This is a genomic window from Empedobacter sp. UBA7494 (assembly GCF_002478465.1).
Lineage (GTDB): Bacteria > Bacteroidota > Bacteroidia > Flavobacteriales > Weeksellaceae > Empedobacter > Empedobacter falsenii_B.
This window is the reverse complement of sequence record NZ_DLOC01000062.1, coordinates 1-41542: the sequence shown is the minus strand read 5'-3', so window position 1 is coordinate 41542 and position 41542 is coordinate 1. Positions and strand designations below refer to the sequence as shown.

At 31.8% G+C, this 41542-nt stretch carries 36 protein-coding genes, 1 other RNA gene and 1 riboswitch; of the genes, 16 read left to right on the top strand and 21 right to left on the bottom strand.

Annotation, left to right across the window (positions count from 1 at the left end):
* Positions 1–703 (top strand): tetratricopeptide repeat protein (locus tag B4E95_RS07725; protein WP_291091010.1); only part of this gene is annotated, 703 nt, incomplete at its 5' end.
* Positions 704–1494: 791 nt separating this feature from the next.
* Here the strand turns inward: B4E95_RS07725 and B4E95_RS07720 are convergent.
* From B4E95_RS07720 to ssrA, 6 genes are all read right to left on the bottom strand, one after another.
* Positions 1495–2265, bottom strand: a complete 771-nt coding sequence (locus B4E95_RS07720; RefSeq protein ID WP_291074665.1) for a hypothetical protein — start codon at positions 2263–2265, stop codon at positions 1495–1497.
* A gap of 330 nt (positions 2266–2595) precedes the next feature.
* Complete coding sequence (locus B4E95_RS07715) at positions 2596–4056, bottom strand: DUF3987 domain-containing protein (protein ID WP_291091008.1); 1461 nt, start codon at positions 4054–4056, stop codon at positions 2596–2598.
* A gap of 108 nt (positions 4057–4164) precedes the next feature.
* Entirely contained in the window at positions 4165–4956 is a 792-nt protein-coding gene (locus B4E95_RS07710) for a hypothetical protein (RefSeq protein ID WP_291046719.1), read from the bottom strand.
* 153 nt (positions 4957–5109) lie between these two features.
* A complete protein-coding gene (locus B4E95_RS07705; protein ID WP_291046721.1) occupies positions 5110–5877 on the bottom strand; it encodes a Fic family protein in 768 nt (255 codons plus the stop codon).
* Entirely contained in the window at positions 5858–7081 is a 1224-nt protein-coding gene (locus B4E95_RS07700; protein WP_291074668.1) for a site-specific integrase, read from the bottom strand. Before B4E95_RS07700 ends, B4E95_RS07705 begins: the two co-directional genes overlap by 20 nt.
* A 179-nt stretch (positions 7082–7260) precedes the next feature.
* Positions 7261–7658, bottom strand: a transfer-messenger RNA (tmRNA) gene (gene ssrA, locus B4E95_RS07695).
* A 142-nt stretch (positions 7659–7800) separates the two neighbouring features.
* Here ssrA and B4E95_RS07690 point away from each other — a divergent pair.
* The gene (locus tag B4E95_RS07690) at positions 7801–9306 is read left to right on the top strand and encodes an aldehyde dehydrogenase family protein (protein ID WP_188319351.1); all 1506 of its coding nucleotides are present in this window, start codon (positions 7801–7803) and stop codon (positions 9304–9306) included.
* Between the two features lie 34 nt (positions 9307–9340).
* On the top strand, positions 9341–9712 hold the full coding sequence (locus tag B4E95_RS07685; protein WP_171623582.1) for a DUF779 domain-containing protein: 372 nt from the start codon (positions 9341–9343) through the stop codon (positions 9710–9712).
* A 54-nt stretch (positions 9713–9766) separates the two neighbouring features.
* Here B4E95_RS07685 and gltX read toward each other — a convergent pair whose 3' ends face one another.
* The gene (gene gltX, locus B4E95_RS07680) at positions 9767–11275 is read right to left on the bottom strand and encodes a glutamate--tRNA ligase (protein WP_291091004.1); all 1509 of its coding nucleotides are present in this window, start codon (positions 11273–11275) and stop codon (positions 9767–9769) included.
* Between the two features lie 118 nt (positions 11276–11393).
* On the opposite strand from gltX, the gene B4E95_RS07675 reads away from it, so the two are divergent.
* The 4 genes from B4E95_RS07675 (at position 11394) to B4E95_RS07660 (ending at position 16811) form a co-directional block, all read left to right on the top strand.
* On the top strand, positions 11394–12263 hold the full coding sequence (locus B4E95_RS07675) for an MBL fold metallo-hydrolase (protein WP_291074671.1): 870 nt from the start codon (positions 11394–11396) through the stop codon (positions 12261–12263).
* Positions 12264–12349: 86 nt separating this feature from the next.
* The gene (locus B4E95_RS07670; RefSeq protein WP_313252389.1) at positions 12350–14023 is read left to right on the top strand and encodes a regulatory iron-sulfur-containing complex subunit RicT; all 1674 of its coding nucleotides are present in this window, start codon (positions 12350–12352) and stop codon (positions 14021–14023) included.
* Complete coding sequence (locus tag B4E95_RS07665) at positions 14007–14468, top strand: gliding motility lipoprotein GldH (RefSeq protein ID WP_291091003.1); 462 nt, start codon at positions 14007–14009, stop codon at positions 14466–14468. The genes B4E95_RS07670 and B4E95_RS07665 overlap by 17 nt, the downstream gene beginning before the upstream one ends.
* A 6-nt stretch (positions 14469–14474) precedes the next feature.
* Entirely contained in the window at positions 14475–16811 is a 2337-nt protein-coding gene (locus tag B4E95_RS07660; protein WP_291091001.1) for a transglycosylase domain-containing protein, read from the top strand.
* Positions 16812–16866: 55 nt separating this feature from the next.
* Here B4E95_RS07660 and B4E95_RS07655 read toward each other — a convergent pair whose 3' ends face one another.
* Both B4E95_RS07655 and B4E95_RS07650 read right to left on the bottom strand, forming a co-directional pair.
* Positions 16867–17088 (bottom strand): hypothetical protein, encoded by a 222-nt coding sequence (locus tag B4E95_RS07655; RefSeq protein ID WP_219034841.1) that lies wholly within the window; start codon positions 17086–17088, stop codon positions 16867–16869.
* A gap of 14 nt (positions 17089–17102) precedes the next feature.
* Positions 17103–17627: a GNAT family N-acetyltransferase gene (locus B4E95_RS07650; RefSeq protein ID WP_291090998.1), complete on the bottom strand. Its 525-nt coding sequence runs from the start codon at positions 17625–17627 to the stop codon at positions 17103–17105.
* A gap of 94 nt (positions 17628–17721) precedes the next feature.
* Between B4E95_RS07650 and metG the strand changes: the two genes are divergently transcribed.
* Positions 17722–19758 (top strand): methionine--tRNA ligase, encoded by a 2037-nt coding sequence (gene metG / locus B4E95_RS07645; protein ID WP_291090996.1) that lies wholly within the window; start codon positions 17722–17724, stop codon positions 19756–19758.
* Between the two features lie 63 nt (positions 19759–19821).
* Here the strand turns inward: metG and B4E95_RS07640 are convergent, their stop codons facing one another.
* The 5 genes from B4E95_RS07640 to B4E95_RS07620 all read right to left on the bottom strand — a co-directional run bounded on the left by B4E95_RS07640 (position 19822) and on the right by B4E95_RS07620 (position 25909).
* Positions 19822–20199, bottom strand: coding sequence for a hypothetical protein (locus B4E95_RS07640; RefSeq protein WP_291090994.1), 378 nt, complete (start codon positions 20197–20199; stop codon positions 19822–19824).
* A 174-nt stretch (positions 20200–20373) separates the two neighbouring features.
* Positions 20374–21345 (bottom strand): SPFH domain-containing protein, encoded by a 972-nt coding sequence (locus tag B4E95_RS07635; RefSeq protein WP_291090992.1) that lies wholly within the window; start codon positions 21343–21345, stop codon positions 20374–20376.
* A gap of 59 nt (positions 21346–21404) precedes the next feature.
* Positions 21405–21731: a DUF59 domain-containing protein gene (locus tag B4E95_RS07630; RefSeq protein ID WP_221856371.1), complete on the bottom strand. Its 327-nt coding sequence runs from the start codon at positions 21729–21731 to the stop codon at positions 21405–21407.
* 192 nt (positions 21732–21923) lie between these two features.
* Complete coding sequence (locus B4E95_RS07625; protein ID WP_221856369.1) at positions 21924–23096, bottom strand: hypothetical protein; 1173 nt, start codon at positions 23094–23096, stop codon at positions 21924–21926.
* A 29-nt stretch (positions 23097–23125) separates the two neighbouring features.
* A complete protein-coding gene (locus tag B4E95_RS07620; RefSeq protein ID WP_291090987.1) occupies positions 23126–25909 on the bottom strand; it encodes a TonB-dependent receptor domain-containing protein in 2784 nt (927 codons plus the stop codon).
* 158 nt (positions 25910–26067) lie between these two features.
* Between B4E95_RS07620 and B4E95_RS07615 the strand changes: the two genes are divergently transcribed.
* Together B4E95_RS07615 and B4E95_RS07610 are read left to right on the top strand one after the other, a co-directional pair.
* A complete protein-coding gene (locus B4E95_RS07615) occupies positions 26068–26748 on the top strand; it encodes a response regulator transcription factor (protein WP_291046748.1) in 681 nt (226 codons plus the stop codon).
* Positions 26749–26757: 9 nt separating this feature from the next.
* Entirely contained in the window at positions 26758–27786 is a 1029-nt protein-coding gene (locus tag B4E95_RS07610) for a sensor histidine kinase (protein WP_038336818.1), read from the top strand.
* On the opposite strand, the gene B4E95_RS07605 is transcribed toward B4E95_RS07610, so the two are convergent.
* Complete coding sequence (locus tag B4E95_RS07605; protein ID WP_280061927.1) at positions 27783–28193, bottom strand: hypothetical protein; 411 nt, start codon at positions 28191–28193, stop codon at positions 27783–27785. The two genes, B4E95_RS07610 and B4E95_RS07605, sit on opposite strands and share 4 nt — an antisense overlap.
* Before the next feature lie 110 nt (positions 28194–28303).
* On the opposite strand from B4E95_RS07605, the gene leuS reads away from it, so the two are divergent.
* From leuS to B4E95_RS07575, 6 genes are all read left to right on the top strand, one after another.
* Complete coding sequence (gene leuS / locus B4E95_RS07600; protein WP_291090984.1) at positions 28304–31162, top strand: leucine--tRNA ligase; 2859 nt, start codon at positions 28304–28306, stop codon at positions 31160–31162.
* 105 nt (positions 31163–31267) lie between these two features.
* The gene (locus B4E95_RS07595) at positions 31268–31486 is read left to right on the top strand and encodes a GNAT family N-acetyltransferase (protein ID WP_291063098.1); all 219 of its coding nucleotides are present in this window, start codon (positions 31268–31270) and stop codon (positions 31484–31486) included.
* On the top strand, positions 31464–31769 hold the full coding sequence (locus B4E95_RS07590; protein ID WP_291063096.1) for a GNAT family N-acetyltransferase: 306 nt from the start codon (positions 31464–31466) through the stop codon (positions 31767–31769). The genes B4E95_RS07595 and B4E95_RS07590 overlap by 23 nt, the downstream gene beginning before the upstream one ends.
* 72 nt (positions 31770–31841) lie before the next feature.
* Positions 31842–32018 (top strand): hypothetical protein, encoded by a 177-nt coding sequence (locus tag B4E95_RS07585; RefSeq protein ID WP_291063094.1) that lies wholly within the window; start codon positions 31842–31844, stop codon positions 32016–32018.
* 90 nt (positions 32019–32108) lie between these two features.
* Positions 32109–32534: a hypothetical protein gene (locus B4E95_RS07580; RefSeq protein ID WP_291063092.1), complete on the top strand. Its 426-nt coding sequence runs from the start codon at positions 32109–32111 to the stop codon at positions 32532–32534.
* Positions 32535–32541: 7 nt separating this feature from the next.
* Complete coding sequence (locus B4E95_RS07575; protein WP_291063090.1) at positions 32542–33483, top strand: hypothetical protein; 942 nt, start codon at positions 32542–32544, stop codon at positions 33481–33483.
* A gap of 52 nt (positions 33484–33535) precedes the next feature.
* On the opposite strand, the gene B4E95_RS07570 is transcribed toward B4E95_RS07575, so the two are convergent.
* The 6 genes from B4E95_RS07570 to B4E95_RS07545 all read right to left on the bottom strand — a co-directional run bounded on the left by B4E95_RS07570 (position 33536) and on the right by B4E95_RS07545 (position 41146).
* Positions 33536–35110: a DUF5074 domain-containing protein gene (locus B4E95_RS07570; RefSeq protein ID WP_291090982.1), complete on the bottom strand. Its 1575-nt coding sequence runs from the start codon at positions 35108–35110 to the stop codon at positions 33536–33538.
* A 74-nt stretch (positions 35111–35184) separates the two neighbouring features.
* Complete coding sequence (locus B4E95_RS07565) at positions 35185–36042, bottom strand: DUF4465 domain-containing protein (RefSeq protein WP_291090980.1); 858 nt, start codon at positions 36040–36042, stop codon at positions 35185–35187.
* 19 nt (positions 36043–36061) lie between these two features.
* Complete coding sequence (locus B4E95_RS07560; RefSeq protein ID WP_291090978.1) at positions 36062–37201, bottom strand: PKD-like domain-containing protein; 1140 nt, start codon at positions 37199–37201, stop codon at positions 36062–36064.
* A 9-nt stretch (positions 37202–37210) separates the two neighbouring features.
* Complete coding sequence (locus tag B4E95_RS07555) at positions 37211–38347, bottom strand: YncE family protein (RefSeq protein WP_221856352.1); 1137 nt, start codon at positions 38345–38347, stop codon at positions 37211–37213.
* A complete protein-coding gene (locus B4E95_RS07550; protein WP_291090976.1) occupies positions 38344–40341 on the bottom strand; it encodes a TonB-dependent receptor in 1998 nt (665 codons plus the stop codon). The genes B4E95_RS07555 and B4E95_RS07550 overlap by 4 nt, the downstream gene beginning before the upstream one ends.
* Positions 40342–40440: 99 nt before the next feature.
* A riboswitch (cobalamin riboswitch) is annotated at positions 40441–40627 on the bottom strand.
* Between the two features lie 75 nt (positions 40628–40702).
* A complete protein-coding gene (locus tag B4E95_RS07545; protein ID WP_291090974.1) occupies positions 40703–41146 on the bottom strand; it encodes a cytochrome c oxidase assembly factor Coa1 family protein in 444 nt (147 codons plus the stop codon).
* Positions 41147–41542: the final 396 nt, after the last annotated feature.

The following is a 41542-nucleotide window of genomic DNA, read 5'->3' as shown; positions in this document are numbered from 1 at the left end:
AGTTAGAGATTATTCAGGTGACTTAAATTTAGAAGAAGATCAAGACTATTACTATCCTAGATCATACTTCATCGCAGAGACTATTATCGATGTTGTTTCATCTGAAGTTTTGAAAAGTGTTATGAATAAAACATTAAACAATGTTCCTAACACAAGAATTCCACATTATAATGTTTTTAGAAAATATGCATATGATAAAATTCTAGTTGCAAAAGCTTTTCCTAATTGGAAAGAAGGAATGGAATTTTATGAAAAAGTTTATGATATGGACTTTAACAACCCTTATGTTCTACAACAAGGAGCTTTATATCTTGCTTATAAGAAAAAATACACAACTGCATTTGAATGGATAGACAAAGCTATAACTCAAACAAATAATAAATATTTTTCTATAAGAAACTCGCATGCCATAATACTTTTTGATGCTAATATTAATAGCTCCGAAGAAACATCATCAATAAGAGTTCAACTGGATAATAGTATGGATATATTAGAAAAATGTTTTAAAGATGATAAAAGAAAAGTTTTCCATGCTATAAGATACGCAGAACAAGCAAAAGAATATATAAATCGTTTCTATGATGATAAAGCCTTTACTTATATTGAAACAGCAAAAAAATGGTTGAAGGAGGAACTCAAAAACAGACCATGGGATAAAGGCTTATCTTCAATAATTCAAAGTTTAGATCAAATAAAATATTAACTCTCAAAATATATTTAACATAATTTGGTTATAGTGGGCTTGTCCCCGATAGCCCGTAGGCGACTATAACAACAAGTTATGTTAATATAGATTTTGTCCGCTGTTTATATTTAAGTTTCAAGATGGCTTTCAAGCTCAGGAGATGTAAAAGAGATATCTGTTGGATTTGCAGTTTTTGTACTTTTTGTAACATTGTAAATCTTGTAAGCTTATTATTTTATATATGTATTTTGATTTTTAATTAATTATATTTTACATTACCTTTTTTAATCCTCCTGTGCTTACATATAAATAGAAGATATATTGATTAACTATTACATAGATTACAGAGTTACAAAGTGTACAATTTTTACAAATACAAAAAACCTCAGCTAATTTTTAGCTGAGGTTTATATTTATACTATAATACTTTTCTGTTTAGACAGAGACATAAATTGTGATATAGTTAATGATAGTATCAATCCGAAAGTAGGAAAAATGAATAATACTGTTATTATAACCGTACAAACCATTACCCAAGTCCTATTTTTAGAATATTTTTCAACATTATTTCCATCAAGGAAATCCATGTATAATTTTCTGTTTCGTTTTAATGGTTTAAATAATAATTGTACCAAGTAATAAAACAGAATTGACGGTATAACTATTCCTGAAATAATTCCAAATGCACCCATATCGTCCTCACCTTTATTATTAGTTTGTCCAGCTAAGACAGCTAAGACTAATAATAATATAATTAAGAAACTCCAGATCTTACTTAAGGTATTTGCTATTTGTATTGTTCTCATAATTTAATTGTAATAATTATTGATTTGTTCTTTTGCTTCTTGATAACTTGCACCATTCAATACAAGTAAACCAATACTCACTTCTTTAAAAATATCTCTTTGATTTTTTTTATTATAAAAATTCCACGTTTTTCTAAGAGTTCCATCGACTAAATCATTGGACTTGTATGTAATAATCAACTCATCTTTCTTTTCCTTCACAACAATTTTTACATAACCTCCACCTAGAAAAGAATAACCAATTACTGCTTTTCCTGCTGAATTACTAATTATTTTCATTTTAGGATGAGATAACAAATCAGCCATTAAATCTTCGTATTCTTCTAATATATTTGTTTCAGATGAAGTGTTTTTATTTAAACTAATCGTGAAATAAACAAAACCAAACACAGCAGATATACTCATAATATTATCTCCTAAACTTAATTCATACTTTGTCAATACTCCAGCAGTCATAAAAATTGTAGCTACAACAAAAGATAAAATATAATCATATCCCAATCCTTTTCCTGTTGAAAAATTATCAAGAAAAGCTTTTGTAACTCTATATCCTAAAAAAAATAGTATTAAAATATGTATCGTAAAAATAATAGCCCAATGCCATTCGAGCACTATTGAATAAGAAACAACAGGAAGGATAATTCCACAAACTAATGGAATATATGCAAATATTGATTTTGTAAAATATAATTCATCATTGAACATGGCTATAATAAATATCCCTGAACAGATAAAAAAAATTAATGCTGAAAATAATAATAGAATTTCACTCATATAAATGTAATATCTAATGAGCCTAAATAGATGATTTTGATTAGAAAAGAAGGCGTAGGCTCGGACTCTTATTTAATTGTAGGGGCTCTGGTAAGCCTTAAGATATAAATAAGCGAAACCCACGCCCCTATATTATAAGGACGCGAGAATCAACTCATTCTACATCTTAATTTTGAATTTACCAGATTCCTACAGTAGAATATTAGTTAACGCTTCACGTTAGTTTTACGATATGTTAATGTGCCAAATATAAAACAATTTTTGCTTTGTTAACCTGTGTTGTGTTTTTTGCTTTGTAAAAAATAAGGAGGTAAAAAACCTCCTTATTTTCTAATTAAGTTTTAAGTACACCTTACCCGACTTTTTCAACAGACGCTTTTCCAGCAATTTTTTTAATGTATTATCTACGGTCTTAGCACAAACCGAAAGCTTCTCAACAATAATTTTCACCGCCTCTCCTCTTCTAAAATTTTGAGGTAGCAATTGTAAAATTTCAGACTCAGAAGCCTTCAAATCAATTGATTTGTCATATAAACTAGCCGTATCTAAAGAATTTTTTAGTAAGTAAGGCAGAATAACTTTTATAAAATCAATAGCTCTGTCTGAACATTGAAATCTATCCATTACATCAGAAAATTCATCGGTATTCTCCAAAACAGTATAAATCATCAACAAACGATACATCATTATTGCTTGTCGCAACACAATATTTACTAGATTTTCATCAATGTCTTGCACTGCATTAAAATAACCTTCAAAGAAATTATTAAAATCTGCAAGTTGTTCCTCGTTTAAATAAAATTCACGCTCTAAAGAATTAACAACCTCGTACACCTTGAATATGTAATCGTTCAGATTATGAATTTCTTGCCTACGATTACCTACGTATGACCCATCGTTCCATTTTGATCTTTCTGAATAGGTATAGAACATAATCCTGCTGAACAACCCATTTTCTCTTGATTGTATCAATGGTTTTAGTTGTTCTCCAGTTCCTGAAATAGCCACCGTTAACCTCGGAGTATCACATATAATTTCTGGATAAGATTTACGAGAAATACTAATGCGTTCGTGTTGGAATGCTTTACGTAATATCTCTGAGTAGTTTCCCCACTCCCTCTTTAATACAAAAGATAAAGTATCAGCTTCGTTATCATGAATGTAACTCCCATCAGAGAACGAATTTGATAAACTTTCTTGTAATTTTGAACTACTGTTATTCGCTGGAATAAAGAAGTTAGAATTTCTTGTTAGAATTTCTTCTTTTACTTTTTGAATAATTTTCTCTCCAATCGATAACTTAGATTTACCTGTAGCTGCTTGCCCAATAACAAATAAGTAGAGATTTGGAAAGAACAACTCATCTCTATAATAGCCAAATACTTTTGGGAAAATTGCACTAAGATGTGTTAAACTTGAGAGGAGAACGATATCCTTCTCTCGCCCTGTAAAGGTTTCTAATAAAGGTTTTAACACATCAGGAGCCAAGTCAAACACCTCCTGTGGAAATTTTCCATCATCAGGTATTTCAAATGTAACCTCCTCTGTTGTTATTTCCTCCTTTTCTTGTGAAACTTCTAATTCACTTTTTAAAAGCTCAGTTACTTCTTGAACATTACCAGTTTCATCCTTCTCTGTTAAATGTTTTTCTTCTGTTGTAGTTTCTACTACCTTGGTTTGTAAAGTTTGCTCTTCCTTAGTATTAACTTCTTCACTAAAACTGTAGTCATAACTACTTAATCCTGTTTGAGCCCAACTTCCTAGGGGCGTTTTAATATGATTTAATCTCATAATTTATAATGATTCAGGTTTTTAGTTTAATTTTTTGTTTTCCTGAATTCTTTGACAAATCTAGAGATGATCCAAACAGAACTTTGAAACTAAACTTTTGCTATTTTTTTACTGATTTAGTTTCTCTCTTCTTTTAATAGCTGAACGAATTGATTTCTCACTATCACTATCTATATATTCATCAATATCTTTTCCTTCCTCCAACTTTGTAAATGCTACATCTTTTGCAATAACAGGTATTTGAAAAAGGTGTGAAAAAATACCAATAAATTTGGCTTTTAAATCAATATCTCCTAATCTCTTGTTTAATAAAACATATAATTCTTCTTTAACATCTGTACCATATTTAACAAATCCTTTTTTATCTAAAACTACTGTATCAAAAAACTCATCAATTCCAGATTCTAAAAAATTTATTAACATAGTAATAACGAAAGCATTTTTGATAGATTTTGATTTTCCATAGATTGGATTAAACTTTATTGAATCAAATAAGTCAATAGGAATATGACCTTCTTGTTTGGTCAAGTCCTCTTTTAATGTAATAAAGAATTTTTTTAAGTCTAAAAGCTCTCCATCTATAGAATTAAACTCATCATATGTTGCTTTATGCTCTTTTCTATTTAACCCCTCTATAAATTGATAATTAAAATAAACTCCTAAACTTCTGTAAAATTCTATATCTTCTGAAAGATTATACTCTTTTAACAACAAAGCTAAAAGATTATCGATAATAGCAGGTATTTTGTAAGAAGTGTAGCCCCATTGTATTAGTAGTGTTGACTCTAAAACATCTTTATTAAATACTTTTTGTATAAAATCGTCATTTCCATTTTTTTTATAATTAATTTCTTTTCCACATTTACAATGATCGATAATATAAAGATTGAATACTTCCATTTTTATGTATTTTTTGTAACTTTTGTATTATTGTAAAAATAGTAGTTTAAATATTATTATTGAAAGGCTCAGGATTGTTTTACTATATAAAACCTCTTCTTTATCTCCTGAGCCTGTAATCTACCATAGTAGCTTCTTACAAAAATTACAAGTTTACAAGTTTCCCAATATTCTAATCATTCGTTGTAACATTTCTTCTAAATTTTGAATAATAAGATTAATAAAAGACTCTTTATTATGTTCTACTTGTGCGGTTTCTAAAGCAGAATAGTATTTTAATCGACTGTCAATATCGCCTTTTAAAATTGCAATTGGAAAACCATTTTGTAATAAGATTAAATTCGTTAATAAGCGGGCGGTTCTTCCGTTTCCGTCTATGAATGGGTGTATAGTTACTAAACGTTCGTGCATTTCGGCACTTAATACAACAGGGTGTAATTTGTCTTTATTGTCATTGTACCATAAAAACAAACTTTCTATTTCCTTTTGAACTAAATATGGTTGAGGTGGAACGTGCTTTGCTCCCGAAATCAATACTTGTAAATTTCTATATTTTCCTGCCTGTTCGTTGTTGATTCCTTGTAGAATTAAATAATGAATTTGTAATAAATCTCTTTCCGTAATTGTTTCATTTTGCTTTGCAAGGTCTTTGATATATTCAATTGCATTTTGATGGTTAACTGCTTCTAAATGCTCATTCAAAGACTTTCCACCTATCGTTAAACCTTTTTCAATTACAAGAGCTGTTTCTTGTAGTGTCAAAGAGTTTCCCTCTATCCTATTACTTTCATACGTATATTCAATATCAAGAGCCTTCGTAACCTTATCGCTTTGTAAGTTCCTAAGCTTGTTAAGATGTTGTTTTAATTCATCTAAATGTTCAAATCTATTTTTCATAATTTTATTTTCTTTTTGGTTCAAGTTTCGACCTCAACAAATCTGCTTTCTGCTTATCGTTCATCTTTATATATGTTTGTAGGGTTTTAGTTTGCTTGTGTCCTGTACCAAGTTTCAACGTATCTAAATCAACCCCTTTTCCATAATTAAGCGTTACAAAGGTTCTTCTTGCTGTATGGCTACTTATCATCTGCCATCTCACTTTTTTATTGTCACCGTTGTACTGCTTATTGAGTGTTTCGCATAGTTTAGCAACTTCTTTGATGTACTCATTGAACTTGACATTAGATATCTTCGGAAGTTTATAACTATACTTTACAAGAATTGTTTTTACAACTTTCAGCAATGGAAGAGTTAATTGCTCATTTGTTTTCTGCTGTCGTATAGCTATGTACTCATCGTCAATAATGTTTGATTGATTTATTTTGTTGAGGTCTGAAAATCGTTGACCTGTATAGCATGCAACTAAAAACAAATCTCTTACCTGTTCCAATCTTTTGTTATTAGATAAGTTTAATCTTTCCATTTCATCTATTTCATTTTCACTCAAAGCAATGTTATCTACTTCAATATCCTTTGTTAAAAATCTACTATTATGCAAAAATGGATTAACCTTGATACCTAAATTCTCAATAAAATATAAAACTGTTCTCAAAAATTTCATTTTACGATAAACAGTAGTCGGAGCATACTTCTTAGTCTCGATTAAATACTCTACATATTCATTTCTAAACTTCAAATCAATCATCTCAGTATTATAAATACGCTTCTTATCCTTCTGAAAATCTTTGAAGTTTTCTTTGGCTTGTTTATACTTTTGAACTGTTGTATGAGCTGTTGTAGATTTTATAGTCTCAATGTAGTCATCAAAATAATCTAAAATTGTTTTCTTATCAACTTTCTTAAACATTGGATTATTCTGAAAGTATTCCTGTTCAATCAAATTCTTTAATTCTTCCGAGTTTGGTTTTCTTTTGAAGGTTTCAGTAAAGCTATTAAACATTTTATAAGCTACTTTTTCAATTTCGACCAATTCTTTGTTTATAGTTTGATGATTCTTTTCTGAAATGGTTTCCTTAACTTTCAACCTTTCTTTATTCCAAAACTTCGGATTAACCTTCTGTTTAGTTGAGATTTTCATCTGTAGACCATCCCAACGCATGACCAAATAAATAATCGTTTCTGAGCTACTCTTTGGCTCTTTCAATACAAATGTTGTCTTTATCATATATCATTTTTTTAAAATTCCTTTCTATGAGAGGGATTCAAGCTGATATACGAGGGGATGAATTAGGGGATGAAATAGCGTTTTTTCACCGATTTTTATATAATTCCAAAAAGTATGGACACAAAAAAACCCTCTATTTTAGAGGGTTTAATAACTTTTAGTGTTTATAAAAGTTGTTTGTGTGGAGCTGGCGGGATTCGAACCCGCGTCCAAACAAGCAACAAATAAGCTTTCTACATGTTTAGTCTATTCTTAATTTTCGACGAAATCCTGAGAACAAACACTCTGTCATTCGCTTATCATCTAAAATCTCGAAACCTATCCGATGCACTAAGGTTTCTATTCTTACTTTCCCGTGTTCCTTTATCAAACGCCGTAAGTCAAGGCTTTTGAGGAACATTCAGCTTCTATACCTTGTATAGACGTGGCGAATTCTTACTAAAATTCAGAATTATGCAGCTAAAGCGTACTCTTCGTTGCCAGTTAAAAAGTTGAAGTGCCTGATTAAAGTGAGTACACAACCTATCACTACATGCTTACTTACCCATTGGCCCTGCTGTCAAAACCAGTCAGCCCCTTTTTAGTAAATGGTCAATTCAATAATTGACGGATGCCAAATGTACAAATTTTATACCAAATAGAATTAACTTTTTCTAAACATACTTATTCAATATAAATTTTTAAATTAGAACAAGTAAAAAATTTAAAATCACATAAATATGTCAAATTTAGTAAATCTACCAGCTTTCAAAGCGCACTATGACAATTATATTAATGGAAAATTTACGGCACCAAAATCAGGAAAATATTTTGATGTTGTGACACCATTAACAGGAAAAGTTTTCACACAAGCTGCACATTCATCTGAAGATGATATAAGTTTAGCTGTTGATGCAGCACACGAAGCTTTTAAATCTTGGAGTCAAACTTCTGCAACAGAAAGGAGTTTAATCTTAAATAAAATAGCTGATCGAATGGAGCAACATTTACAAGATATTGCTGCTGTAGAAACATATGATAATGGAAAACCTGTTCGCGAAACATTAAATGCAGATATTCCTTTAGCAATTGATCATTTCAGATATTTTGCTTCTGTAATTCGTGCTGAAGAAGGTTCTTTAAATGAACTTGATAAAGATACAGTTTCGATTATTGTTCATGAACCAATTGGTGTAGTGGCGCAAATTATTCCTTGGAATTTTCCAATCTTAATGGCTGTTTGGAAATTAGCTCCAGCTTTAGCTGCGGGGAATTGTATCGTATTAAAACCAGCCGAATCAACACCTATTTCTATATTATTCTTAATTGAAATCATTGGCGATTTATTGCCTCCAGGCGTTTTGAATATTGTGAATGGTTTTGGAAGTGAGTTAGGTCGTGCATTGGTTACAAATCCGAAAGTATCTAAAGCTGCTTTTACGGGTTCTACTGCAACAGGTCGTTTTGTAATGCAGTATGCAACAGAAAATATTATTCCAGTTACATTAGAATTAGGAGGTAAATCGCCTAATGTGTTCTTTGAGTCGGTAATGGATCATGATGATGATTTTCTGGATAAAGCGATTGAGGGAGCTGTATTGTTTGCTTTGAACCAAGGTGAAATTTGTACATGCCCTTCTCGTTTATTAATTCAAGAATCTATTTACGAGAAATTTATTGCTCGAGTTGTAGAACGTGTAAATGCCATCAAAGCAGGAAACCCACTTGATCCAGAAACAATGATTGGTGCTCAAGCATCACAAATTCAATATGATAAAATTTTAGGTTATATTAAACTTGGTAAAGAAGAAGGTGCAGAAGTATTAACAGGTGGAGATGCGAATCATTTACAAGGAGATATCGAAAACGGATACTATATCAAACCAACTTTGTTAAAAGGTCATAATAAAATGCGTGTTTTCCAAGAAGAAATTTTTGGACCTGTTTTAGCTGTAACTACTTTTAAGGATGAGGCTGAAGCGATTGCAATTGCCAATGATACGATTTATGGATTAGGTGCCGGAGTTTGGACAAGAGATGCACATCAGTTGTACCAAGTTCCAAGAGCAATTCAGGCAGGTCGTGTTTGGGTAAATCAATACCATAGCTATCCTGCAGGTGCTCCATTCGGTGGATATAAATTGTCAGGTATTGGTCGCGAAAATCATAAAATGATGTTAGATCATTATCGTCAAACAAAAAATATGTTAGTTTCTTATAGTAAAAAGAAATTAGGATTCTTTTAATAGAACATGATCAAATCATCTAAAAAAAAACAATATGAAAAGAGTGGATGCAACAGAAAAAGCGAAAAATCTTCTTCAAGAATTGAAAGAAAAGTATGGTGATTTGATGCTTTATCAAGCTGGTGGTTGTTGTGAAGGAACACAGCCGCAATGTTTTAGAAAAGGCGAATATTATCTTCGTTATAAAGATGTTTGTATTGGAGAGATTGACAATGTCGAATTTTGGGTGGATAAAGATTTATTTGAATATTGGAAATATGCTCATTTCGAATTAGATGTAATTGAAGCAATTGGAGCAGGAGGATTTTCGTTAGAAGTTCCGCTTGGAAAAACATTCAAAGTTAATTATACGCTTTTTACGCAAGATGAACTTGGTCGGTTAGAAGATGTCAAAATCAATTTATAATAGAAAAAGCCATTTGCAATGCAAATGGCTTTTGTATTTATGATAGAAATAATATTATCCTAAAACTTCAATTGCCTTGTTGATACGTGCAATCGTTTCATCTTTTCCTAAAATTGACATAATTACAGGAACATCAGGTCCTTGTAACGCACCAACTAAACTAAGACGTAAAGGCATTCCAATTTTACCAAACCCAATTTCTTGAGTTGTAACAAAATTAGCCATCGCATCGTGTAAAATTTCTGACGTAAATTCTGATGAATTTAAAACATCAACAAATTTTCTTAAAATCTCTTTCGAATCATCTTTCCAAGCTTTTTTAGCTGCTTTTTCATCGTAAGTAGAAGGAGCTATATAAAAGAATTGACCTTGTTCGTAAATATCTTTTACAAAGTTTGCTCTTTCTTTTAACAATTCAACCACTTTTGCATCTAAAGCTGGATTCGCTTCAATTTCGTTTTCTTTTAAAACTTCTTCGAAAGATGGTAATAATTCTTCAACAGATTTTTGTTGTAAATATTGATGATTGAACCAAGTTGCTTTTTCCGGAGAAAAACGTGCACCCGATTTTGAAACTTTTTCTAATGAAAATAATTGAATCAATTCTTCCATTGTAAAAATCTCTTGATCTGTTCCAGAATTCCATCCTAATAAAGCCAACATATTCAATACTGCATCTGGGAAATAACCTTCTTGTTTATATCCTTTTGCAATTCCTTCTTCTGTTTTCCATTCCATTGGGAAAACTGGAAATCCGTGTTTGTCTCCATCACGTTTACTTAATTTTCCTTTTCCTTCTGGTTTTAAGATTAATGGTAAATGTGCGAAACGAGGTGCTTCCCAACCAAATGCATCATACAATAATTCGTGCAAAGCCATTGATGGTAACCATTCTTCTCCACGAATTACGTGAGAAATTCCCATCAAATGATCGTCCACAATATTGGCTAAGTGATACGTTGGCATTCCATCAGATTTAAACAAAACTTTATCATCTAAAGTTGATGCATCAATCGTTATTTTTCCACGAATCATATCATCCAATAAAACTGTACGAGAATCATCAATTTTGAAACGAATCACATAAGGCGTTCCATTCTCAATTAAAGCTTTTGTTTCAGCTTCTGTCATTGACAATGAGTTTTTCAACTTTCCTCTTGTCGACCAATTATAAATAAATGTTTCTTTATTTTCGTCTGCTTTTGCACGTGCAGCGTCTAATTCTTCTGCCGTATCAAACGCATAATATGCATTTTCAGAAGCTAATAATTCGTCTACATATTGTTTGTAGATTTCTTTACGCTCTGATTGACGGTAAGAACCTAAATCTCCACCAAAACCAACACCTTCATCAGGAGTTAAGCCTAACCATTTCAACGAATCGATAATATATTGTTCAGCACCTTCCACATAACGTGTTTGGTCTGTATCCTCTATTCTTAATAAGAATTTTCCGTTATTATGTTTTGCGAAAAGATAATTGTATAACGCAGTACGGACTCCTCCGATGTGTAACGCACCTGTTGGACTTGGCGCAAATCTTACACGAACTTCTTTTGCCATTGTATCAAAATTTTTGCAAATTTAAGTCGTTCAATTCTATAATAGATATTTATTTTAAATAATATTCTATTTTTTATCTTCGTAAAACGAAAATTCAACAAAATAAAATCACACAAAAATGAAATTATATACAATAGAAACAGGAAATTTTAAATTAGATGGCGGTGCCATGTTCGGAATTGTACCAAAATCGATTTGGAATAAAACAAATCCTGCTGATGATAGAAATTTAATTGATCTTGCGATGAGATGTCTATTAATCGAAGATGGCGAACGATTAATATTGATTGATACTGGAATCGGAACTAAACAAGATGCAAAATTCTTTGGTTTTTATTATTTATGGGGCGATGCAACTTTGGATAATTCTTTAGCCAAACATGGATTTCATCGCGATGATATTACAGATGTTTTCTTGACGCATTTACATTTTGATCATTGTGGAGGAGCAATTCAATACAACAAAGAGAAAAATTATTTAGAAGCTTCATTCAAAAACGCAAAATTTTGGTCGAATGCGAATCATTGGGATTGGGCAGTAAATCCAAATCCTCGCGAAAAAGCATCTTTCCTAAAAGAAAATATTTTACCTCTACAAGAAAGTGGACAACTTAATTTGATTGATTTGCCTCAAAATGGATCAATTTTAGAAAATTCTCCACTTGGTTTTGATATTTTATTTGTGGATGGACATACCGAAAAACAAATGTTGCCAATTATTACATACAAAGGCAAAAAAATAGTTTATATCGCAGATTTAATCCCAACTGTAGGACACATCCCGTTAATTTATGTCATTGGGTTTGACACACGACCTTTAATAACAGTTGAAGAAAAAGGAACGTTTTTACAAAAAGCAGTCGAAAATGAATATATTTTGTTTTTTGAACACGATCATGTCAACGAATTGGCTACATTAAAATTAACAGAAAAAGGTGTCAGATTAGATCAAACCTATTCATTTTCAGAAGTTTTTGATTCAATTTAAAATCAATTTCATAACCGAAATGATTTCACAAATTCAGAAAAATATTTTCATACCTTTGTGTTGTCATTTAAAAAAATTATAGAAGCATGGGATGTGGATCTTGTGGAACTTCTAATGGCCTTCCGAAAGGATGTAACAATAATGGTGCTTGTGGCACTGATGGTTGTGGAAAATTATCAGTTTTTGATTGGTTATCGAATATGCAACTTCCAAATGGACAAGAAAAGTTCAATTTTGTGGAAGTTCGTTTCAAAAACGATCGAAAGTTTTATTATAAAAACGAAAACAACATATCTCTAAATATTGGCGATGTAATCGCTGTTGAAGGAACGCCCGGTCATGATATTGGGGTTGTTACACTTACGGGTGAGCTTGTTAGAATCCAAATGAAAAAGAAGAATCTTTCGTGGACTGCGGAAGATGTCAAGAAGGTTTATCGCAAAGCGAACCAAAAAGATATAGAAACTTGGGTAGAGTTTCGTGATAGAGAAAAACAAACAATGGTTGATTCTCGAATTATGGCGAAAAACCTTAATTTGGAAATGAAAATTTGTGATGTTGAGTACCAAGGAGATGGAGCGAAAGTAACATTTTATTATACAGCAGAAGGACGTGTCGATTTCAGACAACTAATCAAAGAATACGCTGGGAAATTTGGCGTAAGAATTGAAATGAAACAAATCGGATATCGTCAAGAAGCAGCAAAAGTTGGTGGAATTGGATCTTGTGGACGCGAATTATGTTGTTCTACTTGGTTAACAGATTTCCGCTCTGTGAGCACTGCTGCGGCACGTTATCAACAATTGTCAATTAACTCGCAAAAGTTAGCTGGACAATGTGGTAAATTAAAATGTTGTTTAAATTTTGAATTAGATTCATATTTAGATGCATTAAATAGTTTTCCGTCAATGGAAAGCCGTTTCGAGACTGAAAAAGGTTGGGCACATTGTGTTAAAATAGATGTTTTCAAGAAAGAAATGTGGTTCGCTTATGATAAAGGAGGAATTGTTTGGTACAAATTTTCGGTAGACGATATTCAAGAGTTTTTAGCAATTACTGCAAAAGGTCTAAAAACTGAACCTTTAGAAGATTTAGCTAAAAATGTAGAGGAATCGAAACCAGATTTTACAGATGTAATTGGTGAAGATTCTTTAGAACGTTTTGAACGTAAAGAAAAACAGAACAAAAAACGTAAAAGAATTAAGAATAATCAAAATTCTGGAAACGAAAAAGTTGCGGCGAATACTAATAATCTAAAACCTCAGAAGGCAAAACAAAAACAGCCTAATGAAGCCAAAGATAAAGCAAATCGTCCTGAAAATAAACAAGGAAAGAATCCAAATCAGTCTAAAAAGAATAATCAAAATAGACCGATCAAAAATTCGAATCCTAATCAGAATCAGCAACTACAAAATCAGCCAAAAGAGAAGCAACAGCCAACTCAGGCAAAAGAGCAACAAGTTCAACCAAATACTGATCAGCAAAAGCCGCAAGGAAATAATCGCAATCGCAATAAACAAAAGCGAAAACCGAATAAACCGAGCAATAATAGCCAACAAAATAATCAAACAAATCAGGCTAATCAGTCAACTCAACAACCAAAAAAACAACCTCAGCAAAATAATCAAAATGCTGAGCAAAAACCGAAAACTAAGGACGAGAATCATACAAATAATTCTCAACCGAATCCAAATAAATCGAAGAATCGAAGTAAAAAAAGATTTAATCGTGGGCCAAAACCAAATGATACGCAACAGTAGTTTGCTTTTTATTTTAGTCTTTTTATTGTTTAGTTGCGAGGCTAAACATTATTATCAAGACACAAAAGATGTGAAAGATGAATGGAAGAGTAATCAGCCTCAAACCTTTACGTTTGATGTAAAAGATCCTAAACCTTCGGCTGTTAACATTGGATTTGTGTTAAGAAATAATACGTCGTATGAATATAGTAACTTATATTTGTTCACGAAATTCATCGATCCTAAAGGAAATGAAATGATTGATACCTTACAGTATTACATTGCAAATCCTGATGGAAGCTGGATTGGTAAAGGAATGACAACAAAAGAAATGATGTTGGTTTATCGCGAAAATTTACCAATAAAAGACTCTGGTCGCTATCAACTAAAAGTTTGGCAAGGTATGCGAACAAAAAAATTGAAAGGAATCGAAGACATTAGTTTGATTGTTGATAAAGCTGAATAATACAGAATGGAAAACAATAAAAATCCTAAAACAAGCACAACTTCTAAAGCAAAAAAGAAGTTCAATAGCTTTTCATTAGCCAAAAAAATAATCGTTACCATTTGGGTACTGTTTTTTTGTGCCGTATTAGGAATTTTCGGAATCTTTTGGGCGACATCTAACGGATGGTTAGGTGAAATTCCCAATGTACGTGATTTAGAAAATCCTGATATTTATGTTTCATCAGAAATTATTTCTTCTGATGGTGTTTTGTTAGATCGTTTCGAAGCAGAACGCAGAACACCAGTCGATTACAAAGATTTACCACCGCATTTGGTTGACGCATTGTTAGCAAAAGAGGATGTTCGTTTCTTTGATCATTCAGGTGTAGATATTAAAGCTGCTTTCCGTGCTATATCTTCAGGTGGTGATTCAGGAGGTGGATCTACAATTACACAGCAGTTAGCAAAACAGTTGTACACAAAAGACCCTTCTTCTAATAAGGTGAAACGTGGTTTACAAAAACTAAAAGAATGGGTAACTTCTGTTCAATTAGAAAAATTGTATACAAAAGAAGAAATCATTGCGATGTACTTCAATAAGTTTGACTTTATCTATGGTGCAAAAGGAATTGAATCTGCTTCTAAAGTTTATTTCAATAAAACAACAAAAGAATTGAACTTGGACGAAGCTGCAACATTAGTTTCTATGTTTCAAAATCCTGTGAAATTCAACCCTATAAAAAATCCTGCATTATCTACAGAAAAAAGAAATCTTGTATTAGAACAAATGATGAAATACAACAAGATTTCTAGAGCAGAGGGTGAGGCTGCTAAAGTCGCTCCTTTAGTTACAGATAAGCAAGATATTATGAAACATGATGAATCACATTCAGCATATTTCAAATCTGCTTTGAGAAAGGAAATTCAGCAATGGATGGTTGATTATGAGAAAGAAACAGGAAAGTCTTATAACCTTGAAAAAGATGGTCTAAAAATTTATGTAACGTTAGACTCAAGAATGCAAAATTTAGCTGAAGAAGCGGTTAAAAAACAATTAAAAGTTTTACAAGATCAATTCTTTGGTGAGCAACGCGGACGTAGTTTAGCACCATTCTATAATATTTCTGCTGCAAAAAGAACACAAATCTTTAAGCAAGCAATGGCTCGTACAGATTTGTATAAAAAGATGAAAGCCGAAGGAAAATCTGAAGCTGAAATCGAAACTGTTTTCAATACCCCTCGCGACTCTGTTCAGTTCTTTACATGGAACGGAATTCAGTACAAAAAAGGGAAAACATTGATGGATTCAATCGAATATCACAAACATATTTTACAAGCTGGTTTGATGTCAATGGATCCAAAAGATGGAACAATCAAAGCTTGGGTTGGAGGAATCGATTGGAATTATTTCAAATTTGACCACGTAAAACAAGCGCGTCGTCAGGTAGGTTCTACGTTCAAACCGTTTGTTTATGCAACAGCAATTAATCAATTAGGATTAACACCTTGTCATACTGTTTCTAATGAGAGAATTCCAGGGAATTGGTCTCCTCGAAATGCTAATGGTAAATATGGTGGATCTCAAGATTTAAGAACTGCATTAGCTTATTCAACAAATATTGTCGCTGCTCGTTTGATTATGCAAACAGGTACAGAACCTGTAATTCAAATGGCTCGTGACCTTGGAGTTGAATCTCCTATCGTAAAAGATCCTACAATTGCATTAGGTTCTGCCGATTTATCATTGTATGAAATGGTTGGTGCGATGAGTGCTTTTGCAAATGGTGGTATTTACATTAAACCGCAATTAATCTTAAGAATAGAAGATAAGCAAGGAAAAGTTATCAAAGATTATACGCCTCAAACACGAGAAGTTGTTAATGAAAACGTAGCGTATACTATGATTGATTTGATGAAAGGTGTTGTAGAAAGAGGTTCTGGTTCGCGTCTTAGAAATAGATATAACATCACAGCGGAAGTTGCTGGTAAAACAGGTACAACAAACGAAAACTCTGATGGTTGGTTTATGGGATTAACACCAAATTTAGTTACTGGAGTTTGGGTTGGTGCAGAAGACCGATTTGCTCACTTTGCAAGTACAGCCACAGGACAAGGAGCCAATACAGCTTTACCTATTTGGGCTTACTATATGCAAGGCGTTTACAAAGAAGGAGGAAAATTTGGCGTAACAGCTGGAGATAAATTTGACAAACCTAAGGACATTGAAAAACACTGGGATTGTTCGAATACATACGGATTCCATCAATATGATGAAATGTATGATCCAGGTCCAATTATCGAAGGAAGTGGTAGTGAAAGCGTAGGCGAAAACTATGAAGTTCCTGATGAAGAAGGTCAATAATTAAATTGATATAAAACAAAATAGCCACTCAAAATTGAGTGGCTATTTTTATGATTTATAATTCTTCTTTTTCCTCTTCGTTATCAAACTGATTGTTGTACGCTTCACGTTCTTGTGCCAATTTCTTTTCGCGTTGTTTTTTCTTAAAATCACGAATCGTCATATACGTTAACAACACTACAAGCGCTGCAACCAAAAAATAATTAGCATACGTAAATAAGTTCGTAATTGTATCCGTTACCACCTCATCTGGCGTTACAACAGCGTTTTCTTCCATAAGAAATATTTTAATTATTGATAGAATTCTTTCGGATATTCTACCATTCCATTTATATTTTTCAACGCATCTTCAACCAACTCAATTGCCATACAATTTTCATCTGGAACATCAAAAGGTAACTGAATATCAAAGTCAGATGCTTTTCTGTAACCAAATTTAGGATAATAAGTTGGATGACCTAACAAAATAATCGATTCAAAACCTAATTCTTTCGCTTTCTTATACGCAAATTCTATTAAATGACCACCAATTCCATTTCCCTGATAATTAGGTAAAACCGCTACAGGAGCAAGCGCTAAAGAATCATACGAAGAATTAGAATGATTAATTTTAATCTTTGTCAATAAAACATAACCAATAATAAGTCCATTCATTTCAAAAACAATAGACAAATCAGGAACAAAACTATCAGAATTTCGTAATCGTTCTACTAAAAACTGCTCACGACGATCGCTATATTCTTCATTTTCAAATGCCTTTTCAATCAATTTAAAAACTTGTTCATAATCACTTTTCTCCTCTTTCCTAATATTCATTCCTTCATAAATTGATTAACCTTATAAAATTAGAAAAAGGTTTTAACAAAACAAACAACAAATCGTATCTTTGTCGCTTATAGATTTTAAGCAAATGAGTCAACCAAAAAGATATACAATTACAGCGGCTTTACCTTATGCTAACGGACCATTGCACATTGGTCACATGGCAGGTGTTTACGTTCCTTCTGATATTTATGCGCGTTTTTTACGAAGAAAAGGAAAAGATGTAGCATTTATTGGAGGTTCTGACGAACATGGTATTCCAATTACAATTCGTGCCAAAAAAGAAGGCGTTACGCCTCAAGATATTGTTGATCGTTACCACGAAAATATCAAAAATACATTGGCTAATTTTGGTGTGACGTTCGATATTTATTCTCGTACAACATCAGATAAACACAGAGAAGTTGCGCAAGATTTTTTCAAAACGTTGTATGATAACAACAAGTTTACAGAAGATGTTACGGAACAATTTTACGATGAAGATGCTCACGAATTTTTAGCGGATCGATACATTCGTGGTGAATGTCCGAAATGTGGAAACACAGATGCTTACGGAGATCAATGTGAAAAATGTGGATCAACATTAAGTCCAGAAGAATTGATTAACCCTCGTTCTGCTTTATCTGGAAATACACCAATCAGAAAAGAAACAAAAAACTGGTATTTGCCATTAGATCAGTACCAAGATTTCTTATCAAAATGGATTTTAGAAGGTCACAAAAATGATTGGAAATCGAGTGTTTATGGTCAAGTAAAATCTTGGTTAGACGATGGTTTGAAACCCCGTGCAATGACACGCGATTTGAACTGGGGAATTCCTGTTCCAGTTGAAGGTGCTGAAGGAAAAGTAATGTATGTTTGGTTCGATGCGCCAATTGGTTATATTTCTTTCACGCAAGAATGGGCAGAGAAAAACGGTAAAAATTGGAAAGATTATTGGCAAAATGAAGAAACGAAATTGGTTCATTTCATCGGAAAAGACAATATTGTTTTCCACTGTATCATTTTCCCGACAATGATGAAAGCGCATGGCGATTACATTATGCCAGATAATGTTCCTGCAAACGAATTCTTGAATTTAGAAGATGATAAAATCTCAACTTCTCGTAATTGGGCAGTTTGGGCACACGAATATTTAGAAGATTTCCCGAATCAACAAGATACATTGCGTTATGTGTTGACGGCAAATATGCCTGAAAATAAAGACAATAACTTTACGTGGAAAGATTTCCAAACGAAGAATAATTCTGAATTAGTTGGAATTTTAGGAAACTTTATTAACCGTGTAATGGTGCTTTCTCACAAATATTACGAAGGAATTGTTCCTACAAAAACAATTGAATTTGAAGAATTAACTGAAATCAAATATTTTGCAAAGCGCATTGGTGATCATTTAGAGAAATATGAATTCCGTGCTGCGTTGACAGAATATATGAATTTAGCTCGTCTTGGAAATCAATTTTTACAAGCGCAAGAACCTTGGAAAAAAGGTGATGATCCAGAAGCTGTAAAAGGAATTATGTATGCTGCGACGCAAATTGCTGCTGCATTAGGACAATTAGGAGAACCATTTATTCCATTCGCTTCTGAAAAAATGTTGGCTATGATGAATGTAGAAAAAATGAGTTGGGATGATTTAGAATCAACAGACGAATTTGTAAAAGCTGGACATCAATTAGGACAATCTGAATTAATTTTTGCAAAAATTGAAGACGAAGCAATCGAAGCACAAATCAATAAATTAAACGAAAGTAAAGTCAAAAATAATATGACAAATCCAAACGCAGAGCCTCAAAAAGAATTGATTTCTTTTGATGATTTCCAAAAAATGGATATCCGTATCGGAACTATTTTAGAAGCGAAAAAAGTTGAAAAAGCAGACAAATTATTCGAACTAAAAGTAGATACAGGAATGGACGTTCGTACAATTGTTTCTGGTATTGCAGAACATTTTACGTTAGAAGAAATCGTTGGGAAACAAGCGATGGTTTTAGCGAATTTAGCGCCTCGTAAAATTCGCGGAATCGAATCGAACGGAATGTTATTATTCGCTGATAAAGCAGACGGAAAATTAACGTTTGTAAATCCAGAAGAAGAAACGCCAAACGGTGTTCAAGTTGGATAGACTTAGATTTTAGATATAAGTATTGAGATATTAGAAAGCCACTTCGATGAAGTGGCTTTTGTTTTATTTTAGTTTAAATTCAGTTGTAATAACATATTGATTATCTAAAATTAATAACTGATTTTTAATTTTTTTCGACTCTCCAAAAGTTTTAAATTTGATATTATTTTCGATAAAAAACTTCTCTATCTCATTAATTATTGAAAATGGAGCGTTCAGAAATTTTCCATTTCCTTCATTTATATTCTTTAAAAAAGTTTCAAAATCTAAATTTGATTTGTTTAAATAATCTTTTAATTCTCGAAAGCCTAGAACTCTATTATGAATAATCCTTTCTATATTTTCTAGAAAAAAATCTATGTTTCGTGATTTTGAATTTAAGAAAATTTCTAAAAAACTTTCATTGTAATCAATTAATAATGGGTGGTCAGAAAACAACAATAACTTACATTCATTTTTTTCTTTTAAGAAAGCTTCCTTTTACCAAGAAAATCAAAACGATAATTAATATTCTCAAAATTTAAAGAGATATAATTCGTATTAAAATCGTCAATTCTTATAAATTGATTATTTAAATTGATTATTTAAATCGTTAATTGTCATTAAAAAAATTTTCTAAGGATGTTCTGGAAAAGTAAACGAATCGCCTTGATTTGTTTTATTTTTTCGTTGAGATGGATTATCTTCTTTTGTTATTTGATGCTCATTCAGTTCATGTGCTGCAGTAAACGAAGTAACCATTGTATTCAGCATTTCCGAAGCGGCAGTTGGTGAATTTGGTAACAAAACTAATTTGCTTCCAGATTTCTCTCCAATCGCTTGCAAGGTATCATAATGTTGCGTCACCACAATTAACGCAGAAGCTTCTTGTGACGTAATTCCTGCTCCATTCAAAACATCAACAGATTCCAATAAACCTTTTGCAATTTCACGACGTTGATCCGCAATACCTTGTCCTTGCAAACGCTTCGATTCTGCTTCCGCTCTTGCTTTTTCTACAATCAAAATACGTGCAGCATCACCTTCATATTGCGCTGCTAATTTTTCACGTTCGGCAGCATTAATACGATTCATCGCATGTTTTACTTGCTCATCTGGATCAATATCTGTAACCAATGTTTTAACAATTTCATATCCATACGAATTCATTGCTTCCTGCAATTCACTTTTTACAGCAACTGCTATGTCATCTTTCTTCTCGAAAACATCATCCAAACGAAGTTTTGGAACCTCAGCTCGAACAACATCAAAAACGAAAGAAGTTATTTGTGTATAAGGATTATCTAATTTGTAAAATGCATCATAAACTTGAGTTTTGATAACTTGATATTGCACCGAAACTTTTAAGCGAACAAATACATCATCTTTTGTCTTCGTTTCGACAACAACATCTAATTGTTGAATTTTAAGAGACATTTTTCCAGCAATTCTGTCCACAATCGGAATTTTGAATTGCAATCCTGGATTACGAATACTATTAAATTTCCCGAAACGCTCGATTACAACCGCAGTTTGTTGTTTTACTGTAAAGACGAATAAAAAAAGGAAAATAATTCCAAGAAATAATAAAATCCCTATATATCCCATGAGTTATTAGTGTTTTGATTTAGTTGGATTAAGATACAAAAAAAATTAGGAATGTTAAGTTATAACATTCCTAATTCAAATTTTGCTTCTTCGCTCATCATGTCTCTATCCCAAGGTGGATCAAACGTGATTTCTACGTAACATTTTGATACGTATTCTATCTCTTCTACGCGCTGTTCTACCTCTAAAGGTAAACTTTCAGCCACTGGACAGTTTGGAGATGTCAAGGTCATGGTAACTTTTACCTCACCATCTGCATTCACTTGTGCATCATAAACCAATCCCAATTCATATATATCAACTGGAATCTCTGGATCATAAACTGTTTTGAATTTTTCAACCAATTTCTCTCCAATCGAATCTAATTGTTGTTCTGTTAATGCCATTGTTATCAATTGTTATTGTTCTGCAAATGTACGAATAGTTTAGCTTACGTGGAATTTTTCTAAATAACTATTTTTAATGATTTAAAATAAAATATTTATAAGTATAGAAAATCGCTTTTCTGGAGAACCCAAAAAAGCGATTTACAAACACGAAGAACTTTTTTATAAGAAAAGTTTTATCATTAATATGAATTATTTAATTCCTGACCAAGCAGCCCATGTTGGGATATCTGCACCATTACCAGCACCAGTTGCAGCATTATTTTCTGTGAATGCTCCAGATACGTCAACTGTAGCTCCTGCAGTATTTTTTCCTTTAGATTTAGTATCAACATTTACGAAACGTACATTTGTTAACTTACCTTTAGCATTAAACCAATTTACAGATCGATCTGTTTCGATATCTAAACCTGTAACAAAATTTGCAATAACTAAATTGTCTATATTTCCATTTGTACCTGCTCTTAATTTTGCCCCTTGAGATTCTGCACCATCTTTACTACCAACAACGGTAATATTCTTTAAAGTTGGATTAGATATTGGTGTAGCATCTGGATTTGTGTCTTGATTATCTGCCTCAATTCCTCTATTACCAGCTTCTCCATTAATAGCTGAAGGCCTTCTTTTTGCATACCAATTAGTTCCTGTTCCTGACCAACCCTCTGTCCAATCAAAAGAATCATCACCAACACCGTTTACAATAATATTAGATGCATTTACAGAACCTCCAAAAAACTCGATTCCATCATCACCTCCATTTTCAATATAAATATTGTCTATTTTAGTTCCGCTACCAACACCAAACAAAGAAAGTCCATTAAATTCTTTTAGGTCATTGAATTTTGCTCCAGAATCTTTAATGATTACATACGTTAAAGAACCTGAATTATCTGCATTTTCTTTACCTCCATATATTTTTTCTCCTAATTCTGAAGTAGACTCACCTGATGCACTACGATTAGATGTTGCCTTACCCAAAATAACTAAACCTCCCCATTCTCCTGGAGTATGATTTATTCCTTGGAAAACAACTGGATTAGAAGCTGTACCATTTGCATAAATTTTACCTCCTCTATAAACTATAATATAAGCAGCTGTTCCTCCTGTTGCAGTAAATTTAGTACCTGCAGGAATAGTAAGTGTCGCTCCTTCTTCAACTGTTACAATACCTGTTAAATAGTATGTTTTTGATGCATCTAAAGTTAAGTTTTGACCAGATTTAATTGTTCCTTTAAAATTATCAGGTGTTAACTCTTGTGTTGGTATTTCTATGTCATCATCATTATTATTACTACAAGAAGTAACGAATGCAGTAGATGAAAGTAAAGTTGCGCAAAAAATTGCCTTAAAAATTGCTTTTTTCATTTGTATTTGTTTTGTTGTTTTTAATATATTTATAAAGTATGTGAGAACCCTACACCTACTTGAACACCTCTGTTATAATCATTTAGAATATAATTTACACCTTTGTTTTCTTGTTGAATTGTATAGTTTGGGTTTAATAAATTTTTCCCGTATAAGTTGATTGATGTTTTCTCACTTAAATTAAATCGTAGGTTAACATCTAATAAATTAACAGCCTTCTGTATTTGAGAGCCTCTTTCTTGTGTACCTATAGCAAAAACATTTTTACCAACATAACCATATACAAGCATTGCATCTAGTTTCTTTTTACCGCCTAAATTTGCCGAATAACCAAGACTTGCATTTCCAGAAAAACGAGAAGCTCCCATCATTTGCTCTTCTTTGTTTGTAAAAGCAGTAGCTAAACCTGTTTCTTTACTTACTTTATCAAAATCTAATTGTTGTTTAGAGTCTAAAACAGCAGCATTTATGATTGTATATAATTTTGAGTTATTAGAAAAATTGAAAAGGTTTTTTCTAAACTCTAATTCAGCACCATACACATATCCATAATCACCTGTATTTACATAAGTTAAGTCACTTGCAGAGGCAGAAGCTACGTTAACTCTTGAAATTGGATTCTGAATATATTTACCAAAAGCAGTTATAGAGAATACTTCTTCTTTAGTAGGAAACATTTCCCATTTCAATTCTGCATTATAATTATCCGTTGGATATATTTTAGGTTGACCATATGTAGTATTTGTAACATCATCATAAGCAAAAGGAGCCATTTCTTTTTCTAATGGTAAAGTATAAGTCTTAGAGGCTGAAAAACGTAAATTTTGATTATCCGTTAAACCATACTTCATATTAACTGCTGGTAAAATTTTATTGTAATCCTTATCAACATTACCCACTAATTGTCCCACATTTGTGTTCCAATCAACTTTTAAATTGATGTTATCATTTCTTAAACCAATTTGAATTAAAAATCGATCCGACAATTCATATTCTGCATTGATATAACCAGAATAGATTCTTTGTTCTGATGTATATTTTAGGGGTTGAAGTAAATTTGATAAATTTGATGTTCCTAAACCACGTAAAGTTGACAATTCAATTAATCCATTATTGAAATTTGTTACATTAAAAAATGCATCAAGATTATTTGGATCAACTATTTGACTACTACTTTTTGCACGTAAGTTAATTTGATTCGCTTTAAAATCTCGGTGTTTCAATATTCCGTATCCTCCTGCATTTACTTTCAAACGATCCCATTTTTTTGAAACATCTATTTTTCCTTGATAATCGTAACCTGTCAATTTATCAAAATAACGATGGTTATCACCAGGAGAATTGATTGTTAATGTATATGCATCTACTCTTTCGTTAAAAAACATTGTGTTTTGCATACGATTAGGACGATCACTTCTTATATAATTGATTGAACCTCCCCAATTCACATCCCAATCTTTATTCAATTTGTGTTCTCCGAATAATTGATTTGCATAAACTGTTGTGACTTTATTATCTGCACGATGTATTAACCCTTTTCCGTTTTCAGCTGTATCCATTAAATATCCTTTGAAAATTCGGAAATCTTGATCTGAAGAATGAATCACATTTGACGTAAACATCAATTTATGATTTGGGTTAATGCGATAAATTAAATTTAATAATCCATTTGTATTTGTAGAATAAGTAGAACGTTCAACACTCAATTGCTTCATATAAGTACCTACAGCTGAAACAACATTTTCTTGCCCTTCTCTGTAGGTATAATTGTTATCAAAACCTACATATCCATAAATTGATAAACGACCTTCTTTTCCAATTTTCACATTTCCACCTGCTTCTAAATCAATACCAGTATTAAATGGATTTTTTCCTTTCTTAAAATCCCAACTTGTATCAAAAGCATATTGTTTAACTGGATTTAATTTTGTTGGTAGTTCAATTTTTTTGAAACCATAAAAATTAGGTCCATCTTGTAATTTAAAATTATTATTATCGATTGTTTGCAAATTAACAGAAGTACTCATCCCAATTTTCACATATGGTTTACCTGTATATTCTTTGGATACAATATCAATATTAGCTCCAGCAAAATCACCAACCATACGAGGATAAAAAGATTTTTCAAGTGAAATATAATCGACCATATTTGTTTTGAAAATACCTAAATCAATATTCTTATTTTCAGGATCATCAGACGGAATTGCAAAACCATTCAAAGTAGTTGAATTAAATCGATCTCCTAAACCGCGAACAAAAATAATCCCAGTACCTTCTTGACGAATAGTTCCAGATGCTTTTGTCACTGCCGCCGCAACATCACTTACACCTTGTTTTTCTAATTGTGCTGCACCAACACGTTCTACAATCTCAACAGATTTTTTTTGCATATTTAATAAGTTAGACTCTGCAGCCTTACTTCTTACACCTGTGACAACTGCTGCTGATAAATCAATTTTACCATCTTTAAAATCTTCAGGTTTCAAATACATGTTTAATGTATTCGAGTCTGATAAGTTTTGAGAAATTGATTGATAACCATCAACTTTAATATCAAGTTGATAAACATCGTCTGGAACAGAAATTTCGTAGTGACCTTTTTCGTCAGTTTTAGCTTGTATATTCAACCCTTCAACCGTAAAATATTTTCCAGAAAGTGGTTCATTCGTTTGTTGATCAAATAGTGTTCCTTCTAATTTAATATTAGTTTGTGCAAACAATGCTGCTGATCCTAATAATAAAAGTAAAGTTAAATTGCGTTTCATTGCGTTTGATAATTCGTGTTTGTTGTTTGCAAAGTTGTTGGATTCCAATGAAAAACATTTTTAGAAATTGTAAAGGTTTTGTTAGGTAATTGTTATGAAATTATCGTAATTTTAAATGAATGTTAAGAAATGTTTTTACCTAATTTCTCCTAAAATTTAAGCTTAATTTTACATCGACTAATTTTATTTAGTTATTACAAACAATTATGAAGAACATTAAAATTTTATTAGTTGACGACGAACCAGATATCTTAGAATTTATTGGTTACAACTTAAAAAAAGAAGGTTTTGAAGTAGAAACAGCTCAAAACGGACTAGAAGGTTTGAAACAAGCTAAAATTTTTCGTCCAGATTTAATTCTACTAGATGTTATGATGCCGCAAATGGATGGAATGGAAATGTGTGCAGAATTAAGAAAGTTAGATTCTTTCAAGGATACTTTAGTTGTTTTTCTTTCTGCTCGAGCTGAAGACTTTTCTCAATTAGCTGGCTATGATGCTGGTGCAAATGATTACATCTTAAAGCCTATCAAACCAAAAGTTTTAATTAGTAAACTAAATGCTTTATTGAAATTAAAACAACCTAACGAAGCGGCAAAAGACGAATTCATCAAATTGAATAATTTCGAGATTAACCGCGAAACCTATAAAGTAAATTACCAAGGACAAGACTTTTTGTTACCTCGAAAAGAATTTGAATTGATTGCTTTATTAGCTTCAAATCCAGAACGTGTTTTCAAACGTGAAGAAATTTTGGAGAAAGTTTGGGGAAATGAAGTTGTAGTTGGCGGACGTACAATTGACGTACATATGCGCAAATTACGCGAAAAATTTGGGAACGATCGTTTCTCTACAATCAAAGGAATTGGATACAAAATAAATGACTAAAAGCTCGTAATGGCTTCAACTTTCAAAGTTCAAAACATCTTTCTATTTGCATTTCTCAGTACATTATTCTTGGCTTTAGGATTTGTTTTGTTCTCTTTTTTATGGTTTGGAAATATTGATTTTATTCTCCAAGAAAAACTATTTTTCATCAGTTTAATGCTTCTTTTATTGATTGGATTATCAATATTTTATTGGTTTTCTTTAAAAAATCAACGAAGAAAAGATTTTACTGAAATCTCGAAAAATATTCCACAATTTCAATCCAGCACAATGGATTTTGAAGAACTTTCTCAAAAAATTTCTACAATTACAGAAGATCAATCCAAAGAAATTGATGTTTTGAATGAGAGAGAAAATTACAGAAGAGATTTCTTAGGAAATATTTCGCATGAATTGAAGACGCCTCTTTTTTCGGTTCAAGGTTATTTGTTAACACTGATAGAAGGCGGAGTTGAAGATGAATCTATTCGAGATAAATACTTAAACCGAATCAATAAATCGGTTGATCGATTGATTTATTTAGTCAAAGATTTGGACATGATTGCAGAACTTGAACGTGGACGAATCAATATCGAATTTTCAGTTTTCAACTTGACGGCACTTGTACAAGATGTGATTGATTTATTAGAAATTAAAGCTGAAAAAAATAACATCAAAATTTCTCTAAATTATCCTATTCATCAACCGATAAAAGTTGTAGGTGATATTCAGAAAATACAACAAGTTTTAATCAATTTAATTGTAAACGCCATCAATTATTCTAATCCAAATACAGAAATTGACATCGATTTTGAAGAATATGATGATAAAATTCAAATCTCGATTAAAGATCAAGGAGTTGGCATAAAACAAGAAGACATTGACCGAATTTTTGAGCGTTTTTACCGAATTGATAAATCTCGAAATCGTAATAATGGCGGATCTGGACTCGGTTTAGCAATTGTAAAACATATTTTAGAGGCCCATAAACAGAAAATTTATGTGACAAGTAAAATAGGAAAAGGTTCTACTTTTTCTTTCTATTTACAGAAGGCTTAATATTGTTCTTGCTTCTTCGTAAATTTCAAGGTAATGTTGTGTTTAAAAACTTTTAATGTATCATTTTTAGCCTCTTTCCACAAGAAATAAGGAGGTTTCAAATTCAGTACATTTCCTTTTACAGCCAACGAATCCTCAAAAAGTTCAGCATAAAGAATTGTATCTTTTTTTAAGAATGCTTTGTCTTTGTAATCAATCAAATAGTAATCATTTCTGACATAAATAGGATCTTTGACACGAAGTGTTGAATCTTTTTCATCAAAATTCCATTTGATATTAACAGGATTAAAACCATCTTCATACCCCACAAAAATGCGTGTTGTATTTACGATATGTCGAACAGAAAAAATAAGGATAGTAAAAAAAATAAGGATACCGATATAATATAATATCAATTCTTTTTTCATGGATTTGGTTTAGGTGTTGATTGTTAATGTACAAATATCGCTATTCTAACCCAAAAGATACATAAAAAATGTAAATTTGCATAAATTTAATTTTAATATAACTTCCAATAATGCAATATAATCCGAATGAAATCGAACCAAAATGGCAAAAATTTTGGATTGAAGACAAAACGTTCAAAGCTGAAAATCAATCAGAAAAACCTAAATTTTACGTATTAGATATGTTTCCTTATCCATCTGGAGCAGGATTACACGTAGGTCATCCACTTGGATACATTGCGTCTGATATTTATTCTCGATACAAAAAATTAAAGGGTTTCAACGTTTTACACCCAATGGGTTACGATTCTTTTGGTTTGCCTGCGGAGCAATATGCGATTCAAACGGGTCAACATCCTGCGATTACAACAACAACGAATATCGAAGGTGGAGTTGATAAACAAGGAAATGTGATTGCTGGATACGAAAACCAAATGAAAAAAATTGGTTTAGGATATGATTGGGATCGCGAAATCAGAACTTCGGAACCTGAATATTATAAATGGACACAATGGATTTTCAATCAATTATTTGATTCATATTATGATAATTCAACTGATAAAGCTGAATCAATTTCTAAATTAATTGAAACATTCAAATCAGAAGGTAATGCGAATGTAAACGCTGTGGCAGATGATGATATCGAAATCTTTACAGCAGAGCAATGGAATGCTTATTCTGAAAAAGAACAACAAGCAATTTTATTAAAATATCGTTTAACATTCTTAGCAGAAGCAGAAGTAAACTGGTGTCCAGATTTAGGAACTGTTTTAGCGAATGACGAAGTGATTAACGGATTATCTGAGCGTGGAGGATTCCCTGTTGTGCGCAAAAAAATGACACAATGGATGATGCGTATCACGGCTTATGCTGATCGTTTATTAACTGGTTTAGATAAATTAGATTGGCCAGATCCAATCAAAGAATCACAAAAAAACTGGATTGGTAAATCGACTGGAGCAAGTATCGAATTTCAAATTTCGAATTTCGACGATGCTAAAATTGAAGTATTTACAACTCGTCCTGATACTGTTTTTGGTGTTTCTTACGTGACTTTAGCGCCAGAACATCCTTTGGTTTCTCAAATTACAACTGCAGAACACAAAGCAAAAGTTGATGCTTATATCGATTATACTTCAAAGCGTTCGGAAAGAGATCGTTTAGCAGATGCTAAAAATATTACGGGAGAATTTACAGGCGCTTATGCCATTCATCCTTTCACAGGAAAACAACTTCCGATTTGGATTGGTGATTATGTATTAGCTTCTTATGGAACGGGTGCTGTAATGGCTGTTCCAGCTGGTGATGAACGTGATTTTGCTTTTGCAAATCATTTCAATTTACCAATTATTAATATTTTCAAAGGAAAAGATATTTCTGAAGCTGCTTTTACAGAAAAAGGTGGATTCGAATTACAAGATTCTGATTTTTTAAACGGATTAGATTATAAACAAGCTGTTGCAAAAGCAATTGAAGCTTTAGAAGAAAAAGGTTTCGGAAAAGGAAAAACAAACTTCCGTTTACGCGAAGCTGTTTTCTCTCGTCAACGTTATTGGGGAGAACCAGTTCCGGTTTATTTCAAAGATGGAATGCCTTACACAATTCCTACAGAAGCTTTACCTATTATTTTACCTGAAGTGGACGAATATTTACCAACATCTGAAGGTGAGCCACCATTAGGGCGTGCAACAAAATGGGCTTTTGATACAACAACTAATCAAGTTGTAGATAATACTTTAATCAACAACGAAACTATTTTCCCAATAGAACTAAATACAATGCCAGGTTGGGCAGGTTCTTCTTGGTATTGGTTACGTTATATGGATGCAAAAAACGACAACGATTTTGTATCTAAAGAAGCTGTTGATTATTGGCAAAATGTAGATTTATACATTGGTGGATCTGAGCATGCTACTGGTCACTTATTATATTCTCGTTTTTGGCAAAAATTCTTGTTTGATAAAGGATTCGTTCCTACAGATGAATATGCAAAAAAACTGATTAACCAAGGAATGATTTTGGGAATGAGTGCGTTTGCTTACCGTATTAATGGTACAAATACATTTGTTTCGAAAGGTTTAAAAGATCAACACGAAACAACTCCAATCCACGTCGATGTTAACATGTTGAAAGATGGAGGAGATGAATTAGATACAGAAAAATTCAAAGCGTGGCGCGAAGATTATGCTACAGCTGAATTTATTTTAGAAGATGGTAAATACATCACAGGACGCGAAGTTGAAAAGATGTCAAAATCTAAATTCAATGTCTTAAATCCTGATAATATTTGTAATCAATATGGAGCAGATTCTTTACGTTTATACGAAATGTTTTTAGGTCCTGTTGAACAGTCTAAACCATGGAATACACAAGGTTTATCTGGAGTTTATTCATTCTTGAAAAAATTCTGGAGATTATATCATTCAGGAACAGAAGAAACATTTTTTGTTTCGGAAGATAAATCAACAAAAGAAGAAATGAAAGTGTTGCATCAAACCATCAAAAAAGTGGACGAAGATGTAAACAATTTCTCTTTTAATACATCGGTTTCTACTTTTATGATTGCGGTAAACGAATTAGGAAAATTAAAAACAACTAAACGTGCAATTTTAGAGCCTTTAGCAATTATTATTTCTCCTTATGCACCGCATATTGCAGAAGAATTGTGGTCAAAATTAGGACATGAAACGTCAGTTGCGCATGCAGACTTCCCTGTTTTCGAAGAAAAATGGTTGATTGCAGATGCTAAAGAATATCCAGTTTCATTCAATGGTAAAATGAAATTCTTGTTAGAATTACCTTTATCATTATCAAAAGATGAAATTCAAGAAATTGTAATGAATGACGAACGTACCATCAAACAATTGGGTGATCGTACGCCAAAAAACATCATTATTGTTCCTGGAAAAATCATTAATATCGTTGGATAAAAAAAGATTTTAGAAACTAGATTTTAGTATTGAGAATATAGATAAAATCCTCGCAATTACGAGGATTTTATATTTTATACTATATTTAATCAAAACTATAACTCAATGAAATATTTACCAACACTCGAAACGGAGCGTTTAATCATACGTCCAATTACGATGGATGATTTGCAAGATTTTTATGAGATGGATTCTCAACCAGAAGTGCATACATTTCTGAGAAATCATCGAAAATTTATTGATTCAATATCAAAAAATTGGACATGGACGATTGGCTGTTATAGAGAAAGAATCGGGAAAAATGATTGGTTGGACTGGTTTTAAATACATGACCGAAAAAGAAGCGATGAATAATCGATTTGATTTCTTAGATTTTGGCTATCGTTATCGTAAAGAAACGTGGGGAAAAGGTTACGCGACAGAAGCTGCGAAAGCTTGTATGGATTATTATCGCGAAAATATGACTCATCTAAAGCTAAATGCAATAACGCAAACAGAAAATAAAGCGTCACGAAATGTTTTAGAAAAAATAGGCTTCGAAGTCACTGAAACTTTTCATTTTGACATGTGGAATTTGGATTGTTTTTGGTATGAATTGAAGAAATAATTAACTTCAAAATAATCTTGGTTCACGCAACCTTTTAAGTAAATGATTCTCTTTTTTTTAAACAATATTTACATGAAAAAGAATTTTTTACTTTTTTTGTTCGCTATTGGTTTTGGACAATTGATTTCTGCACAAGAAAAATCAAGCGATGAGCGCAAAAATGTAATCACTTTTAGCGTTCTTTCAGTAGCATTATCGCCTCCAAGATGGACGTTTGGATACATTTATAAACTCAACGAACGTTATTGAATTGGCTCTGAAATTGGCTACGGAAGTTATCATAGCATTCCTCTTAGTCACAAACCAAAATATAAAATCAACGAAGATTATAAACTTTTTGTGATTCGAACAGAATTTTTTATCAATCTAAGCGAAAACAGACGAGTAAAACATCTTATTTCTTCTGAGTTTTTCTATATTCATCACACCGATCATCTCGAAAATGTTGAATATTACCGAAATGATGCTCAAAATTTTTCGTATTTATATTCGTATGACGAAGCAGATTATAAACGAATAAAATATGGATTGAATATCAATTACAATATTTTTATTCCAACTCATAAAGGATTAGTTTTTATTCCAAAAGTTGGTTTGGGTGTGAAAAATAGAAATGTAAAATATTCGAATGTTACAAATTTAGAAAGTGTTGATACTCGAATTTTTGATGATTTTATGGGCGGTTTAGAAAATCATTATAAAAAAGAAGGTTCTTCTACAGATTTCAATTTAAATCTTAACTTTAAGATCGCTTATCAATTTTAAACAAAACATGAAAAAAATAATTTTAACGACAATTTGTTTGGCTGCATCACAAGTTAATTTTGCACAAAAAATTTCGACAAATGATTATGAAGTTAAAACAACTTTAGCTGATTTTAATCTGAAAGGAAAGGTTGAAAAAGTGACTTCAACTGCAACAGACGCAAAAGGAAATACCACAACTTTACCTTTTTTGGAGAATGAATTTTACAATCAAATTTCGTTAGAATTTAATCAAAAAGGATTGTTAACAAAACGAACAAATTATTTGGATTATCAAGGAAAATTAGCTGTTTATAACTATGTTAATTACGATTACAATAACTCAAATTTTATTGATAAACAGAAGAATATAGTTATTAATAATGGTGAAGATCCAAAACGAATTGCATCTGACAAAAACTTTGTTTATGACAATAAAAATCGGTTGATAAACTTGACCGAAAAGATCGAAGGAAAATCGTCAAAATCGAGTTATGAAACGATTTTTAATTATTCGAATAAGTTGGATAAAATCACCACAAAAGTGGAAGGTTCTACGATTAGTGAAAATAATTTGACGTATAACAAAAATGGTTTATTGGTTTTGGATGAAATGACTTCTTTTGATGGAAAAAAAGGGCGAAAATCGTATTATATTTACGATAAAGAAACACCTATTTTTCAGGAAGAAATTGCTGGAAATTCGAGCAAAATAATGTTTTTTGAGAATGGAAATATTTCTAAATTACAATCATTTGATGCCAATAAAACGTTAGCCTATCAAGCTGATTTTGATTCGAAAAATGAAATTGTCAACTTTAAAAAACAATCCTTCCGAAATGGACAAACTGTTTTAACTTCTTATCAAGTTTCGTATGAATATGATTCGAAAAATAATTGGATAAAAGCTTCTATTTTAACAAATGGAGATTTAAAATATATTGTAAAACGAACGATTAGTTATTATTAAAACACAAAAGGTTGAGCAATGCTCAACCTTTTTTCCACAAATAAATAACACACTACTTTTTGATTACCTTGAAAGTAGAATTGTTAACTTTTATGATGTAAACACCTTTTGGTAAAGAAGAAACATCTAATTGATTTTTTCCTTTTTGAAGTGTTTTCTCTGTCATTTTAGTTCCTGTAATAGCGAAAATTTCGGCTTTTGAAGTTTCATTTGTTTCGATAAACAATACATTGTTAACAGGATTTGGATAAACATTTACATCAGATTTAGCTAAATCATTTGTACCTAAAACAGCAGTTGAAATTGTAATATTTTGTGAAACAACTTTTCCATTCGAATTGAAAGAAAGTTTAATTTTAGCTGTTCCATTTTTTAATGGATTAATGACTAATTCATCTTTTTCATTAATCGAAATTTCAGCGACATTATCATTCTCAATGATTTCTAAATCTTTTACAATCGCTGCTGATAAATTATCTAAATCAGAAACTTTATTTTTCAAATCAATTGTTGTTGCTGTGTTGATTTGATAAATCGTCTCTAAATCATTAATAATTGGTGCTGCATTATCTGGAAAAACAGGTAAAGATTGGAACCAATAATAATCATTTAAAGGAATTGTTTTCGTTAAATTTCCTTTATTATCAAATTTATGGATCCAGTTTTTTTGGTAATGTGTTCCATATCCATTTTCTGTTGTTGTTACAATTAAATCGTCTGTCACAGGGTCTACGCGTAAACCAGCTCCATAAACAACTTGTTTATATTGCTCATCTTGACCAGGAATTGTAGCAAAATTTTCATTGAATTCATTTTTATCCACATCATATTTTACAATTGTTGGACTAACAGACCAACCAGAGCCTGGGAAAAAGTAAATCACATTTTCTTTTGTTGATGCACAAAAACTTCCTGCATTCCACGCTCCCCAAGTATTCGGAATTGTTTTCGTTGGAATCGAGATTTCTGTCCTTTCTAAAGTCACAGGATTTATTTTGACTAATTTATTTGCCAATGCTCCCCAAACATTTCCATCTTTAGATTGAACTACAGAAATAAAACTTCCAGCAATCGTTTGCTTGATTTTGTGTGTTTTTGGATCAATTACTAATATTCCACCATTTTGTGTTACGGCAAAAACATAAGTAGAAGTTCGAATAATATTTGCTAAAGCACCAAATTTATCAGCACCTTCAATTAAAGATCCTAATTTCAAGTTTTCAATATCAAACAAATAAAGTCCACTTGAAGTTCCTAAATATCCTGTTTTAGCATCAACACCAACAAAACTTCTTCCGTCTCCACCAATTGCTTCGAAGCTTGCCTTCTTCTGTAATGTTTTGGAATCTGCTACAACTAAACGATTTTCTTGTTTCGAAACAATGTAAAAATTATCACCGTATATCGTTCCATATTGAGAAGTTACACCTAATTTTTCTCCAGGATTAACTGTTTTATAAACATTATAATCAACCGAATCGTTTGCATTAATAAAATTAATTGATCCATTTGCTTTACCAAACCAGTCTTCATTCACAATAAAAACACCGTTTGTGTATTCTTTTGTTTGTGCAAAACTTGTTTGAATTGCTACTATTGTAAAAATCGAAAGTAAAAATTTCTTCATGTATTGTTTTTTTAGAAATCCGAAACCATCATCCAAAAATGACAGCCTCGGATAAAAATATTTAGAATGTTAGATTATTGAATTTTTTCTACTTTTAATTTATCCATTGTAAAGTATAATGCTGTGTTTGCTCCCCAATCTCCTACATCTGTAGTTTCTAAAAAGAACATTAAATATTTAACTTCTCCTAAAGCAGAAAGATCCACATCTTGCCAATTTGTTGAAATATTATTTATTCCATTTCTAAAATCAACAAAATAATGAGTTACAGGTTTTTCTGTAGTCAATTGTTTATTTGCTGAAACACCATAAATATGAATCGCGAAATAATCTCCTTTTACAAACTTTCTTGCATATGCATCACCATTCAGAATCCCATAATAAGACCAAGGGCTTATTGCTAATTTTACATTTTTTGCTTTGTATTTATTAGCTGTATCAGTAATTTCTACTACACTCGAAAATCTGTCAATCTTAACTTCTTCTCCATATTTCAAAACTTTCTCAGATGGTTTGTGATCAGCGAAAGAGACTAAAAATGGTGTTCCTTGTCCATCTGCACCACCTTTTGCCATTGTACCCCATTGATTATCTAACCAACCGCCTTCTTTATCTATTTGATCAGAATTGTCATTACTATTAGAAACCGTGAATCCCATCCATGTTAAATACTCTGGCCAAGCTGTATGTTTAAACTTGAAAATACCTGAAGTTAATTCAGCGTCTTCTGTATAAGTACCTTCCCAAATTTTTCCTCCGGCTGTAGTAGTTCCTTTTGTTAAATCAAACTTTGATAAATCTGAAGTTTCATATTTTTGTTGATCTACTAATTCAGTATTGTCGTCATCATTATTACAAGAAGTCAATAAAAAGATTGATGATGTAGCAAATAAGAAATTAAAGAATAGTTTCTTTGTAAAATTAAAATTCATTTTATTTAGTTTTGTTATATTATAAATGCAAATCATAAGCTCCTGCAACTTCTGTTGAGATTTCGCCTAACCAACCTGCTTCTTGATTTGTTGCTGTGTAAACTTTGATAAAATCGATTCCTAATAATTTAACAGGATTTCCATTTTTATCAACAGCCCAATCAATATCAATATTTGAATCTTCGCTGTTATTTGGTGCATTGTCAACATAACCATAAGCCAATTGTTTACCAGTCCAAATACCATTTTTCTCTGTATAATTGCTTGCCAAAAGTGTACCTGAGAATTTTAACTGATTCTGCCCAAACCAAATTGGATAATATGGTTGTTTATGAAACGTATTTTTCGCTTTAAAACCAGATTTTCCTTGGTTATCTTCCCATTTTATATATTCAGGAGTCGCATTAGAATCTTCAACTGTTGGTTTGTGATATGTAATTGTATAATTTTTTATTGTAGTTGGATTTGAGTATTCGCTTCCTGCAATTTCGTACCATTCGTCTTCGTCTGGTTTACCATTTTTGTTTTTATCGTAAGCAACCATAATAATTCCTGGCTCAGAAGATCCTGCAAATCCATTTCCTAAAACTTTAAAATCACGTTTATCTTTCTGATTCAAAATTGTATGGTCAAAACCAAATACCACATAACCTCCGTAACCACCAAGTGTAATCATTGTAGATTTTTCTCCAACTAAAGCTTTTCCTGCTTTAGCTGTCATTTCTGTTTGTGTATCGCCATCAACATATGCAGGTAGTTTATTGGTAAACTGACCTACAGCTGGCAAATAATCAAAAACTTGAGAAATGTATTTACTGTAAGTAGATAATTCTTGTGTAACATTAACCTTTGTTTTTATTGTTTTAGAAGTTGCTCCTGAAGTAATTTCTAATGTTAAATCATAAGCACCAACTTTATCAGAAACAAAACCTAAGGTTTTCTGATTACCAATAATTTCATTACCAAGTTTCCATGTATATGTTGCATTTTCGAAACCAGAAACAGTTGGTTCAATTGAAACAATTTTTAAACGTGCTGCATCATAAGATGCTTGTAAAGTAGCATTATCAGGATTAGTCTCGATAATGTTTTCATCATCACTACAGCTTTGTATTAAAGCAAAACTTAGTGCGGTTAGTAAGATTTTAGAATATTTCATATGTAAATTTTATTTATAGACAAAAGCAAAGTGAGCAGGAATATTTCCAGCAGCAGTTTTCCATTTAAAAGCACCATTTTTATCAAAACAATAGATGTAACCCATCGAAACATAATTTCCGACATCGGTTAGAAAAAGATCTTTGGTTTGAGGATTTACAGCAATTCCGTAAGGCGTTTCGATTTCATTAATAACAGGATCATTGACCAATGTTTTGTTAATAACTTGTTCTGTTTTGGTATCAATTACACCATAAGTTTTTGTGTATTCGAAAGTTGTGTAACTAAATTCGTTTGAATAATAATAGAGTTTGTTATCAACAATCGTAAAGTTAGAAACAGGAATATCAAATTTCTTTTTGATTTGATGCGTTTTACTATCCAACACATATAGATTTGATGGAACGTTGTAATAATCACCACGAGAAGTCACATATAAATCGCCATCTGCATCTTTTTTTAAACGATGAAGGTTTACTTCAACATCAATTTTTTTAGTTTCTTTAAACGTTGATAAATCAATCACAGAAATCGTTTTATCATATTCAGGAACTCGATATCCTCCTGAGTTTGCTACATACAAATTATTCCCAACAACTTCTAATTCTTCTGGCTGATAACCTACGGTCACTTGTCGCGTAACCGATAAATTAATCGTATCTATTTCGACCACTTTTCCCAAAGGAGCTTTCGGATCGATTGTAACAGGACCAGCATACGAAGATGCATACGCTTTCCCATTTGCAAACGTGATGTAACGACCATTTTCTAAAGGAATTGTTCCCAGATGTTTGGCTGTTCTTACATCCATTACTTCGATAAAATTTGATACGTTGATAACCGCATATAACTTATTTCCATAAATTTTGATATCATTCCCAACATCTCCCAATTCCTTTACCATAGTAGGATTTACGGTTGCATATATATTTCTATTATAGGTTCCTGTTGTAAAATCCATATAATCTACCGTAGCCATATTACTTCCCATTTTTCCTTCGTTTAGTAAATAAAAACCAACGACATCTGTTTTTTCGGGATCGGTTACACCTTCTTCCTCTTTCTCGATCAAATAAGTATCTTGCTGACAAGCATAAAAAGTAATTGCTGTTAAAAAACAGACGAATAATTGTTTGAAATTTCTCATAAGTTTGCGCTTAATATTAGCTTGAATTGTCTTCCTGGCATTGGATAATTTAAAACCACATCATATTGTTGATTCAAAATATTATTTAATTCAAAAGAAACTTTGAATAGACTTTGATTCAACCTAAACTCTTTATGTATCCCTAAATCATTTGTAAACCAAGGATTAAGACGATTTGTTTTGATGTTATCTTGATGAACATTGTAACGTTCTCCCACATAAATAAAACTGTAATTAAAATTCCATGTTTTATAAGAAGCCGCTAAAACAAAAGAACCACTATGTTTTGGTGTATATGGAATTTGATTTTTGTAGTAACTTTTCTTCGGATTCGAATAATCTAACGCTTGCAAAAAACCATAGTTAAGCATTGGCGAAACCTCTATTTCTCCTAATTGAAATGTTGATCGAATTTTAACATCCAACCCTTTTATTCTGACTTCATCCAAATTGAGCATAGTGAAACGAAACAAACTTCCAGAAGGCGCAGCCACAATTTTATCAGTTACTTCATTGTAAAAAGCATCGGCTTGAATCGTAATATTTTTGAAGAAATTTGGAATTGATTTAGAATAAGTAAAACCAACATTATATTGTGTAGAATATTCTGGTCGAAGATTCGCATAACCAATACTAGTATAATACAAATCATTGAACGTTGGCATTCTAAAAATACGTTTGTAAAATACTCTGACATTAAAATCGTGAGATTTGAATGGTTGATAATTGGCAATAATTGTTGGCGTCCATACATTTTTATCAGGCGCACTTGTGTTCATTTCTACTGATTCTTTTACAAAAGTTCCTAATAAGCTTCCTTGTAAACTCAAACGTCCAAAACGATAAGTAGACGCGAACGCAATAAGATTTGTATGTCGAGTAGGAAAAGAAAAATTCTTTAAATCTGCTCCCATATTATTAAACTGATAATCTGTTGCAACATTCACATCCCAATTATCTGTAATCGAATAAAGATTTGCCCAAGACACATAAAACTCGCGTTGTGTGTACTTATTTTCTGTTTTTACTGCTGAAACAGTATCTGTATAATGAGTGAAATCGTAAGCAAATTTTGCGTTTATCTTCGATTGAAAATTTCTGAATCGTTTCTCATATTTACCTTGAACAAAATAATTTCTATCAACCAAAGTTTGTCCACGTCCATCAAATCGACCACGAACAATTGCAGCAGGAATTCCTCGATCCGAATCATACAAATATCCTTTTACATTCCAATTCGATTGATTTCCTTTTCCGATAAATCCTAATTCCAAACGTTTTGCATCAACTTGTCCATCTCTACGTTTCAAAACTGTATCGTATGCAGTTGTTCCATCCAAATTTTTGCGTTGATAACGGAATTTATATACACCATTCGTTTTAACATATTCAGCACTCATAACAGCTGATAACCTATCGGTAATTTTTTGTTCAATACGAATAGAAGGATTGATTAATTGAATCGAACCTATCTTATAACGAAGTGTAGCATTCGTTTTTTTATCACCAATGAAAACAGGTTTTTTGGTTTGAAGATAAATAGCAGAAGCTGAAGCATAATCTTTCGCTGATTGAAAAATATTACTTTTTTGACCATTATATAAAGAAATCACTTCCATGTCATCTAAAGAAAATTTCCCTAAATCGACAATTCCATTCTGCGCATTTCCAAGTTGAATTCCATCATAAAAAACTGCAACATGTTGAGATCCCATCCCACGAACATCAATAGTTTTTAGACCTCCAACTCCACCGTAATCTTTAATTTGCACTCCTGCAAAAAAACGAACAGCATCTGCCACAGAATGGCTATTTAAAGCCTCTAGTTCCGCTCCTTTCAATTCCTGAACAGGAACAACGGCTTTTACATTATTTTTTAAAATATTAACTTGCTGAAGCTCTAAAATACTATCATGAATAATTTGCGCAGAGGCAATGCGACATGAAAGCAAAATCAAGCTGCAACAACTAATTATAGTTTTTAGATTTCTCATTTAGCAATAATCAATTGTTGCTAACGAGAGTGTATGAAGAAGTATTGAAAGGACGAACCTATTCAAAATTTGAACTTCACGCTTTAGTCCCCGAAAGCATTCAACATTTATCATTTTGGTAGGTCTTCTGACTTACTCCTTTTTTAGAAATCCTTCCCATTCTACGAAAAGTGGATATATATATCTAAAAAAAATATGGAGCTTACAGCAGCGGGTCTGTTCAGGATTTTCACCTGATTCCCTGTTACCGAACGGTTAAGTTCGCACCAAATGTTAATCAAAAGTAAAATTATTATTTTGAATAAACAATTAAATCTTTATCAATAATGTAAAACAAAAAAAAGCTACCTAATTCGTTAGCTTATTCTTTTACTCTATCTATTTCGATCACCTCTCCAGTATCATCAACCTGAACAGCGATCTTTTCATAATTCCATTTATCAAATTCTTTCTGTCCTACAATAATTGCAGTACCAGAACCTTTTGTACCTTTTATCGGAACAAAAATATTGGCTTCTCCAGTATTATTCGAAACAGAAATATTTCCACTAAACATTCCATCCGTTTTTATATCAGTCCCCAATTTTTGTTGAACTTCAGGATTTTGATTAATAATATTGATTGCATGTTTCGTTACATCACTATCCGAAGTTAACTTGCTAAAACCCCAAAAAGCGCCTCCAATTAACAATCCAAAAAATAAAATCACAAACGACAAACAGCCAATAGGCACTATCCATTTCCAATTACGTTTAAACCAACTTTCCTTTGGTAACAATTGATTATCATAATGATTTTCCTCCATAATGTATAGGTTTTGAGTAAAGATAATAAATTTGGTCGTTCCTCGCTCCTTGCCTTCCATTTATATTATTCATAGAATAATCAAAAGAATACAAACACAACTAATGTAAATCTCTCGGTCGGGCTATTCGTTGCAATCTTTTGTAGAAGAAGATTAGAAGTGATTACAGAAAATCCAACTCCTACAAAAGGATTTACACTACTATCCCTAACGCGGGTTGTAAGTTGTAAGTTTTGAGTGATAAGTTATAATTTATAAGACATAAGATTTAAGACTTACAAGAATAGAAGTAGAAGTTAAAATATCCACTTGAGGGAAATAGGGGCTTTTCGATTTATGAGTTGTAAGTTATAAAGGAAGCTTCTTCTTTCATAGAACATAGTTTGGAGTTAGCGT

Excerpts from the sequence above, each read along its gene's own strand:
- B4E95_RS07720 (WP_291074665.1), bottom strand. The coding sequence starts at position 2,265 with ATGAGTGAAATTCTATTATTATTTTCAGCATTAATTTTTTTTATCTGT.
- B4E95_RS07715 (WP_291091008.1), bottom strand. The coding sequence starts at position 4,056 with ATGAGATTAAATCATATTAAAACGCCCCTAGGAAGTTGGGCTCAAACA.
- B4E95_RS07710 (WP_291046719.1), bottom strand. The coding sequence starts at position 4,956 with ATGGAAGTATTCAATCTTTATATTATCGATCATTGTAAATGTGGAAAA.
- B4E95_RS07700 (WP_291074668.1), bottom strand. The coding sequence starts at position 7,081 with ATGATAAAGACAACATTTGTATTGAAAGAGCCAAAGAGTAGCTCAGAA.
- B4E95_RS07690 (WP_188319351.1), top strand. The coding sequence starts at position 7,801 with ATGTCAAATTTAGTAAATCTACCAGCTTTCAAAGCGCACTATGACAAT.
- B4E95_RS07685 (WP_171623582.1), top strand. The coding sequence starts at position 9,341 with ATGAAAAGAGTGGATGCAACAGAAAAAGCGAAAAATCTTCTTCAAGAA.
- gltX (WP_291091004.1), bottom strand. The coding sequence starts at position 11,275 with ATGGCAAAAGAAGTTCGTGTAAGATTTGCGCCAAGTCCAACAGGTGCG.
- B4E95_RS07675 (WP_291074671.1), top strand. The coding sequence starts at position 11,394 with ATGAAATTATATACAATAGAAACAGGAAATTTTAAATTAGATGGCGGT.
- B4E95_RS07670 (WP_313252389.1), top strand. The coding sequence starts at position 12,350 with ATGGGATGTGGATCTTGTGGAACTTCTAATGGCCTTCCGAAAGGATGT.
- B4E95_RS07665 (WP_291091003.1), top strand. The coding sequence starts at position 14,007 with ATGATACGCAACAGTAGTTTGCTTTTTATTTTAGTCTTTTTATTGTTT.
- B4E95_RS07660 (WP_291091001.1), top strand. The coding sequence starts at position 14,475 with ATGGAAAACAATAAAAATCCTAAAACAAGCACAACTTCTAAAGCAAAA.
- B4E95_RS07655 (WP_219034841.1), bottom strand. The coding sequence starts at position 17,088 with ATGGAAGAAAACGCTGTTGTAACGCCAGATGAGGTGGTAACGGATACA.
- B4E95_RS07650 (WP_291090998.1), bottom strand. The coding sequence starts at position 17,627 with ATGAATATTAGGAAAGAGGAGAAAAGTGATTATGAACAAGTTTTTAAA.
- metG (WP_291090996.1), top strand. The coding sequence starts at position 17,722 with ATGAGTCAACCAAAAAGATATACAATTACAGCGGCTTTACCTTATGCT.
- B4E95_RS07635 (WP_291090992.1), bottom strand. The coding sequence starts at position 21,345 with ATGGGATATATAGGGATTTTATTATTTCTTGGAATTATTTTCCTTTTT.
- B4E95_RS07630 (WP_221856371.1), bottom strand. The coding sequence starts at position 21,731 with ATGGCATTAACAGAACAACAATTAGATTCGATTGGAGAGAAATTGGTT.
- B4E95_RS07625 (WP_221856369.1), bottom strand. The coding sequence starts at position 23,096 with ATGAAAAAAGCAATTTTTAAGGCAATTTTTTGCGCAACTTTACTTTCA.
- B4E95_RS07615 (WP_291046748.1), top strand. The coding sequence starts at position 26,068 with ATGAAGAACATTAAAATTTTATTAGTTGACGACGAACCAGATATCTTA.
- B4E95_RS07610 (WP_038336818.1), top strand. The coding sequence starts at position 26,758 with ATGGCTTCAACTTTCAAAGTTCAAAACATCTTTCTATTTGCATTTCTC.
- B4E95_RS07605 (WP_280061927.1), bottom strand. The coding sequence starts at position 28,193 with ATGAAAAAAGAATTGATATTATATTATATCGGTATCCTTATTTTTTTT.
- leuS (WP_291090984.1), top strand. The coding sequence starts at position 28,304 with ATGCAATATAATCCGAATGAAATCGAACCAAAATGGCAAAAATTTTGG.
- B4E95_RS07595 (WP_291063098.1), top strand. The coding sequence starts at position 31,268 with ATGAAATATTTACCAACACTCGAAACGGAGCGTTTAATCATACGTCCA.
- B4E95_RS07590 (WP_291063096.1), top strand. The coding sequence starts at position 31,464 with ATGATTGGTTGGACTGGTTTTAAATACATGACCGAAAAAGAAGCGATG.
- B4E95_RS07585 (WP_291063094.1), top strand. The coding sequence starts at position 31,842 with ATGAAAAAGAATTTTTTACTTTTTTTGTTCGCTATTGGTTTTGGACAA.
- B4E95_RS07575 (WP_291063090.1), top strand. The coding sequence starts at position 32,542 with ATGAAAAAAATAATTTTAACGACAATTTGTTTGGCTGCATCACAAGTT.
- B4E95_RS07570 (WP_291090982.1), bottom strand. The coding sequence starts at position 35,110 with ATGAAGAAATTTTTACTTTCGATTTTTACAATAGTAGCAATTCAAACA.
- B4E95_RS07565 (WP_291090980.1), bottom strand. The coding sequence starts at position 36,042 with ATGAATTTTAATTTTACAAAGAAACTATTCTTTAATTTCTTATTTGCT.
- B4E95_RS07560 (WP_291090978.1), bottom strand. The coding sequence starts at position 37,201 with ATGAAATATTCTAAAATCTTACTAACCGCACTAAGTTTTGCTTTAATA.
- B4E95_RS07555 (WP_221856352.1), bottom strand. The coding sequence starts at position 38,347 with ATGAGAAATTTCAAACAATTATTCGTCTGTTTTTTAACAGCAATTACT.
- B4E95_RS07550 (WP_291090976.1), bottom strand. The coding sequence starts at position 40,341 with ATGAGAAATCTAAAAACTATAATTAGTTGTTGCAGCTTGATTTTGCTT.
- B4E95_RS07545 (WP_291090974.1), bottom strand. The coding sequence starts at position 41,146 with ATGGAGGAAAATCATTATGATAATCAATTGTTACCAAAGGAAAGTTGG.